General features: G+C 63.1%; 49 protein-coding genes (2 of these 49 running past the window's edge). 25 read left to right on the top strand and 24 right to left on the bottom strand.

Annotation, left to right across the window (positions count from 1 at the left end; translation table 11 throughout):
• The 3 genes in view from lptB to lptC are tightly spaced (at most 34 nt apart) and all read right to left on the bottom strand, a layout consistent with a single transcriptional unit that may run on beyond the window.
• Positions 1-552 carry the 5' portion of an LPS export ABC transporter ATP-binding protein gene (lptB, locus tag JYP46_RS16405; protein WP_222474193.1) on the bottom strand. Its footprint begins 231 nt before the window's first position, so only the first 552 of its 783 coding nucleotides appear in the window; the start codon lies at positions 550-552; its stop codon lies beyond the left edge, outside the window.
• Between the two features lie 27 nt (positions 553-579).
• Positions 580-1,137: an LptA/OstA family protein gene (locus JYP46_RS16400; RefSeq protein WP_113153936.1), complete on the bottom strand. Its 558-nt coding sequence runs from the start codon at positions 1,135-1,137 to the stop codon at positions 580-582.
• 34 nt (positions 1,138-1,171) lie between these two features.
• Positions 1,172-1,873 (bottom strand): LPS export ABC transporter periplasmic protein LptC, encoded by a 702-nt coding sequence (lptC, locus tag JYP46_RS16395; RefSeq protein ID WP_206544451.1) that lies wholly within the window; start codon positions 1,871-1,873, stop codon positions 1,172-1,174.
• 417 nt (positions 1,874-2,290) lie between these two features.
• Between lptC and sppA the strand changes: the two genes are divergently transcribed.
• The 11 genes from sppA (at position 2,291) to JYP46_RS16340 (ending at position 13,030) form a co-directional block, all read left to right on the top strand.
• Complete coding sequence (gene sppA / locus JYP46_RS16390) at positions 2,291-3,253, top strand: signal peptide peptidase SppA (protein ID WP_206548720.1); 963 nt, start codon at positions 2,291-2,293, stop codon at positions 3,251-3,253.
• 77 nt (positions 3,254-3,330) lie between these two features.
• On the top strand, positions 3,331-3,621 hold the full coding sequence (locus tag JYP46_RS16385; protein WP_113153939.1) for an integration host factor subunit beta: 291 nt from the start codon (positions 3,331-3,333) through the stop codon (positions 3,619-3,621).
• Between the two features lie 61 nt (positions 3,622-3,682).
• A complete protein-coding gene (locus JYP46_RS16380) occupies positions 3,683-4,006 on the top strand; it encodes a LapA family protein (protein WP_113153940.1) in 324 nt (107 codons plus the stop codon).
• 24 nt (positions 4,007-4,030) lie between these two features.
• A complete protein-coding gene (gene lhpI, locus JYP46_RS16375; RefSeq protein WP_206548719.1) occupies positions 4,031-4,993 on the top strand; it encodes a bifunctional Delta(1)-pyrroline-2-carboxylate/Delta(1)-piperideine-2-carboxylate reductase in 963 nt (320 codons plus the stop codon).
• A 70-nt stretch (positions 4,994-5,063) separates the two neighbouring features.
• On the top strand, positions 5,064-6,092 hold the full coding sequence (locus JYP46_RS16370) for an RsmD family RNA methyltransferase (protein WP_113153942.1): 1,029 nt from the start codon (positions 5,064-5,066) through the stop codon (positions 6,090-6,092).
• Positions 6,089-6,949, top strand: a complete 861-nt coding sequence (locus tag JYP46_RS16365; protein WP_206548718.1) for a TrmH family RNA methyltransferase — start codon at positions 6,089-6,091, stop codon at positions 6,947-6,949. The genes JYP46_RS16370 and JYP46_RS16365 overlap by 4 nt, the downstream gene beginning before the upstream one ends.
• Positions 6,946-7,452, top strand: a complete 507-nt coding sequence (lspA, locus tag JYP46_RS16360; RefSeq protein WP_113153944.1) for a signal peptidase II — start codon at positions 6,946-6,948, stop codon at positions 7,450-7,452. The genes JYP46_RS16365 and lspA overlap by 4 nt, the downstream gene beginning before the upstream one ends.
• Before the next feature lie 63 nt (positions 7,453-7,515).
• On the top strand, positions 7,516-8,508 hold the full coding sequence (gene acuI, locus JYP46_RS16355; RefSeq protein WP_206548717.1) for an acrylyl-CoA reductase (NADPH): 993 nt from the start codon (positions 7,516-7,518) through the stop codon (positions 8,506-8,508).
• Between the two features lie 72 nt (positions 8,509-8,580).
• Positions 8,581-10,878 (top strand): PAS domain-containing hybrid sensor histidine kinase/response regulator, encoded by a 2,298-nt coding sequence (locus tag JYP46_RS16350; RefSeq protein ID WP_206548716.1) that lies wholly within the window; start codon positions 8,581-8,583, stop codon positions 10,876-10,878.
• Between the two features lie 405 nt (positions 10,879-11,283).
• Complete coding sequence (olsB, locus tag JYP46_RS16345) at positions 11,284-12,156, top strand: l-ornithine N(alpha)-acyltransferase (RefSeq protein ID WP_206548715.1); 873 nt, start codon at positions 11,284-11,286, stop codon at positions 12,154-12,156.
• Positions 12,157-12,364: 208 nt separating this feature from the next.
• Entirely contained in the window at positions 12,365-13,030 is a 666-nt protein-coding gene (locus JYP46_RS16340) for a hypothetical protein (RefSeq protein ID WP_206548714.1), read from the top strand.
• A gap of 68 nt (positions 13,031-13,098) precedes the next feature.
• Here JYP46_RS16340 and JYP46_RS16335 read toward each other — a convergent pair whose 3' ends face one another.
• Positions 13,099-15,384 (bottom strand): NADP-dependent malic enzyme, encoded by a 2,286-nt coding sequence (locus JYP46_RS16335; RefSeq protein WP_113153949.1) that lies wholly within the window; start codon positions 15,382-15,384, stop codon positions 13,099-13,101.
• A 184-nt stretch (positions 15,385-15,568) separates the two neighbouring features.
• Here JYP46_RS16335 and mutS point away from each other — a divergent pair, with 184 nt between their 5' ends.
• Entirely contained in the window at positions 15,569-18,262 is a 2,694-nt protein-coding gene (gene mutS / locus JYP46_RS16330; RefSeq protein WP_206548806.1) for a DNA mismatch repair protein MutS, read from the top strand.
• A 177-nt stretch (positions 18,263-18,439) separates the two neighbouring features.
• On the opposite strand, the gene JYP46_RS16325 is transcribed toward mutS, so the two are convergent.
• A complete protein-coding gene (locus tag JYP46_RS16325) occupies positions 18,440-18,730 on the bottom strand; it encodes a GIY-YIG nuclease family protein (protein ID WP_113153950.1) in 291 nt (96 codons plus the stop codon).
• A 255-nt stretch (positions 18,731-18,985) separates the two neighbouring features.
• A complete protein-coding gene (locus JYP46_RS16320) occupies positions 18,986-19,945 on the bottom strand; it encodes a small ribosomal subunit Rsm22 family protein (protein ID WP_206548713.1) in 960 nt (319 codons plus the stop codon).
• A gap of 134 nt (positions 19,946-20,079) precedes the next feature.
• On the opposite strand from JYP46_RS16320, the gene JYP46_RS16315 reads away from it, so the two are divergent.
• From JYP46_RS16315 to JYP46_RS16290, 6 genes are all read left to right on the top strand, one after another.
• Complete coding sequence (locus JYP46_RS16315; RefSeq protein WP_206548712.1) at positions 20,080-22,878, top strand: [protein-PII] uridylyltransferase; 2,799 nt, start codon at positions 20,080-20,082, stop codon at positions 22,876-22,878.
• Positions 22,879-23,332: 454 nt separating this feature from the next.
• Complete coding sequence (gene murJ / locus JYP46_RS16310) at positions 23,333-24,901, top strand: murein biosynthesis integral membrane protein MurJ (protein WP_206548711.1); 1,569 nt, start codon at positions 23,333-23,335, stop codon at positions 24,899-24,901.
• 76 nt (positions 24,902-24,977) lie between these two features.
• Positions 24,978-26,171, top strand: a complete 1,194-nt coding sequence (locus JYP46_RS16305; protein ID WP_206548710.1) for an acyltransferase family protein — start codon at positions 24,978-24,980, stop codon at positions 26,169-26,171.
• A gap of 72 nt (positions 26,172-26,243) precedes the next feature.
• Complete coding sequence (gene trpS, locus JYP46_RS16300) at positions 26,244-27,311, top strand: tryptophan--tRNA ligase (RefSeq protein WP_206548709.1); 1,068 nt, start codon at positions 26,244-26,246, stop codon at positions 27,309-27,311.
• 93 nt (positions 27,312-27,404) lie between these two features.
• Entirely contained in the window at positions 27,405-27,896 is a 492-nt protein-coding gene (locus tag JYP46_RS16295) for a universal stress protein (RefSeq protein ID WP_113153955.1), read from the top strand.
• Between the two features lie 206 nt (positions 27,897-28,102).
• Complete coding sequence (locus JYP46_RS16290) at positions 28,103-28,675, top strand: NifU family protein (protein ID WP_113153956.1); 573 nt, start codon at positions 28,103-28,105, stop codon at positions 28,673-28,675.
• Positions 28,676-29,050: 375 nt separating this feature from the next.
• Here the strand turns inward: JYP46_RS16290 and JYP46_RS16285 are convergent, their stop codons facing one another.
• Positions 29,051-29,674 (bottom strand): L,D-transpeptidase, encoded by a 624-nt coding sequence (locus JYP46_RS16285; RefSeq protein WP_113153957.1) that lies wholly within the window; start codon positions 29,672-29,674, stop codon positions 29,051-29,053.
• Positions 29,675-29,886: 212 nt separating this feature from the next.
• Here JYP46_RS16285 and cueR point away from each other — a divergent pair, with 212 nt between their 5' ends.
• Positions 29,887-30,276 carry a Cu(I)-responsive transcriptional regulator gene (gene cueR / locus JYP46_RS16280; protein WP_113153958.1) on the top strand — a complete coding sequence of 130 codons (390 nt, stop codon included), beginning with the start codon at positions 29,887-29,889 and terminating at the stop codon, positions 30,274-30,276.
• A gap of 38 nt (positions 30,277-30,314) precedes the next feature.
• On the top strand, positions 30,315-30,815 hold the full coding sequence (locus JYP46_RS16275) for an MmcB family DNA repair protein (RefSeq protein WP_113153959.1): 501 nt from the start codon (positions 30,315-30,317) through the stop codon (positions 30,813-30,815).
• Positions 30,816-30,818: 3 nt separating this feature from the next.
• Here the strand turns inward: JYP46_RS16275 and JYP46_RS16270 are convergent, their stop codons facing one another.
• The 6 genes from JYP46_RS16270 to JYP46_RS16245 form a co-directional block, all read right to left on the bottom strand.
• Positions 30,819-31,436, bottom strand: coding sequence for a 2-hydroxychromene-2-carboxylate isomerase (locus JYP46_RS16270; RefSeq protein WP_206548708.1), 618 nt, complete (start codon positions 31,434-31,436; stop codon positions 30,819-30,821).
• Between the two features lie 53 nt (positions 31,437-31,489).
• A complete protein-coding gene (locus tag JYP46_RS16265) occupies positions 31,490-32,044 on the bottom strand; it encodes a thioesterase family protein (protein ID WP_113153961.1) in 555 nt (184 codons plus the stop codon).
• A gap of 482 nt (positions 32,045-32,526) precedes the next feature.
• Positions 32,527-34,746, bottom strand: a complete 2,220-nt coding sequence (locus tag JYP46_RS16260) for a 3-hydroxyacyl-CoA dehydrogenase NAD-binding domain-containing protein (RefSeq protein WP_206548707.1) — start codon at positions 34,744-34,746, stop codon at positions 32,527-32,529.
• A 22-nt stretch (positions 34,747-34,768) separates the two neighbouring features.
• Entirely contained in the window at positions 34,769-35,977 is a 1,209-nt protein-coding gene (locus JYP46_RS16255; protein ID WP_113153963.1) for an acetyl-CoA C-acetyltransferase, read from the bottom strand.
• Positions 35,978-36,200: 223 nt separating this feature from the next.
• Entirely contained in the window at positions 36,201-37,997 is a 1,797-nt protein-coding gene (locus tag JYP46_RS16250; protein WP_113153964.1) for an acyl-CoA dehydrogenase C-terminal domain-containing protein, read from the bottom strand.
• Positions 37,998-38,187: 190 nt separating this feature from the next.
• Complete coding sequence (locus tag JYP46_RS16245; RefSeq protein ID WP_206548706.1) at positions 38,188-38,679, bottom strand: MerR family transcriptional regulator; 492 nt, start codon at positions 38,677-38,679, stop codon at positions 38,188-38,190.
• 429 nt (positions 38,680-39,108) lie between these two features.
• Here JYP46_RS16245 and JYP46_RS16240 point away from each other — a divergent pair, with 429 nt between their 5' ends.
• From JYP46_RS16240 to JYP46_RS16230, 3 genes are all read left to right on the top strand, one after another.
• Positions 39,109-42,864 carry a peptidoglycan-binding protein gene (locus JYP46_RS16240; RefSeq protein WP_206548705.1) on the top strand — a complete coding sequence of 1,252 codons (3,756 nt, stop codon included), beginning with the start codon at positions 39,109-39,111 and terminating at the stop codon, positions 42,862-42,864.
• 208 nt (positions 42,865-43,072) lie between these two features.
• Positions 43,073-43,993, top strand: coding sequence for a sulfite exporter TauE/SafE family protein (locus tag JYP46_RS16235; RefSeq protein ID WP_113156140.1), 921 nt, complete (start codon positions 43,073-43,075; stop codon positions 43,991-43,993).
• A gap of 3 nt (positions 43,994-43,996) precedes the next feature.
• Complete coding sequence (locus JYP46_RS16230) at positions 43,997-44,785, top strand: TIGR02186 family protein (RefSeq protein WP_113153967.1); 789 nt, start codon at positions 43,997-43,999, stop codon at positions 44,783-44,785.
• Between the two features lie 24 nt (positions 44,786-44,809).
• Here JYP46_RS16230 and pdeM read toward each other — a convergent pair whose 3' ends face one another.
• From pdeM to phnC, 9 genes are all read right to left on the bottom strand, one after another.
• Positions 44,810-45,517 (bottom strand): ligase-associated DNA damage response endonuclease PdeM, encoded by a 708-nt coding sequence (gene pdeM, locus JYP46_RS16225; protein ID WP_206548704.1) that lies wholly within the window; start codon positions 45,515-45,517, stop codon positions 44,810-44,812.
• Complete coding sequence (locus tag JYP46_RS16220; protein WP_206548703.1) at positions 45,514-48,045, bottom strand: ligase-associated DNA damage response DEXH box helicase; 2,532 nt, start codon at positions 48,043-48,045, stop codon at positions 45,514-45,516. The genes pdeM and JYP46_RS16220 overlap by 4 nt, the downstream gene beginning before the upstream one ends.
• Positions 48,046-48,130: 85 nt before the next feature.
• A complete protein-coding gene (gene phnN / locus JYP46_RS16215) occupies positions 48,131-48,763 on the bottom strand; it encodes a phosphonate metabolism protein/1,5-bisphosphokinase (PRPP-forming) PhnN (RefSeq protein WP_206544474.1) in 633 nt (210 codons plus the stop codon).
• Positions 48,760-49,899, bottom strand: coding sequence for an alpha-D-ribose 1-methylphosphonate 5-triphosphate diphosphatase (locus JYP46_RS16210; RefSeq protein WP_206548702.1), 1,140 nt, complete (start codon positions 49,897-49,899; stop codon positions 48,760-48,762). The genes phnN and JYP46_RS16210 overlap by 4 nt, the downstream gene beginning before the upstream one ends.
• A 2-nt stretch (positions 49,900-49,901) precedes the next feature.
• Positions 49,902-50,609: a DUF1045 domain-containing protein gene (locus JYP46_RS16205; protein ID WP_206548701.1), complete on the bottom strand. Its 708-nt coding sequence runs from the start codon at positions 50,607-50,609 to the stop codon at positions 49,902-49,904.
• 109 nt (positions 50,610-50,718) lie between these two features.
• Positions 50,719-52,275: a phosphonate ABC transporter, permease protein PhnE gene (gene phnE, locus JYP46_RS16200; protein ID WP_206548700.1), complete on the bottom strand. Its 1,557-nt coding sequence runs from the start codon at positions 52,273-52,275 to the stop codon at positions 50,719-50,721.
• Between the two features lie 2 nt (positions 52,276-52,277).
• Positions 52,278-53,246 carry a phosphonate ABC transporter, permease protein PhnE gene (gene phnE, locus JYP46_RS16195; RefSeq protein ID WP_206544478.1) on the bottom strand — a complete coding sequence of 323 codons (969 nt, stop codon included), beginning with the start codon at positions 53,244-53,246 and terminating at the stop codon, positions 52,278-52,280.
• A 67-nt stretch (positions 53,247-53,313) separates the two neighbouring features.
• The gene (phnD, locus tag JYP46_RS16190) at positions 53,314-54,222 is read right to left on the bottom strand and encodes a phosphonate ABC transporter substrate-binding protein (RefSeq protein ID WP_206544479.1); all 909 of its coding nucleotides are present in this window, start codon (positions 54,220-54,222) and stop codon (positions 53,314-53,316) included.
• A gap of 84 nt (positions 54,223-54,306) precedes the next feature.
• Positions 54,307-55,149, bottom strand: a complete 843-nt coding sequence (gene phnC / locus JYP46_RS16185) for a phosphonate ABC transporter ATP-binding protein (protein WP_206548699.1) — start codon at positions 55,147-55,149, stop codon at positions 54,307-54,309.
• Between the two features lie 252 nt (positions 55,150-55,401).
• On the opposite strand from phnC, the gene JYP46_RS16180 reads away from it, so the two are divergent.
• Positions 55,402-55,809, top strand: coding sequence for a GFA family protein (locus tag JYP46_RS16180; protein WP_206548698.1), 408 nt, complete (start codon positions 55,402-55,404; stop codon positions 55,807-55,809).
• 51 nt (positions 55,810-55,860) lie between these two features.
• Here JYP46_RS16180 and JYP46_RS16175 read toward each other — a convergent pair whose 3' ends face one another.
• A complete protein-coding gene (locus JYP46_RS16175; protein WP_206548697.1) occupies positions 55,861-56,397 on the bottom strand; it encodes a cytochrome b in 537 nt (178 codons plus the stop codon).
• Between the two features lie 108 nt (positions 56,398-56,505).
• Between JYP46_RS16175 and JYP46_RS16170 the strand changes: the two genes are divergently transcribed.
• Complete coding sequence (locus JYP46_RS16170) at positions 56,506-56,919, top strand: MarR family winged helix-turn-helix transcriptional regulator (protein ID WP_222474190.1); 414 nt, start codon at positions 56,506-56,508, stop codon at positions 56,917-56,919.
• A gap of 24 nt (positions 56,920-56,943) precedes the next feature.
• Here the strand turns inward: JYP46_RS16170 and JYP46_RS16165 are convergent, their stop codons facing one another.
• Positions 56,944-57,456, bottom strand: partial view of an NAD(P)H-dependent flavin oxidoreductase gene (locus tag JYP46_RS16165; protein ID WP_113153978.1) — the 3' portion only. Its footprint extends 444 nt past the window's final position; 513 of the gene's 957 nt are visible here — the last part of the coding sequence; its start codon lies off the right edge, out of view; the stop codon is at positions 56,944-56,946.

The raw sequence follows: 57,456 nt of genomic DNA, 5'->3' as shown, positions 1-57,456 counted from the left end.
AAAGGGCTCATCGAGCAGCATGAAGTTGGGCCGGCTGGCAAGCGCGCGCGCAATTTCCAGACGCCGCCGCTCACCGCCCGAAAGGGCGACGGAGGGCGATTTGCGCAGATGGCTGATGTTGAACTCTTCGAGAAGTGCGTCGAGGTTCTTGTCGCGTTCCTTGCGGCTCGGCTCCACCACTTCGAGAATGGCGCGGATGTTCTGCTCGACCGTCAGGCCGCGAAAGATCGAGGCTTCCTGCGGCAGGTAGCCGATGCCAAGCCGGGCGCGGCGATACATGGGCATGCCGGTCACGTCGTGGCCGTCGATGTGGATCGTGCCCTGATCCACCGGCACGAGGCCGGTGGCCATGTAGAAACAGGTGGTCTTGCCGGCGCCGTTCGGCCCGAGCAGGCCCACGGCCTCGCCGGCGCGCACGCCGATGGACACACCGCTGACGACCTGGCGGCCCTTATAGGCCTTGGTGAGGCCGCGTGCGATGAGCGTGCCCTTGTACTCGGGAAGCTTGCCGCTCGCAGGATTCTCTGCCGCGGGCTCCTTGGCGGCCCGCATTTTACGCAACTTGGAAATCAACGCGGTTTACTGCCTGTTCTGGGAGCCGGGAGTGAGGAGCATCTTCACGCGGCCGCCGGCCTTCGTGTCCTTGCAGCCATCGAGTTCGGCCTGGCCGTTCTTCATCTGAACCGTGAGACGGCAGCCGACGATAACGTTCTCGCCTTCGGACAGGACCACTTCCTTGCCCGAGAGAACAAGCACTTCGGTCTTCATGTCGAATGTGGCGCTGTCGCCGGTGGCGACCTGGTTTTCCGACTTCACATAGACGTTTCCGTCCACTTCGAGCCGGTCGATATTGGCGCTGCCGGTTGCGGCCGAACCGCCGTCCTGCAAGTAGTAGACCTTCATGCGTCCGGCCTTGAGCAGGGTCGGACCCTGAACGACGGAGACATTGCCGGAGAACACGGCGACATTGTCTTCCTCGCGAACCTCAAGCCGCTCACTCTCGATCTGAATGGGTTTGTCGCCGGAAAGCTGCAGCCCGGTCAGGCGGCTTTGCGAATCCTGCGCAAGTGCGGCGGACGAAAGTCCGGCCAAAAGAAGCGCGCCCGTGGCGAGCCCTGAGAAGCTTCTGATGCGCATGATGTTCCTTTCCGTTCCCTCTTGTGCCGCAGCCTCAGTTGCGTGCGTCGGCGGTTTCACGGATCCGTGACGGGTCGATTGTAACGCGAACGCGTTTATCGAATACAAACACCTTGCCGCCTTCCTCCGCAGCGAAGGAATCGGCTGCAATCTTCGTCCCGTCAAGTTCGATTTCAACCGGATTCGAGGAGGAGAGGCTGCTTTTTGCGATGTCGATTTCGGCGGAGTCGAGTTTTGCGACAATGCCCGACGTGGTGCGCAGTGCAATTTCGCTGGTGATGTCGAGGCGGTTGTTGCCGCGGTCATAGACGCCGTCGCTTGCCTGAATGGTGGCGAAATTGTCGCCATCGACCGGCACATGGGCGCGAATGCCTTCCAGCTCGATTACATCCTCGCCGCCAAGCTTCTGGCGGGCGCGTTCGGCGGTCATCTTGTAGGGGCGGTCGTCGCTGGTGAAGCCGTTCAGCTCCGGGCTGGACATGACCAGCGAACCGCCCTCGATGGAGGCGCTGGCCAGATCGATCGCCCCGCGTGTGCCGGAGAACAGGTAGGAATAGCCAACGAAGACCACCGTGATGGCGATTGCAACAGCCGGCAGCACGCGCTTCAAAAGGCGCACGCGCCGGGAGTGACGCGAGGCCAGCGCAAAGTCTTCGGCGCCGCGCTCGGTGTTGCGGATCGCGTCGCCGTGACCTCTCCTTGCCGCGCCTGCGGCATTGTCTTTTGGGTTACTCATGTGCTTTGCGCTTTTCCGTGAGCTTGGCGGCCAGTCAACTGGACGCCCGGGTGGACGCCCGGGCATGGCCCTTCCCGGATACAGTCAGCGCCATCCCCCTGAGGGATGCACCTCGAGGGATGCACATCGAGGAATGCACCTCGCGCCTGACGGCGAAACGATGTCGCCGACCCCTTGGTCAGAACTGCGTAGCCGGAAAGCCTCAGATCCTAAACTTGCCCCTTGCTTCCAAATCTCACCCCAATATGGCTATTTTTGGATTAACGACAATGATTTACGTGCAAGTTTCTTCGTGTTTGCAGCTGTTGCGCGAATTCCCGGCGAAATCTTGTACAAGGCGGTGGTTCCGGGGGCGGCTTTGGACTAAAAGGCGCTGGTTTAGGACGAAATCCCTGTGAAGGTGAAAGCGAGGCTGTCATGTCCAATCGTGCGGATGAACTGATCGATCGTCGGCGTTTGCGGCGCAAGCTCACCTTCTGGCGCATTGCCGCCTTCGTGGTGATCGTGCTGGCAATCGGCTTCGCCACGCAGCGCCTGATGAGCGATGCGGCCGGCGTGTCTTCCAGCCACATTGCGCAGGTGAAAATCTCCGGAACGATCTTCGAGGATGACGAACTGCTTGAGCGGCTCGACCGGATTCGCGAGACGCCGGCGGTCAAGGGCGTCATCCTGACCATCGATTCCCCCGGCGGTACGACGGCTGGCGGTGAAGCCATTTTCGAGGAAATCCGCCTTCTGGCCGCAGAAAAGCCCGTTGTCGCACAGGTGGGGACGCTTGCCGCTTCCGCCGGATACATGATCGCCAGCGCCACGGATCACATCGTTGCACGGCAGTCTTCCATCGTCGGCTCCATCGGCGTCCTGTTCCAGTATCCCGATGTGAGCGGCCTCATGGACAAGCTCGGCGTGAAGCTGGAGGAAATCAAATCCTCGCCGCTCAAGGCCGAGCCTTCTCCTTTCAAGCCAACCAGCGAAGAAGCCCGCGCGATGATCCGCTCAATGATCTTCGACAGCTATGACTGGTTCGTCGATCTGGTGGCAGAGCGCCGCCCGCTGACGCGCGACGAGGTGCTCGAGGTTGCGGACGGCTCGGTCTTTACCGGGCGGCAGGGCGTTGAACTCAGGCTGGTCGATGAGCTGGGCGGTGAGCGCGAAGCCAAGGCCTGGCTGGTCACACAGGGGCTGGACGAAGATCTGGACGTGGTGGAGTGGAAGAAGCGCGAAACAACGGGGAACCTGTTCCTGCCGGACCTTGCCTCGCGTTTCCTCGGTGTGCCGGAAGGCGGCGCGGACATCCTGCGCGAGCTGGGCGCGGATCGCATCTTCCTTGACGGTCTGCTGTCGGTCTGGCAACCTGAAAACAGAAGGTTGCCTGACTAAAAAAAGCAAACAAAATCACCATTGTGTCGTAAACGACCGGGCGTTAAACAGGCCATTTCAGCGGCGGAAAAGAATCCATGATCAAATCAGAGCTCGTGCAGACGATCGCCAATCGCAACCCGCATCTCTACCTTCGCGACGTCGAGAACATCGTCAACGCGATCTTCGAAGAGATTTCGGACGCGCTCGCAGAAGGCAATCGCGTGGAGTTAAGGGGCTTCGGCGCGTTCTCGGTGAAAAACCGTCCCGCCCGCACGGGCCGCAACCCGCGCACCGGTGAATCCGTTGAGGTGGAGGAGAAGTGGGTTCCCTTCTTCAAGACCGGCAAAGAACTGCGCGAGCGCCTCAATGAGGACAAGGACAGCTAGTCCTTCCCCCGGACACCTATTCTTCAGGGGGCACTTACTTTTTAGATAGCAGTGGATTGAAATGGCCAACCGCATCATTCTCGTTCTTGTCCTCGTGCCTCTGGCGGTGATCATCATCGCGCTTGCAGTGGCGAACCGCGCGGCAGTGCCTTTCACCATCGACCCGTTCAATCCGGGCAATCCGGCGCTCACCATCGAGTGGCCGCTGTTCGTTTATCTTTTTGCCGCCCTTGGTTTCGGCATGATTGTCGGCAGTCTCGCAACCTGGCTGCGTCAGGGGCGCTACCGGCGTGATGCGCGCGAGCGCAAGAAGGAAGTCGACAAGCTGCGCCAGGCCCCGCCGGCCAGCCCGAACGCACCGCAGATCCCGCAATCCCCCTCCTGACCCTCCAGCCAGAAGGCCCAGCCAATGCTCTCCATTTCCGCCGACCAGGTCGACGCGTGCCTGGACTATGCCGAACTCGTGCAGACATTGGGCGAAGCCTTCAGGAAGGGCGCCGTTCAGCCGGTGCGTCATCACCATAATATCGAACGGCCTGAAGGCGCGGACAGCACGCTTCTTCTCATGCCGGCATGGAGCGACTTTTCGCGGCTGGCGGGCGACGATTCCGGTTATATCGGCGTGAAGATCGCGGCAGTCTCGCCGGACAACAACGCCATCGGCAAACCGGCGGTGATGGCGGTCTATCTCTTGATGAACGGCACCACGGGCGAACCGCTGGCGCTGATCGACGGCCAGCGCCTGACGGCATGGCGCACCGCATGCGCCTCCGGTCTCGCCGCCTCCTATCTGGCGCGGAAGGATGCCTCGAAGCTGCTGATCGTCGGAGCGGGCGCGCTTTCGCCCATGCTGGCACGCACCCATTCGGCGATCCGGCCGATTGACGATATCAGGATCTGGAACCGCTCCAGCGAAAATGCCGAGAAGGTTGCGGAGACGCTGCGCGCTGAGGGCATGAACGCCTCCGTGGCCGACGATCTCGATGCTGCCATCGGCGAAGCGGACATCGTGTCGTGTGCAACGCTTTCCACCGTGCCGCTGGTCAAGGGCGCGCTTTTGCAGCCCGGCGTTCATGTGGATCTGGTGGGCGCGTTCACGCCGACCATGCGCGAGAGCGACGACGAGGCGATGCGCCGTGCGTCGGTTTTCGTGGACACGCATGCCGGCGCGACCAAGGAGGCCGGCGACGTCGTTCAGGCGATTGCCGCCGGCGCACTTACGGCGGATGACATCAAGGCGGATTTCTTCGAGCTGACGCGCGGCGAGAAGCCGGGGCGGACGAGCGACGACGAAATCACGCTGTTCAAATCCGTCGGCGCGGCCATCGAAGATCTGGCCGGCGGTATCGCGATCTACGAAAAGCATCGCTGACGGCTTTGTTGCCTGTCCCGCGCGCCTGTGGCAGAAGCGCGGGCATTATAGCTCATTGGCGGAGACCCGATTGAAGCCTGCGCGCGCCAAGCGCCGGAACGATGACCGGCGCAGCCCAAAAAAACAGACGGCCCCCCGCGAGAAGACGCAGGGCCAGTCCGAACCCAATTCACGCCCCGCGCCGCCGCGCCGTCAGGGCAAGCTTCCTGACGAGCGTTTGCCCGTCATTCTGGAAGTGCTGCCCAATGACGATTATGCGCTTTTGGATTCCGGCGGCGGGCAGAAGCTCGAGCAATACGGTCCTTACCGCATCGTGCGCCCCGAGGGGCAGGCGATCTGGCAGCCCGCACTCGGTCCGGCCGAGTGGCAGAAGGCCGACGCCATCTTCACCGGCGACACGGATGAAGAGGGCATGGGGCGCTGGCGCTTTCCGAAGGAGCCGCTGGGCGAGACCTGGCCCATGCGCCATGACGGGATCGACTATCTGGGCCGTTTCACCTCGTTTCGCCATGTGGGCGTTTTCCCCGAGCAGGCGACCCACTGGTCGCACATGGAAACGCTGGTGCGCGAGGCGCGCCGTCCCGTGAAGGTGCTGAACCTGTTCGGCTATACGGGGCTTGCCTCGCTGGTGGCCGCCCGCGCTGGCGCGGAAGTGACCCATGTGGATGCCTCCAAGAAGGCGATTGGCTGGGCACGGGAAAATCAGGAAATGGCCGGGCTCGGCGACAAGCCGATCCGCTGGATCTGCGAAGACGCGGTGAAGTTTGCCGAGCGTGAGGCGCGGCGCGGCAACAGCTATGACATCGTGCTGTTCGACCCGCCGGCCTATGGCCGTGGACCGAAGGGTGAGGTGTGGCAGCTGTTCGAGGATCTGCCCTATCTGGCGGATCTCTGCCGCTCGATCCTGACGCCGAAGCCGCTGGCCGTGGTGCTGACGGCCTATTCCATCCGCTCTTCCTTCTTTGCCATTCATGCGCTGATGCGTGACACATTTGCGGGCTATGGCGGTCGGGTGGAATCGGGTGAACTGATCATTCGCGAGCAATCGGCGGGCCGGGCCCTGTCGACCTCGCTGTTTTCGCGCTGGGTGGCGTCATGAGCGGACATGAGAACGAGCGGCGCAGGCCGGGCCAGGTGAAGGAAGTCACCAGCCTGACCAACCCGATCATCAAGGACATTCGCGCGCTGGCGCAGAAGAAGTTTCGCGACCGCGAACACGCCTTCATCGCCGAGGGGCAGAAGCTGGTGATCGACGCGTTCGACGCCGGCTGGACGATCCGCACGCTGCTCTACGCCAAGGCGGGGCGCGGCAATGAAGCGGTGGAGCGGCTGGCCGCCCGCACCGTGGCTGCCGGCGGCCTCGTGCTGATCGTCAGCGAGAAGGTGATGTCGGCTGTTACCAAGCGCGACAATCCGCAGATGGTGGTGGGCGTTTTCGAGCAGAAGACGACGCCGCTTGCCAGCGTGAAGCCGGCCGATGGCGAGGTGTGGGTGGCGCTCGACCGGGTGCGTGATCCGGGCAATCTGGGTACGGTTTTGCGGACGGTCGACGCCGTTGGCGCAAAGGGCATCATCCTGGTTGGCGACTGCACCGACCCGTTCTCCTTCGAGACGGTGCGCGCGACCATGGGCTCCATCTTCGCCGTGCCGATCGTGCGCGCGAGCCAGGATACGTTTCTTGCTTGGCGCAAGGGGTTTGGCGGCCGTGTGGTCGGCACGCATCTGAAGGGCTCGGTCGACTACCGCACCGTCGATTACCGGAAGGGGCCGGTGCTGCTCCTGATGGGCAATGAGCAGCAGGGCCTGCCGGACGTGCTGGCGGAAAGCTGCGACACGCTGGTGCGCATTCCGCAGGCGGGGCGGGCGGATTCGCTCAACCTCGCCGTGGCGACAGGCGTGATGCTCTACGAGATCCGGCGCGATGCGCTGCCGCTTGAGGAAAGGGCGGGCGCATGAGCATGCGCAGCATCGGTTTTTACGGCCTTCTGATCGCTCTGTTTGCGCTTGCCGATCAGGTGGTGAAGGAACTGGTCGAGACCATGATGCCGCTGCATGAGCGGATCGACCTTTTGCCGTTCCTTTCGCTTCTGCATTCGCGCAACACCGGCATCGCCTTCTCCATGTTCTCGGGCATGAGCGGCATCGGGCTCAGCATCGTGATGGCAGGGGTGATCCTGTTCATCGGCTATCTGGCGCTGCGCACCGGCGCTTCGCAGACCTGGGCGCGGCTAGGCTTCGCGCTCATTCTGGGCGGCGCGGTGGGCAATCTCATCGACCGGCTGACCCTCGGCTTCGTCACCGATTACATCTACTTCCACACGCCGGTCTGGTCGTTTGCGATCTTCAATCTGGCGGATGTCTTCATCACCGTGGGAGCGGGGCTTGTGATCCTCGAGGAGTTTCTCGACTGGCGGCGTGGTCGCCCGGGCCGCTCAGGCGGTGAGGCGCGCCCGGATTGACCTTGCGCCCCGCGCGCCGCACTCTCTCTCATCATTGAAGACCGTAACCAGCCGGAGTGAGTGATGACGGAGACGTTCAAAGCGGTTCTGATTTCGCGGGATGAAGACAAGAAGCAATCCGTTGCCTGGACGGAGCTTTCCGAAGACGACCTGATGGAGGGCGACGTTACGATTGCCGTCGAAGCGACCACGGTGAACTACAAGGACGGGCTCGCCATCACCGGCAAGGCCCCGGTGGTGCGCCGCTTTCCGCTTGTTCCCGGCATCGATTTTGCCGGCACGGTCACGACATCAAGCCATCCCGACTGGAAGGAAGGCGACCGCGTCATCCTCAATGGCTGGGGCGTGGGCGAAGCGCATTACGGCGCCTATGCCGAACGCGCGCGGGTCAATGGCGACTGGCTCGTGCCGCTGCCCGACGGCATGAGCGCGAAGGATGCGATGGCGGTGGGCACAGCCGGCTACACGGCCATGCTGTGCGTGATGGCGCTGGAGCGCCACGGCATCACGCCGGAGCGCGGGCCGGTGGTGGTGACGGGCGCTGCCGGCGGTGTCGGCTCTGTCGCCGTGGCGCTGCTTGCCGGACAGGGGCATCACGTGATCGCCTCGACGGGCCGCGCCTCCGAAGCCGATTATCTGAAGGAACTGGGTGCTGCCGAGATCATCGACCGGGAAGAGCTTTCCGGCCCCGCCCGGCCGCTTGGCAAGGAGCGCTGGGCCGGCGGCGTGGACGCCGTGGGCAGCCACACGCTCGCCAATGTGCTGTCGATGACCTCCTATGGCGGGGCGGTGGCGGCCTGCGGGCTGGCGCAGGGCATGGACCTGCCGACAAGCGTTGCGCCGTTCATCCTGCGCGGCGTGTCGCTGCTGGGCATCGATTCCGTGATGGCCCCGAAAGCGCTGCGGCTGGAAGCCTGGCGGCGCATCGCCACCGAACTCGACCATGCGAAACTCAGCTCCATCGCCAGCGTGATCCCATTTGGCGACGTGCTTTCGGCGGCGGAAGACATCATCGAGGGCCGGGTGCGCGGCCGGGTGGTGGTGGAGATGCCGTAACGGCGCGGAACCGTTAAAATGCGAGCGATCCGCCAAAAGCTTCCGTAATTCCCGTCGCGTAAAGTCGCGGCCATGAAAAGGGCGGGGAAGCACATAATCGATCCAAAGCCGGCGAAGAAGCTCGCGACAGAGACGAAGCCACGCAAACGGATCCGCATCAAGCCGCCGGCGCTCGCGCCGGTGTCGCTGCCGGTGCAGACGCATTACGGCGAGGTCGCGGTCGGGCTCGCCATCATCTTCATTGCCGGGCTCAGCCATCTGACGGGCGCTTCGCCGCTCATCAGCATGATGCTGGTGATCCTGGGCGGCATAGCGCTGGCGGTGGCCTTCCGCGCCTCGACCATGGACCGCCGGCTTGTCTCGGAACTGGCGGAGAAGGAAGCGGTCAATCGCGGCGAGCTGGAAGATCTGGCGGACCGCATGTGGGAGCTGCGCGAAAGCGAAGAGCGCTTTCACGGGCTGGTCGACGCGCTGGGCGATCTGATCGTGCATCGCGACCGGGGTGGCCGCATCGTCTATGTGAACCGGGTGTTCGCAGACCTTCTGGGCCGCGATCCGTCTTCGCTGATGGGGCACACGCTTAGCCAGCTTGGCATCGATATCGGCCTCGTGCCGGATGCGGCGTTTTCCGATGGCGAATGCCTGAGCTCCACCGATGTGGCGATCCACACGCGCAACGGCATTCGCTGGTATTCGTGGATCGAGCATTCGGTGCGTGACGACAAGGCGGACTCGGTCTCGCACCGCGCCATCGCGCGCGACATCACGGCGCGCAAACGGGCAGAGACGGCGCTGATCAACGCCCGCGAACGGGCCGAGCAGGCGAGCCGCGCGAAATCCAGCTTTCTGGCGACGGTGAGCCACGAGATCCGCACGCCGATGAACGGCATTATGGGCATGGCCACGCTTCTGGCCGACACGGAGCTGACGCCCGAGCAGCGCACCTATGTGGGGGCGGTTTCGACCTCGGCAAGCGCGCTGGTGGCGCTGATCGAGGATCTGCTCGACTATTCCAAGATCGAGGCAGGCCGGCTGGAGCTGGAGCCGCGCCGCCTCTCGGTTCATGAGATGGTGGAGAACGTGGTGGAGCTTCTGGCGGCCCGCGCCTTCGCCAAGGATATCGGGCTTGGCTGCTACATCGCGCCGGACCTGCCTAAGACGATCACGGCCGATCCGGGGCGTCTGCGCCAGGTGCTGCTCAACCTGCTCGGCAATGCGGTCAAGTTCACCGATGAGGGCGGCGTGACCGTGGCGGTGACGCGGGCGGAGAAGAACGGCCAGCCGGCGCTGCGCATTGCGGTGGCCGATTCCGGGCCGGGCCTGGAAAAGGACGACATCAACCGCATCTTCAAGGATTTCGAGCAGGTGGATGGCAGCTCGACCCGCCGCCATGGCGGCGCGGGGCTTGGCCTTGCCATCACCAAGCGCATCATCGACGCCATGAACGGCTCCATCACGGTTGCCAGCACGCCGGGCGAGGGCTCGGAGTTCGCCGTGCTCCTGCCGCTTGGCGAGAGCGACGATGAGGGCATGCGCGTGGAGCCCATTCTGGAAGAGGTGAACGCGGTCATCCTCTCGCCCTTCACGCAGGAGGCGGAGACCATCGCCATGACGATCCGCGTCCATGGCGGGCGCGCGGCAATTGCCGCCAGCGCAGAGGATGCGGCGCGGCTGGCCGAAGATGGCGGCGCGCCGTTCAACACGGTTCTGGTGGACGCCTCGCTTGAAAGCGACGATGGCGCGCTGATCACCCGGCTGCATGGGCTTGGCGTGGGCGGCGGGCGCGCGCTCACCCTGATCACGCCATCGGAGCGCGGGCGTCTGGCGGCTTTCCGCGCCAGTGGCTACGGGGCCTTCCTCGCCCGCCCGGTGCGCTGCAACACGCTGGTGCGCCAGCTTCTGAGCGCGCATGGCGAAATCGCCTGGCCCGTGGCCGATGCAGGCGAAGAGGCCGGCAGCGCACCGCGCCAGGCGCACCGCAAGAACGGGCTCAACATCCTCGTGGCCGAGGACAACGAGATCAACGCCATGTTGGCGCGCGCCGCACTCGGCAAGGCCGGCCACCGGGTGCGCATCGTGTCGAACGGGCGCGAGGCGGTGGAAGCGGTGAACGACGAGGCGCATGCGCGCTACGACATCGTTCTGATGGATCTGCACATGCCGGTGATGGACGGGCTGGACGCCATCAATGCGATCCGCCGGCATGAGGAGGAGACGGGCCTCGCGCCGCTGCCAATCCTCGTTCTGACCGCCGACGGGCAGGAAGAAACCCGCCATGGCGTTCTGGCGCACGGGGCGAACGGGTTCGTCACCAAGCCGCTGGACCCGGATGAATTGCTCACCGCACTGGATATGCACGCGGTGGTCTGATACCTGCCTCTCGTGAATCACGACCTCGACGCCAGATCGTCGTGTGTTCATTCGGACGCACGAAGGACAATCACAAATAATGATGAAGCATCGGAATGGCCGAAAACCGGATTCCACTTTTCGGTCCTATGCTTTAGATCGCCGTGCGCTCTTTGGGGCGCACAAAGGACAATCACAAATAATGATGAAGCATCGGAATAACCGAAAACCGGATTCCACTTTTCGGTCCGATGCTTTAGATCGCCGTGCGTCCGTTCGGACGCACAAAGGACGATCTCAAATAATGATGAAGCATCGGAGTGGCCGAAAACCGGATTCCACTTTTCGGTCCGATGCTTTAGTGTCACAGTTCTGTCGCAGCAGAGCAGTATTTCAGCGTCAACGCCACGCGGAGGAGTAAGAGCAATGCAGGGCATCGCGCTGAACCAGACCTCTTTGAACGATCGGGCCGCAGCGTCGCTGCTTGACGGCGCCGACGGTGCACTGCTCGGCCGCATCGGGCCGCTTGAAGTGCGCCTTGCCGGCAGCGAGCAGGAAGTCGCCGCCGCCCAGACCATCCGTTTCCGCGTGTTCTACGAGGAGATGGGCGCGCGCGCGCCGCAGGGCGGCATGGCCGAAGAGCGCGACATGGACGGTTTCGACGCCGTCTGCGACCATCTTCTGGTGCTGGACACCACGCTTCCGGGCGAAGATGTGGACCGGATCGTGGGCACCTACCGGCTTTTGACGCCGGAGGGCGCGCGCCGGGCCGGAAAGTTCTATTCCGAAGACGAGTTCGCCATCGAAACGCTGATGGCCCGCCATGATGGCCGCCGCTTTCTGGAGCTTGGCCGCTCCTGCGTGCTGCCGGCCTATCGCACCAAGCGCACCATCGAGCTTCTATGGCAGGGCATCTGGGCCTATTGCCGCAAGAAGCGCATCGACGTGATGATGGGCTGCGCCTCATTCCCCGGTGTGGTGCCGGCCGCCCATGCGGAGGCGCTCTCCTTCCTCGGGCATTTCTGCCAGGTGGAGGCCGATTGGCATGTGCGCGCTGTGGCCAGCCGCTATGCGCCGATGGATTTGATGCCGAAGGAAGCCATCCAGATGCGCACCGCGCTCGCCGCCATGCCGCCGCTGGTAAAAGGCTATCTGCGCCTCGGCGCGCGCTTTGGCGAAGGCTGCGTGATCGACCATGATTTCGGCACCACGGATGTGTTCGTGGTCCTGCCGGTGGAGGCGATCTCGGACCGGTATATCAATTACTACGGGGCCGAAGCGCAGCGTTTTGCTGCTTGAGTGTTGGCTGCGCGGATGCGTGGCTGGGGCTTCAAGGCACGAAGGCCGGGTGATGCGTTGCCCGGTTTTTTCTATTTTTATTATGTTGTTTTGTCGCTATCTGTAGATTTAAGTTGGCTAATATTTTGCTATTTTATTGATTGTTTTATTTGTTATAAATTTATTTTCGCAGTATTATGTTTTGTTGATCGTTCGTTTTGGAGGAGGCATGGCGTTAGACAGAGTCCATCTTCGGAAGCTGCTTAAAATAATGTTCCTCGATGCTGGTAAGCAGCGCTCCGCGATACGTGCTGATATTCGAGAGGATATTGGGCGGGAAAATGGAGCTAGTTCTTCCGGCGGAGATTTTTATGCTCCTTTCTGGGCTGATGCCAAGCGCCACGCTTTTGCGTCCGGAGATCTTCATGAACTCGTCAGCCAACGGATCGCTGCAAATGCTAGAAGGTCGGATTTATACCCTCGCTTGCGAGATGGCTTCCTCTTGTGGTGGAACGAGCGTCGTCGTTGGACGAATGAGCCTTTTCGGCCCGGGGATCAGCTAAAAGCTCAATATTCATTTCCCGAATTGGATGCCACAGTAAAGGTAGATAGTATTCTTTCGGTAAGGGACGGGTTGGGTGTGCAGCACGCGGTATATCCATATTTCGCGCCTGACCCGGTGCTGTCCGAATCTTCTGCACGGCTGGGGCTCTGGCTGCTAAGTGTGGCTTTACCAAGCGTATCTCTAGACGAAATTAGAATTTTAGATGTGATACGTGGAAATACCTTTTCGATTGATAGGAATCCTCTTCATGGAGATGAAGAAGCGGAGTTTGAAGAGACTTATTCTGAAATTCTAAGGATAAGAGAAAGCTTGCGACGAGAGTATGAGTGATATTTATCTGTAAATTCAATCATAAATACATAATATTACGGGCCGTACTCTCATACGGCCCGTAATTTTCAAACCGCCGCGTTATACGCCGCAATCGCGGCCATGTTCACGATATCCGAATCCTTCGCGTTCAGCGGGACGATCTGCACCGACTTGTTCAGTCCCACCAGAAGCGGGCCGATGACGGTGGAGCCACCCAGTTCCTGAAGCATCTTCGTGGAGATGGAGGCGGAGTGGAAGGCGGGCATGACGAGCACGTTCGCCGGACCTGACAGGCGGCAGAACGGATATTGCTGCATCAGGCTCGAATTCAGCGCCACGTCTGCGGCCATCTCGCCATCATATTCGAAGTCGACCCGGCGCTTGTCGAGCATCTTCACCGCTTCCTGAACACGGTCGGAACGCTCGCCCGGCGGGTGGCCGAAGGTGGAGTAGGCGAGCATCGCCACGCGCGGCTCATAGCCCATGCGGCGGGCCTGTCCTGCGGCCTCCTCGGCAATGTCGGCCAGCTCTTCGGCATTGGGCATGTCGTGCACCGCCGTGTCGGCCACGAGCACGGTGCGGCCCCGGCACAGCGCCAGCGACACGCCGATGACCCGGTGGCCGGGGCGGGCGTCGATCACGCGGCGCACATCGTCCAGCACGGTCGAATAGTTGCGGGTCACGCCGCTCACCATCGCATCCGCATCGCCCAGCGCCACCATGGTGGCGGCGAAGTGGTTGCGGTCGTTGTTGATCAGGCGCTGCGCATCGCGGAAGAGATAGCCCTTCCGCTGCAGGCGCTCATAGAGATAGTCGGCATAGATGGCGTTGCGGCGCGAAAGCCGCGCATTGATGATCTCGATGCCGGATTTGGAAAGGTCCACGCCCGCATGCCGCGCGGTTTCGCGGATCTGCTCCTCGCGCCCGACGAGAATGGCGGTGCCGAGCTTCTGGTTCACATAGGACGCGGCGGCGCGCATCACCTGTTCTTCCTCGCCCTCGGCGAAGACCACGCGCTTGGGCTGGCGGCGCACCCGGTCGTAGATGCGCTGCAGGGTGGAGGCGAGCGGATCGCGACGGGCGGAAAGCTCGTTCGTGTATTTCTGCATGTCCAGGATGGGACGGCGGGCAACGCCGGAATCCATCGCGGCCTTGGCCACGGCCACCGGAACGGCGGAGATGAGGCGCGGATCGAACGGCACGGGGATGATGTAGTTGGGGCCGTATTTCGGGCGGTTGCCCTGATAGGCGGCGGCCACGTCGTCCGGCACGTCCTGGCGGGCGAGCTCGGCCAGCGCCTCGGCGGCGGCCACCTTCATCGCGTCGTTGATGGTGGTCGCGCGCACATCAAGCGCGCCACGGAAGATGTAGGGGAAGCCGAGAACGTTGTTCACCTGGTTGGGATAGTCCGAGCGGCCCGTCGCCATGATGGCGTCGGTGCGGATCTCGGCGACTTCCTCCGGCGTGATTTCCGGATCGGGATTGGCCATGGCGAAGATGATCGGGTTCTTGGCCATGGACTGCACCATGGCCGGCGTCAGCGCGCCCTTGGCCGAAAGGCCGAAGAACACATCCGCCCCTTCGAGCGCTTCGGCCAGCGTGCGCTTGTCGGTCTCCACCGCGTGGGCCGACTTCCACTGGTTCATGCCCTGCTCGCGGCCCTTGTAGACGACGCCCTTGGTGTCGCACAGGAAGACGTTTTCAGGCGCGAGGCCAAGCGATTTGGCAAGCTCGATGCAGGCAATGCCGGCAGCGCCGGCGCCATTGCAGACGAGCTTCGTCGTCTTGATGTCGCGGTCGGTGAGATGCAGCGCGTTGATGAGGCCGGCAACGGCGATGATGGCGGTGCCGTGCTGGTCGTCATGAAAGACAGGAATGTCCATCAGCTCGCGCAGCCGGCTTTCGATGATGAAGCACTCGGGCGCCTTGATGTCTTCCAGATTGATGCCGCCGAAGGAGGGGCCGAGCAGCTTGACGCAGTTCACGAAGGCGTCGGCGTCTTCGGTGTCGACCTCAAGGTCGATGGAATCGACATCGGCGAAGCGCTTGAAGAGCACGGACTTGCCCTCCATCACCGGCTTGGAGGCGAGCGCGCCCAGATTGCCGAGGCCGAGGATCGCCGTGCCGTTGGAAATGACGGCCACCATGTTGCCGCGCGTCGTGTAGTCGAAGGCGCGGCTGGGGTCTTCCGCAATGGCCTGAACGGGCACGGCCACGCCGGGCGAATAAGCCAGCGAAAGGTCGCGCTGGGTCGCCATCGGCTTGGTCGGCGTGATCTCGAGCTTGCCGGGTCTGCCGGTGGAGTGGAAGTCGAGGGCTTCCTGCGGGCTGACGGACGGTCCCTGACGTTCGGGCTTGTTGCTGGCGGGCATGTCGGTGTGTTTCCTCCGGGAGACGGGCTCTGGCATGTGCTTTCTGTGGAGTTTTGCCAGTGACGGGTGCATAAGGCTACACTTTTGCCCAGTAAATGGCCAAGCAGTTTGAAGCTGTTGATTTGAAGCCAGTACAAAGCCAATGCAAAGGCCGGGGAGCCCTTCCTTGAACGACGAAACGCCCATGCGCCAAAAGGCGATGCAGGCCGCTGCCGCCGGGGCCACGCCGATGATGGCCCAGTTCATCGAGATCAAGACGGCGAATCCCGATTCGCTGCTGTTCTATCGCATGGGCGATTTCTACGAGCTGTTCTTCGAGGATGCGGAGATCGCCAGCCGGGCGCTGGGCATCACGCTCACCAAGCGGGGCAAGCATCAGGGCGACGACATTCCCATGTGCGGCGTGCCGGTGCACGCGGCCGACGATTATCTGCAGAAGCTGATCGGGCTTGGCCATCGCGTGGCCGTCTGCGAGCAGATGGAAGATCCCGCCGAGGCCAAGAAGCGCGGCTCCAAATCGGTGGTGAAGCGCGATGTGATCCGGCTGGTCACGCCGGGCACCATCACCGAGGAAAAGCTGCTCGATCCTTCAGAAGCCAACTATCTGATGGCCCTTGGCCGGGTGAAGGGCGGGGATGAGAGCCTGGCGCTGGCCTGGATCGACATTTCCACCGGCGCGTTCCGCGTTGCGCCCACGCGGCCCGACCGGCTTCTGGCCGATGTGCTGCGGATCGACCCGCGCGAGCTGATCGTGCCGGAAGCGCTCTATTACGACCAGTCCTACCGCCCGGTGTTTGACGTGCTGGGGCGGACGGCAAATCCGCAGCCGGCAAATATGTTCGATTCCGCATCCGCCGAGATGCGCCTGACGCGCTTTTACGGCGTGGCGACGCTGGAAGGGTTCGGCCGGTTCTCGCGCGCCGAGCTTTCGGCCATTTCGGGCGCGGTCGCCTATGTGGAGAAGACGCAGAAGGCGGAGCGCCCGCCGCTTGGCCGGCCGGAGCGTGACGATGAGGGCGCGAGCCTGTTCATCGACCCGGCCACCCGCGCAAACCTGGAGCTTGGCCGCACGCTTTCCGGCAGCCGTGACGGCAGTCTTGCCAAGGCGATCGACCGCACGGTGACGGGGGCGGGCAGCCGGCTTCTCTACGAGCGGCTGATGTCGCCGCTCACCGACCCGGACGCGATTGGCGGGCGGCTTGATGCGGTGTCCTTCTTCCTGTCCGAGGCAGGGCTGCGCGACGATGCGCGCCGGCTTCTGAAAGGCGTGCCGGACATTGCCCGCGCGCTCTCGCGGCTGGCGCTCAACCGTGGCGGCCCGCGCGACCTTGGCGCGCTTGCCTCCGGCTTTGAGGCGGCGCATGGCGTGGCCGAGCTGCTTCAGGGCAGGGAGGTTCCCGCAGAGATCGCCGGGGCGCTTTCGGGCATTGCCGGCCTGCCGATGGATTTCGCGGCCCATCTCGACAGGGCGCTTTCCGATGAGCTGCCGCTTCTGAAGCGCGACGGCGGGTTCATCCGCGCGGGCTACAATGAAGAACTCGACGAGATGCGCGCGCTGCGCGACCAGTCGCGCCGGGTGATCGCCGAGATGGAGCGGCAGCTTTCGGAGGAAACCGGGGTCAAGTCGCTCAAGATCCGGCACAACAATGTGCTCGGCTATTATATCGAGGTGACGGCCAACAACGCGGCGGCAATGAACGGCACGGACGAGGCCAAGGCGCGCTTCATCCACCGCCAGACCATGGCCAACGCCATGCGGTTCACCACCACCGAGCTCGCCGAGCTGGAAACCCGCATCGCCAATGCCGCCGACCGGGCGCAGCAGATCGAGCTGGCGGCCTTCGAGAAGCTGCTTGGAGAAGCCGTGGCGGCTGCCGACGCCATTCGCGCCGCCGCCGATGCGCTGGCGGTGCTCGATGTTTCGGCCGCGCTCGCCACGATTGCCGAGGCCGAAGATTATTGCCGCCCGCAGGTGGATGACAGTCTCGAATTTCACATCGAGGGCGGACGCCATCCGGTGGTGGAACAGGCGCTGCGCCGGCAGCTGGCCGAGCCATTCGTCGCCAATGACTGTGACCTGTCGCCAACGGGTGAAGAGCAGGCCGGCGCGATCTGGCTTCTCACCGGTCCGAACATGGGCGGTAAATCGACCTTCCTGCGCCAGAACGCGCTGATCGCGGTGATGGCGCAGATGGGCTCCTTCGTGCCGGCTGCCGTTGCCCGCATCGGCGTGGTTGACCGGCTGTTCAGCCGTGTCGGCGCATCCGACGATCTGGCGCGCGGCCGCTCGACCTTCATGGTCGAAATGGTGGAGACGGCGGCGATCCTCAATCAGGCGGGCCCGCGCGCGCTGGTGATCCTCGACGAAATCGGCCGGGGAACGGCAACGTTCGACGGTCTGTCCATCGCCTGGGCGGCGGTTGAGTATCTGCATGAGCAGAACCGCTGCCGGGCGCTGTTCGCCACCCATTTCCACGAGATGACCGCGCTTTCCGAAAAGCTCGGGCGGCTCTCCAATGTCACCATGCGGGTGAAGGAATTCGAGGGCGACGTGGTGTTCCTGCACGAGGTGGGACGCGGCGCGGCCGACCGTTCCTACGGTGTGCAGGTGGCGCGGCTTGCCGGCCTGCCGCATGCGGTGGTGGAGCGGGCGCGCGAAGTGCTGCAGCAGCTCGAAGAGGGCGAGACCTCAGGCAAGGCGTCGAAGCTGATCGACGATCTCCCCCTGTTTTCGGTGGCGGCAAAGCAGGAAGCGAAAGCGTCGAAGACGCCGGATCGCGTTGGCGAGGAACTGCTGGCGATCAATCCCGACGACCTGACCCCGCGCGAGGCGCTGGACGCGCTCTATCGGCTGAAGCAGCTGGCTGCGCAGAAGTAGGTCACGCCGGGGCGGGCTTTCTGGCATGTGGCGTTCTGGCATGGATCCTCGGGTCAAGCCCGAGGATGACGAAGAGGGGTTTCGGGTTACCGGCAGATGCCATCCGCGCATAGGCGTTAAAAGAAGCTCGTCATCCTCGGGCTCGATCCGAGGATCCATGCCCTGCGCTTCGAAGCGTCAGGACCAGCCCCATCCACGCAAAAGCTCGTTCCACTCCGGGTTGGATTTCTCGATCAACTCAATCTTCCACTGACGAGACCAGCGCTTCAATGACTTCTCACGCTGGATAGCGTCGCGCATATCGAAGTGCTCCTCGTACCAGACAAGCCGGGCCACACCGTATCGACTGGTAAAGCCAGGCATCCGGCCCGTCTTGTGTTCGATGATGCGCCGCCCCAAATCATTGGTGACGCCGATATAGATCGTCCCACGTTTTTGGCTTGCGAGCATGTAGACGTAACCGGTCACGGAAAAACTCTCCGTTTCAACCGGGCAATATCACCTCAGCGGCAGAAGATCGGCAAGTGCATACACCCCGATCTTTCGCGCAACCGTGTCCCGCTTCCCCCCTCGTCATCCTCGGGTCAAGCCCGAGGATGACGAGTGTGTTTAGACGCTTGTTCGCAACCGTATCCGGGCCGGGGTGGAGAACATTCCTCCCTTCGTCATCCTCGGGCTTGACCCGAGGATCCATGCCTGAGCATCCCAACCCCTCCAGCGCCCCTAAAGCGCGTCGCCCCAGTCGGCTTTGCGGGCGGCTTTGAAGGTGCGGCCTTCGCGGCGGGTGACGAGGCGTTCGTCCAGTGCGCCGTCGCTGGTGCACAGTTTCAGGCGCACCATGCCGCTGGCCGTTTTCGGCGGGGCGAGCACGCGGTCGGGGCGGTCGTCGGGCGCATGGCGCGAAACTGCCAGATAGCTGAACTTCTCGTCTTCCCACGGCACTTCGCCGCCCTTGGCGGTGCGGTGCAGGCGCGAGCGTGCGACGCGGCGTGAGAAATGACACCAGTCGGGCGCTTTCACCGGGCAGGGCGCATGGTGCGGGCAGGGGGCCAGAATGTGTCCGCCAAGAGCAGTCAGCCGGTCGCGCGAGGCAAGAATGCGCTGCCAGCCGGCAGGCGTTCCGGGCTCGACGATTACCAGCGTGTCAGCGGTCAGCGCCCAGAGGCGGTCGATCAGCGCATTGCGCGCTGCCGGGGCAAGCTCGTCCAGCACATAGCAGAGCGTCACGAGATCCGCCGGCGCGATGTCCGCAAGCCCGTCTTCCACGCTGGCTGCCTGCCAGTCCGTGTCGATGGAGAGAGCTTCGGCCAGTTTTGCACCGGCGTCACGCATCGCACGGCTGGTTTCCACCAGCGTGGCCGCACCGAGCTCCGGCCATTCGGCGCGGGCCGCCCAGAGCGCGGTTCCGGGACCGGCGCCCACATCGAGCAGGCGCGATGGAGCGAAATCCTCACGCCGCGCGGCCGTTTCCGAAAGGCACTGGCGCACGGCGGCAAAGGTGGCGGGCAGGCGGGTTGCCAGATAGGCCTTGGCGGCGAGCGCATCGCCCACATGCAGGCTGCCATCGCGGGTTTCGGCGCGGTAGCGCTTCGAAAGGCGCTGGGCAGCGCCCTGAATTTCGGAAAGCGGCGTGCCTTCCAGAAACGCGTCGACTGCCTGGCGCAGCGGGGCGGGAAGCTCCATTTGAAACCCGTGTCCTTGGTGTGCGAAACCCGTGCGACATAGCGGCAGGGCGTCAGCGCTGCAACCGCATCTTTTGACAGTCGTTTCGCGGCGCGCGAAAACACGCTATACAGCGCCGCCAATCCGGGATGCTCATGGCCAAGGTTCCACTCAAGCTCGATCAGATCGTCGATGGCGCGGCATTGCGCGCCGAACTGGACGGTTTTGCAGAAAACACGGGCGGCTCAGAGCTGCGCTCGAAGGTGATGGCGACGCTGAAGGCGCACATCGCGGCAGGCCGCAAGGCGGCCGAAACCATGCTCATGAACGATGGCGGCGGCACGGCCTGCGCGGCGCGGCTGTCGCATTTGATGGACGTGGTGATCACCGAGCTGCACCACTTCGCCGCCACGCATGTCTATCCCATGCAGAACCCGTCTTCCGCCGAGCGTCTGGCGATTGTCGCCGTTGGCGGCTATGGGCGCGGCACGCTTGCGCCGGGTTCCGACATCGACCTGCTTTTCCTGCTTCCCTACAAGCAGACGCCCTGGGGCGAGCAGATCGTGGAATATGTGCTCTACATGCTGTGGGACATGGGGCTGAAGGTCGGCCACGCCACCCGCAACATCGATGAGTGCATCCGCCAGGCGCGCACCGACATGACGATCCGCACCGCGGTTCTGGAGGCGCGCTTCATCTGTGGCGAAAAACCTCTCTATGAAGAGATGGTCACCCGCTTTGACGAAGAAGTGGTGAAGGACACGGGCGCGGAATACAGTCAGGCCAAGCTCGCCGAGCGCGACCTGCGCCACGCCAAGGCGGGCGAAAGCCGCTATCTGGTCGAGCCGAATGTGAAGGACGGCAAGGGCGGCCTGCGCGATCTGCACACGCTGTTCTGGATCGGCAAATATTTCTACCGCGTGCGCCGCGCGGAGGATCTGGTGGGGCAGGGCGTTTTCACCCGCAAGGAATATCTCCAGTTCCGCAAGGCCGAGGATTTTCTCTGGGCTGTGCGCTGCCACATGCACTTCCTCACCGGCAAGGCGGAGGAGCGGCTGCATTTCGACATTCAGCGCGATATCGCCGAGCGGCTTGGCTATATGAGCCATCCCGGCCTCTCGGATGTCGAGCGCTTCATGAAGCACTACTTCCTGACGGCCAAGGGCGTGGGCGACCTGACGCGCATTTTCTGCGCAGCGCTGGAGGAGGAGCAGGGCAAGCATGTGCCCGGCTTCAACCGCTTCTTCATGAATTTCTCGCGGCGGCGCCGCAAACTTGCCGGCACCAGCGATTTCATCGTCGACAATCACCGCATCAACGTGGCGGATGAAGGCGTTTTCGAGCGCGATCCGGTGAACCTGTTGCGGCTGTTCTGGTTCGCGGACCGGCACGGGCTCGAATATCACCCCGAGGCGCTGAAGCTGCTCACGCGCTCGCTGAAGCTGATCGACCGCAATCTGCGGCGCGACAGGGAAGCCAATCGCCTGTTCATGGACGTGCTGACGTCAGACCGCGATCCCGCGCTCAACATGCGTCGCATGAACGAGGCCGGCGTGCTCGGCAAGCTCATCCCCGATTTCAACAAGATCGTGGCGATGATGCAGTTCAACATGTACCACCACTACACGGTCGACGAACATCTGATCCGCTGCATCGGCGTGCTTTCGGAAATCGAGCATGGCGACGGGGAGAAGCTGCATCCGCTCTCGCACTCGCTGATGCCGTCGCTGAAATCGTGGCGCGAGGTGCTCTACACCACGGTGCTTCTGCACGACATCGCCAAGGGGCGGCCCGAAGACCACGAGATCGCGGGCGCGCGCATCGCCCGCAGGCTGTGCCCGCATATGGGGTTCGATCCCAAGGAAACAGAGATGATCGCCTGGCTGGTGGAACATCATCTCGACATGTCCATGGTCGCCCAGACGCGCGATCTGAACGACCGCAAGACGATTCAGGATTTTGCCGACAAGGTGCAGTCGGTGGAGCGGCTGAAACTGCTTCTGGTGCTGACCGTGTGCGATATTCGCGGCGTCGGCCCCGGCGTTTGGAACGGCTGGAAGGGGCAGCTTCTGCGCACGCTCTATTATGAAACCGAAGTGCTTCTGACCGGCGGTTTCTCGGAAGCCTCGCGCGCCACCCGCGCCGAGGAAGCACGCCTGCGGCTTGCCGCAGCCCTTGCAGAAAACGGCTGGCAGGAAAAGGAGATCGAGGACTATCTCGGCCTCCATTACTCGGCCTATCTGCTCGCCGTCGATCTGGAAGACCAGTTGCGCCATGCGGATTTCATCCGCGAAGCGGAGAAGGAAGAGCGTCCGCTTGCCACCATGGTCAAGCCGCACACATTCGAGGCGGTGACCGAGATCACCATCTTTGCGCCCGACCATCCGCGTCTCCTGTCGATCATCGCAGGGGCGTGTTCGGCGGCGGGGGCGAACATTGTCGATGCGCAGATCTTCACCACAACGCATGGCCGCGCGCTGGACACGATCCTGATCAGCCGCGAGTTCGACTTCGATGCGGATGAGCGCCGGCGTGCGGAAAGCGTGCGCAAGCTCATCGAGGATGTCCTGTCCGGCAAGTCCTACCTGCCCGAGGTGATCGAGAAGCGCGCAAAGCCGCGCCGTGGCACAAAGGCTTTCCGGGTTCAGCCACGGGTGGAGATCGGCAACACGCTGTCGAACCGTTTTTCCGTGGTGGAAGTGAAGGGGCTCGACCGGCCGGGCCTGCTTTCGGAACTGACCGAAACGCTTTCCGACCTGTCGCTGGACATTGCCTCGGCGCACATCACCACCTTTGGCGAAAAGGTCATCGACACGTTCTACGTCACCGATCTGACGGGCCAGAAGATCGTCAGCGCCGACCGGCTGGAGGCTATCCGCACGGCTCTTCTCAAGACGCTGGAGAGCAGGGTGGAGCGTCCGGCAAAGGGCAAGTCGCAGGCGGCTGCCGAATGAGCGGGGTGGCGGGGGAGCAGTGTTCCGGCATGGATCCTCGGGTCAGGCCCGAGGATGACGAAGGGTGGGGCCGTGAGGGCGAGCGCCTGAGATGATGGCGGACGCCTGAGGGGTGCGAAAATGGCCGGGGCTGACGATGGTGGCCAGGGATGACGCAGGAGCTCAGAGGACGATGAAGGTGGTTCGGGGTGAGGAAGAGCGTCTGACCATTGCGAAAAAGGCCGGGCTGATGATGGTGTCCGGGATGGTGCAGGAGCCCTGAGGATGACGAAGAGGGAGCGAGGATGACGGAAAGGGGTGGTGTTTGCCGGCGTTTGGATGCTGTGCCGCACAGGCCGCCCATGACGTTCGTCACCCTCGGGCTTGACCCGAGGGGCCATGCCAGCGCATCTCAGCGTCACCATCGTTCCAATTGCAGCCCCTGTCCGGCCCCCATTTTCAGGTCTTTCCATCCATGAGCCTTATCGGAAAATTCGCCAGCGTTGGCAGCGCCACCATGGCCAGCCGCATTCTCGGCTTTGCGCGCGAGGCGCTGATTGCCGCCGCCATCGGCGTTGGTCCGGTGACGGACGCCTTTTACGCCGCTTTCCGCTTTCCGAACCTGTTCCGGCGGCTCTTTGCCGAGGGCGCGTTCAACACCGCCTTCATCCCGCTCTTCGCCAAGGAGATGGAGGGCGGCGGCGTGGAGGCCGCGCGCCGGTTCGGCGAAGATGTGCTGGCCGTTCTGATGACCGTGCTTCTGGCGCTTTCGGCGGCAGCGATGCTCGCAATGCCGTTTCTGGTTTCCACCATCATCGCACCGGGCTTTGCGGCGTCGCCGGAGAAGTTCGATCTGACGGTGGTCATGACGCGGATCATGTTCCCCTACCTGTTCTGCATGTCGCTGGTGGCCATGTTTTCCGGCATCCTCAATGCGATGCGGCATTATTTTCTGGCCGCGCTGGTGCCGACGCTGCTCAATGTGATCCTGATCGGCGTTCTTCTGGCCGCACTCTTCTGGGAATTCGATCCGCGTCAGACGGGTGTATGGCTTGCCTGGGGCGTGTTCGCGTCTGGTCTGGCGCAGCTCTTTTTCCTCATTCAGGGCGCGCGGCGGGCAGGCTATTCCATGCGGGTGCGTCGCCCGCGTCTCACGCCGGGTGTCAAGCGCCTCCTGGTGCTGATGGCGCCAGCGCTCCTGACCGGCGGCATCATGCAGATCAATCTTCTGGTCGGGCAGATCATCGCCTCCACGCAGGAAAACGCCATCGGCCTCCTGAACTTCGCCGACCGCATCAACCAGCTGCCGCTGGGCGTGATCGGCATCGCGGTGGGCGTGGTGCTTTTGCCAGAACTTTCGCGCGCGCTGAAGGCCGGCGATCAGGCCGACGCACAGCATTTGCAGAACCGGTCGATGGAGTTCGCGCTGGGGCTCACATTGCCGGCCGCCGTCGGGCTGATGGTGATGCCGGCGCCCATCGTCGCGGTTCTTTACGAGCGCGGCCAGTTCACCGCCATCGACACGGCGATGACAGCTGCGGCACTCGCCGCCTTTGCCAGCGGCCTGCCGGCCTATGTGCTGACCAAGGTTTTTCAGCCGGCCTTCTTCGCGCGTGAAGACATGCGCACGCCGATGTGGTTCTCGCTGGTCACGGTCGTGGTCAACATTGCGGCGAGCCTGCTTTTCTTCCCTGTCTATGGCCATGTGGCGATTGCCGGGGCGACGGCGCTTTCGGCATGGGTCAATGTCCTGCTTCTGGCGGCGACACTCTGGTGGCGGGGCGATTTCCGGCCTTCGCCCGTCACGCTCAGGCGGATCACATTCATGCTGGTTGCAAGCGTGGTGATGGGAGGCGTCGTGTGGGCGCTGCTCGCGGCCCTGCCGCAATTCGTCGGCCACGATCTTCTGATCGTGCGCATTTTCACGGTCGCGGCCATCGTCGGTGTTGCGGTGGTCGCCTATTTCGGCGTCGCCCTTCTCACGGGCGGCATCGACCGGAGCGAGCTTGCCCGCGTTGCGCGCCGCCGGCGCAAAAACGCCTGAGACCGCTCATCCCTCTCATTAACGGAATTCGAAGGCGGTGCGTGTAGCATCGCCTTTGCCATTTCGGGGGAGAGGCATGCAGCAACGGCTCTACTATATCGATTTCCTGCGCGTCTCGGCGTTCATGCTGCTGATCGTCTACCATGCGTCGGTGGCGTTCTTTCCGGACATGAAATGGCTGATCGAAGCGCCGGAAGGCAGCGCCGCGCTGTCGCTGATCATGAAGTTCCCGCGCGCCTGGCGGCTGGCGCTCCTGTTCTTCGTGTCGGGCATGGGCACGTGGTTCGTCTATCGCCGCTGCCACGATCTCGGTTTCCTGACGGGCCGGTTCATGCGGCTTTTCCCGCCGCTGATCTTCGCCATGTGCGTCATCATCGTGCCGCAGGTCTGGTATGAGCGCATGTATGAAGATGGCTATCAGGGCTCGTTCCTGACCTTCTGGCTCACGCGTTATTTCACCGAAGGCAAATATCCAGACGGCAATTTCACATGGGCGCATATGTGGTTCGTTGCCTATCTGCTGGCGATGACCTTCGTCTGCTATCCGGTGTTCCGGCTGATCGATCAGCCCTTCATGAAGCCGGTGAATGACTGGTTCCAGCGGGTCGCCGCATCGGGGTGGGTCTATCTGCTTTTTCTTCTGCCGCTCGTGCTCAACCTCGCGCTGTCACCTGTTTTCCCGCGCCAGACCAATGCGCTCTACAATGACGGGGCATGGTTTGCGGTCTGGGCCAGCTGGTTCGGGCTGGGCTTTCTCTTCGCGCGTTATCATCAGGCGCTGATTGGCAATGTAATCGCCCTGCGCTGGCGAAGTGCTGCGCTCGCCACGGCGCTGACTGTGGCGCTCTACCTGTTTTCCTGGACGGGAGAGGGCGGCTTCTTCATCGGTGATTACGAGGCCATGACGCCGCTTTTCAAGACGCTTGTGCTGGCGCTTGCCTGGGCGATGATCCTGGCGCTGTGCGGTTTCTCGGCCAGATATCTCAACGCGCCGAGCGCCGTTGTCGCATGGCTCAACCGCAAGGTCTTCCCGCTCTACATCGTGCATCAGACCGTGGTGGTGGCGGCGCTTTACTACGTGCTGCCGCTCGGGCTAGGCGTCTGGACAGAGTATGCGCTGGTGCTGATCGCGACGTTTGCAGGCTCCTTCCTGTTCGCCATCGCGGCCGAATGGCTGCCCGGCCGCACGGGCCTTCTGGTGGGGCTTGCGCCGCGCGGCAAGACGCTTCCGGCCGGTGGCGCGGAAACGCAATCGGCCCGTGGGGCTTGATTGCCGGTTTCGCGTCGTTCATAAGCCAAGGCGCGCGGTTTTCGCGCTCCAAAAGGCATTCAGGAAAGATCCATGAGCGAATTCAAGGAGCTCGTCTTCTCCGGCGTTCAGCCGACGGGCAATCTTCACCTCGGCAACTATCTGGGCGCGCTGCAGAAGTTTGTGGCGTTGCAGGACAGCCATGAGTGCATCTATTGCGTCGTCGATCTGCACTCGCTGACCGCGACCATGGCGCATGCCGATCTGGCTGACCAGACGCGCTCGATCACCGCCGCCTTCCTGGCGAGCGGCATCGACCCGAAGAAGAACATCGTCTTCAACCAGAGCCAGGTGCTGCAGCACGCCGAACTCGCATGGATCTTCAACTGCGTCGCGCGCATCGGCTGGATGAACCGCATGACGCAGTTCAAGGACAAGGCCGGCAAGGACCGCGAGAACGCCTCGCTTGGTCTGCTCGCCTATCCGAGCCTCATGGCCGCTGACATTCTCGTCTACCGCGCCACCCACGTGCCGGTGGGCGACGACCAGAAGCAGCACCTTGAGCTGACGCGCGACATTGCGCAGAAATTCAACAACGACTTCTCCCAGCGCATTGCCGAGCTTGGCTATGGCGTCGAGATGGAAGTCGGCGAAGAGAAGGTGAACGGCTTTTTCCCGCTCACCGAGCCGCTTATCGAAGGCGCGATCACGCGGGTGATGAGCCTGCGCGACGGTTCCAAGAAGATGTCGAAGTCGGACCCGTCCGACCTGTCGCGCATCAACCTGACCGATGATTCCGACGCCATCGCCAAGAAGATCCGCAAGGCGAAGACGGACCCCGAGGCTCTGCCGTCCGAGGTCGACGGTCTGGCCGACCGTCCCGAGGCGCAAAACCTTGTCGGCATCTATGCCGCGCTGTCCGGCGTCCCCAAGGCCGATGTGCTGTCCGAGTTCGGCGGTCGCCAGTTCTCCGAGTTCAAGCCGGCTCTGGCCGAACTCGCCGTGGACAAACTCGCCCCCATCGCCGGCGAGATGCGCCGCATCCTGGCCGATCCGGCCTATATCGACGGCGTTCTGCGCGAGGGCGCGGGCCGGGCGCGCGAAAAGGCCGAGACGACCATGAAGATGGTGCGTGAAATCATCGGGCTCATCGACGGGTGAGCCCCTTTTACGCATCGTCTTGCCGAAACCCTTTCGCGATGGCAGATTGCGCGGAATGGGGCGGGGCACTCGCCTGCAACACAGGACGTGTGAATGGTCTCTAAGCGACTGATCCGCGAGGCAGGGCACCGCCGCAAGTTCCTTGCCATCATCGATGACACTCCCGAATGCGAACGGGCCGTGGCCTATGCGGCGCGGCGCGCCCAGGCCACCAGCGGCGCGCTCGTCCTTCTCTTCGTGATCGAGCCGGGCGATTTTCAGCACTGGCTCGGCGTCGAGCAGATCATGCGGGAAGAATCGACCGCGACGGCAAACGCCGCGCTCGACACCCACGCCACCAAGGTGCGCGAAACGGTCGGCATCGAGCCGGAACTGGTGGTGCGTGAAGGCGCATCGGCCGACGAGATCCACAAGCTGATCGAAGAGGATCAGGACATTGCGATCCTGGTTCTGGCCGCCGGCAGCTCCAAGGAAGGGCCGGGTCCGCTCGTCTCCTCCATCGCCGGAAAAACGGCCGCGTTCCCGATTCCCGTCACGGTCGTGCCGCAGAATCTGAGCGACGAGGAAATCGAAAGCCTGGCATAGGGGCGGGGCGCTTCCCATATGTGCTCCGGAGCGCCGGACCGAAAGCGGCCCCCGTTTTCGGCTGTTCCGATGCTTCCCCAGTGGTTCGGGTCGTCTTTTCTGCGTCGGCATGGCGCAGGGCGGTCTGGCCACATGCATGCTTGAATGCGGCAGGCTTTCTGCTTATTTTAGAATTATTCCAAGAAACGCCAGATCGGAAAGTTACAATGTTCATTCAGACCGAAGCGACTCCCAATCCCGCGACGCTGAAATTCCTGCCTGGCCGTGTTGTTCTTGAAGAAGGCACCGCCGATTTCCGTCAGGCGGAAACGGCCGCAGAGGCATCGCCTCTGGCAGAGCGCCTCTTTGCCGTGCCCGGCGTGACGGGCGTGTTCTACGGCTACGACTTCATTACGGTCACGAAGGAAGACGGTCCCGACTGGCAGCATCTGAAGCCGGCCATTCTCGGCACGATCATGGAGCATTTCATGTCGGGCCAGCCGGTCATGGCCACGGGCGGTCCAGGCCTGCCTGCCTCCGAGGATGGCGAGTTCTACGACGAGGCCGACGAGGCCATCGTCTCCACCATCAAGGAGCTTCTGGAGACGCGTGTGCGTCCGGCTGTGGCGCAGGATGGCGGCGACATCACCTTCCGCGGTTATGAGAAGGGCACGGTCTTCCTGCACATGAAGGGTGCCTGCGCCGGTTGTCCGTCTTCCACGGCGACGCTGAAGCACGGCATCCAGAACCTTCTGCACCACTTCGTGCCGGAAGTCCGGGAGGTCGAACAGGTCGTCTGACCCCTCCTTGGCGCTCTCTTTTTCGCACGATGTTTGGATTCAATAGCGAAAACGCCTTATTCAATGTTCTTGCGCAATTGCGGGCACCGTCTTCGAGGCCCCCTTCTCCCCGCGTGCGGGGAGAAGGTGAGGATGAGGGGCGAGCGCCAGCTTGCGCGAACCCACAACATGGCGGGATTTTCATACGCGGCGTCAGCCCCTCATCCCCCTGCCGGGACCTTCTCCCCGCGTGCGGGGAGAAGGAAGTCGTCATTCGGCTGGAGCGCCCTTTGTGCATCCGAAGCGCTAAGGATGGAGAGATACGAAAAAACCGGGCTCTGAGGCCCGGTTTTTTTCAGGGTCGACCAAGGCCGACCCCTGTTGCTGAGACGGTTACTACCGCTTAACGATTACTTTAGCACCAATTTCGGTACGGTTGTAAAGGTCGATGATGTCCTGGTTCATCATTCTGATGCAGCCGGAAGACATTGCCTTGCCGATCGAGCGCCATTCCGGCGTGCCGTGCAGGCGATAGCCCGTGTCGCCGCTGCGGTTGAAGAGATAGAGCGCGCGCGCGCCAAGCGGGTTGGACAGGCCGGGCGGCATGCCGCCGCGCCATTTCGCCAGCTCGGGCTGACGGCCGATCATGGCTGCGGGCGGGGTCCAGGTGGGCCATTCGCGCTTCATCGCAACGCGCGCCGTGCCGGACCACTCAAAACCTTCGCGGCCAACGCCGATGCCGTAGCGCATGGCCTTGCCGTTTTCCTGCACCAGATAGAGGTACTTGTCCTTGGTATCGACGATGATCGTGCCGGGCTTTTCCTTCGTCTCGTAGGAGACGATCTGGCGATGATATTTTCGCGGAACCTGGCTGATCGGAATGCGCGGCAGCTGGTAGCCCGCATCCTTCACCGTACCGTAGTCGGAGGTGAACACCTTGAGAGGCCCACCCGTCGTGCACCCGGCAAGAGCGGTTGCAAGTCCCAGTGCCGCAGCCACGACGATTGATTTGAATCTCATATGTTCCCCCGGTCCCCCAATTTGTTAAGTGTGCCTGAATTGCGCCGCACTTTGACCATCATTCTTAAATTCCTGGTTAATGAAATGACAAGATTTGGATGCGTCTTACGTTGCGTAATCCCGTTATTGCCGCGTGATATTGCAAACGCGCAACACAATCCCCAGTTTCAGATGGCGGAATTCAGCAAGCGTGGAAGTTCAGGAGACGTGTCATGAACGTTGGCGAGGCGGCCCGTCGTTCGGGCCTACCGGCAAAGACGATTCGCTATTACGAAGAAATCGGCCTTGTTTCGCCGGCGCGGGCCGGAAACGGTTACCGCGATTACAGCGATGAAGACCTGCACTTCCTGACCTTTCTGAAGCGCGCGCGCGGTCTCGGCTTCGCCATCGAGGAATGCCGCCAGCTGATGACGCTTTACCGCGACAAGCACCGGGCGAGCCACGATGTGCGCGGCATCGCCATTTCGCATGTGGTGGCAATCGACGAGAAAATTGCGGAACTGCAGGCCATGCGCGCCACGCTGAGCAAACTCATCAATGCCTGCCATGGCGACAACCGGCCCGATTGTCCGATCCTGGACGATATTGCCGGGGCGCAGTGACGCTTCAAGCGGCTCACCGTTGATGGCATAATATTTCCATGCCGATCATTTCACCGATTCCCGTCAACCCGCTGGCCGATGGTCGCCAGTCGGAACGCGCCATGGTCATTCGCCGGGGCGTGCAACGCCTGCTCATCACCATGGGCGCCGTTGTTCTGCCGGAGCTGACGCTCGCCACCGGCCGGCGCGCCGATCTCGTGGCGCTGACGAAGAAGGGCGACATCTGGATCATCGAGATCAAGTCGTCGGTGGAGGATTTTCGGGTGGACCGGAAATGGCCGGATTATCGCCTGCACTCCGACCGCTTCTTCTTCGCCACCCACCCGGAAGTGCCGGCGGAGATTTTTCCCGAGGAATGCGGTTTCATCCTGTCGGACGGTTATGGCGCGGAGATCCTGCGCGAGCCGGACGAGCACCGCCTTGCCGCCGCCACCCGCAAGGCGATGATGCTGCGCTTTGCGCGGGCGGGGGCGGCGCGTCTCACCGCTGCGGAACTTGCGGGCATCGACGTGCCGCTGGCCGAGGGTGAGACAGGCTGAGGCTTACGGCGTGATCGGCTGACGGCCTGTCGCAAGTGCATGGTCGAGATACTCGACGCGGTCCTGCCCGAAGAAGGCCTCGCCGTTCAGCACAAAGGTGGGCACGCCCACCGCGTCGGCCTCTACGGCGTCCCTGGTGTTCTGCGCGCGGATTTCGGCAATCGCCTCGCTTTGCGCCTTCTCCAGAATGGACGCGGCGTCGAACTTCTCCAGTTCCAGATATCTGGTCAGCGTGTCCGGGTCGGCAATGTTTTCCTCATTGGCCCACACGGTGGCGAAGACGCGCTCCATATAGCTCAGCGGATCATGGCCCTCTGCCGCTAGTGCTGCGATCACACGGTCGGAAAGCTCCGGATCGACGGGCCAGTGTTTGGGCGTCTTGTTGATCGGCAGGCCGCGAAAATCGGCGATGCGCTGGATCTCCACCAGCCGCTGGCGCTGGCGCACCGGGGGGCGCCTGGGCGGGGGAACCGCGCCGGAGATCTCCCAGACACCCATCAGGTTGATCGGCTTCACGCGCACATCCGCGCCGTGCTTGGAAAGCACGGTGCGCAGAGCCTGGTGGCCGAGATAGGTGAAGGGCGAAGCGGAAGTGAAGTAATAGTCGACGGTCGCTGTCATCGATGTCTCCGGTGCATGTTGGTGGCCGGAGAGTAGCGATGCGGTCTGGCGACTTAAAGGTGTGAGGACAACACTTTTGCGCGAGCGCGCAGGCCCTGATGCGAGGCGATGAAGGCTTTCTCTTCCGCATTGGGCGCACGCGGCGCGCCATCGTGGCCGAGTGTGCGCATCAACTCGTCGACCGGCACGAAGCGTTTGCCGCGCTTGTCGTAGACCCCGCCCGTGGTCAGCACCATGGCGGCAACGCGCCCGTCATCCAGCACGAAACGGTGCTGGCCGATGATCTGCGTGTCTTCCCATGTTTCGATGGTGGAGACGACTTCGAAGCGCTGCCATAAGCGCACCTCGCGCACATAGGCCGTCTGCAGGCCGCCGAGCAAGGGAGCCCAGCCGCGCTTGCGGGCTGCGGCGACCAGTCCGCTGCGCAGGAAGATGTCGATCCGCCCCATATCCGCCAGCATCATGTAGCGGGCGTTGTTCAGGTGGATGTTCATGTCGATGTCGGTGGGCAGGCAGCGGAAGGAAAGCTTGCTCTCGTCGCCCAGCCGATAGACGCCCCGGCTCTTGCGTGTGGCGGCCACGCGAAGAAGACGCATCCAGACATACATGATTTTCTATCCCGGGGAGGTTGGTGTTGCGGTCGGTGCTTGTCCTAGGGTCAGGACCTATAAATATGGCCGCAATGGCGTTCGATAGACCAAGAGATGCCAGGAAAAGCCCGCAGAGCGGGGTCTTCCCCCGGTCAAGGGGTTTGACGCGGCAGGTCGCCGGTCTATCGAACGTCCTTCGGATCGGCCTGATTTGCACTGCTACTTTGTCGCAAGCCCTTGAAAGACGTGAAGTCTTCCTGCGGTCTTGCTTCGCGTATCCGCACAAATCAGGCCGACCATTGCGGCCATATTTATAGGTCCTGACCCTAGAGCAATTCCAGAAAAAGCGGGAGCCGGTTTTCAGTTCGGATCTGCCAAAAACAACAAATCGGAGCGCTTAAGCCGCTTTGGGGAAACCGCGATTTTGGGGCGTTGACCTGTTCACCGTCCCGGATGCGGAGCACGCCCGGGACGGTGTTGTTCATTTCAGCCGGCGGGCTTCAGGCGGCCTTCTTCTCCGCCGCCTTTTCGGGCGCGAAGCGCTGGTAGAAAGTCTCGCCGCTCCCGGCCATGTCCAGAAGGAGTTTCGGGGCCTTGAACTGCTTGCCGTATTTCTTCTGAAGGCGCTTGGTCATGGCGACGAAGGCTTCTGCTCCCATCCCGTCGATATAGGAGAGGGCGCCGCCCGTGTAGGGCGCGAAGCCGAAGGCGAGAATGGAGCCGACATCCGCCTCGCGCGGATCGACGACAATGCCTTCTTCCATGATCCGGGCCGCTTCCAGCGCGATCGTGGCGAGGAAGCGCTCCTGCAATTCCTCGACGTCGATCTTGTCCGGGTTCTTCTGCGGATAGAGATCCTTCAGGCCGGCCCACAGATGCTTCTTCGCGGGCTTTGCCGGATAGTCATAGAAGCCCTTGCCATTCTTGCGGCCAAGGCGGCCATGCTTGTCGACCAGCGTGTCGATCAGCTCCATGTGGCGCGGATCGACGGCCTTGGGGCCAAGATCACGCACGGTCTGCTTCATGATCTTCTGGGCGAGGTCGACAGCCGTTTCATCGGTGAGCGCAAGCGGGCCGACCGGCATGCCGGCCATCTTCGCCGCATTCTCCACCATCGGGGCGGGAACGCCTTCGATGACCATGGAGAAGGCCTCCTGCATGTAGCGCAGGACGCAGCGATTGACGTAGAAGCCGCGCGTGTCGTTGACCACGATGGGCGTCTTCTTGATGGCGCGCACATAGTCCATCGCCATGGCAAGCGCCTTGTCGCCGGTCTTCCTGCCCATGATGATCTCGACCAGCATCATCTTGTCGACGGGCGAGAAGAAGTGGATGCCGATGAAGTTCTTCGGGCGTTTGGAGTTTTTCGCCAGGCCGGAGATCGGAATGGTCGAGGTGTTGGAGGCGAACACGGCCGACGGCTTCAGAACGGCCTCGGCCTTCTCCGTCGCCGCCTTCTTGATCTCCGAATCCTCGAACACGGCCTCGATCACCAGATCGCAGCCTTCAAGCTCCGCATAATCCTCGCTCGGGGTGATGAGCGAGAGGAGCTTTTCCTTGTCCTCGGCGGTGGCGCGGCCGCGCTTGATGCTCTTGTCCATCAGCTCGGCGGAATGCGCCTTGCCCTTTTCGGCGGACGCCGTGTCGCGGTCGATCAGAACGACCGGAATGCCGGCTTTGGCCGTGACGAAGGCGATGCCCGCGCCCATGAAGCCTGCGCCCAGAACGCCGATCTTTTTGAACTTCCTGACCGGCACGTCGTCGGGGCGGCGCGCGCCCTTGTTGAGTTCCTGCAGCGAGACGAAGAGCGAGCGGATCATCATCTTCGCTTCGGTCGTCTGCATGATCTCGGTGAAATAGCGCTGCTCGATGGTCAGCGCCGTCTCGAAGGGCACCAGCATGCCCTCATAGACGCATTTCAGGATCGCGGCTGCTGCCGGGTAGTTGTTGTAGGTCTCGCGGCGCAGAATGGCGATTGCCGGCGGCCAGAGATTCGCGCCCGCCGCCGAGTAGACGGGGCCGCCGGGCAGTTTGAAGCCCTTCTCGTCCCATGGCTGAACCGGGCTGAGGCCGTCGAGGATCATCTTCTTCGCGGTCTCGACCAGTTTCTTCGGCGCGGCGATCTCGTGGATCAGCCCCATGGCCTTCGCCTTCTGCGGCGTCAGCGTCTGGCCGGTGGTGAGCATCTGCAGGGCTTCCTGCGGCTTGGCCAGACGCGGCACGCGCTGGGTGCCGCCCGCGCCGGGGAAAATGCCCACTTTCACTTCCGGAAGCGCCATCTTCACTGCCGGGCTGTCGGCTGCGACACGGCCATGGCAGGCGAGCGACAGCTCGAACGCACCGCCCATGCAGGTACCGTTGATGGCCGAGACACAGGGCTTGCCGGAGGTTTCAAGCTTGCGCCAGAGCCAGCCCATGCGGCCGGCATTGTCGAACAGCAGCTTGACCGCCTTCTTGCGGTCGTTTGCCTTTTCCTTCTCGAACAGGCCGAGCATCTTCTGCAGCATGGTCAGGTCCGCGCCGCCGGAGAAGGTCTCCTTGCCGGAGGTGATGACAGCGCCCTTGATCGCATCGCTGCCGGCAACGTGATCGATGATCGCATCCAGCTCGTTCATCACCTCTTCGGTGAAGACGTTCATGGAGCGGTCCGGCATGTCCCAGGTGACGAGCGCGACGCCGTCTGCGTCCACGTCAACGGTAAAGTTCTTGTAGTCGGTCATGGTCTGATCTCTCCCCGACAGCTCAAACGCGTTCGATGATGGTTGCGGTGCCCATGCCCGCGCCGATGCACAGCGTGACAAGCGCCGTGTTCAGGTTGCGGCGCTCCAGCTCGTCGAGAACCGTGCCGAAGATCATCGCGCCGGTTGCGCCGAGCGGGTGGCCCATGGCGATTGCGCCGCCATTCACATTGATCCGGTCGTGGTCGATCTCGAAAGCCTGCATGTAGCGCAGCACCACCGAGGCGAAGGCCTCGTTCAGCTCGAACAGGTCGATGTCCGAAAGCTTCATCCGGGCTTTCTTCAGAAGCTTCTCCGTCACGTCGACCGGGCCGGTCAGCATGATCGCTGGCTCGGAGCCGATATTGGTGAAGGCGCGAATTTTGGCGCGCGGCTCCAGCCCCATGGACTTGCCGGCCTTGCGCGAACCGAGCAGCACTGCGGCCGCGCCATCGACGATGCCCGACGAATTGCCGGCGTGGTGGACGTGGTTGATGCTCTCAAGCTCCGGATAACGCTGCACGGCGACGGCGTCGAAACCGCCCATTTCACCCGGCATCACGAAGGAGGGGTTGAGCTGGCCAAGCGCCTGCATGTCGGTGCCGGGGCGCATGTGCTCGTCGTGATCGAGAATGGTCAGGCCGTTCTGGTCTTCCACCGGGATCACGGATTTCTTGAAATAACCCTTGTCCCAGGAGTGCTTGGCGCGCTTCTGGCTTTCCACCGCATAGGCGTCCACGTCGTCGCGGGAAAAGCCGTATTTCGTGGCGATCAGGTCGGCAGACACGCCCTGCGGCATGAAATAGGAGGGAATGCCGACGGACGGGTCCATGAACCATGCGCCACCGGACATGCCCATGCCGACGCGCGACATGCTTTCCACGCCGCCGGCAATGACGATCTCGTCGGAGCCGCCGGCAATCTTGGCCGCGCCCAGATTGATTGCGTCGAGGCCCGACGCGCAGAAGCGCGAGATCTGGATGCCCGGAGCCGCGTTCGCGTAGCGCGCCTCGAAGGCAGCCGAGCGCGGGATCACGGAACCGGCTTCGCCGACCGGATCGACGCAGCCGAAAATGATGTCGTCCACTTTTGCGGTGTCGAGGCCGTTGCGGTCGCGCACGGCTTCAAGAACTTTTGCGCCAAGGCGCACGGCGGGCACCTCGTGCAGCGAACCGTCCTTCTTGCCGCGTCCGCGCGGCGTGCGCACGGCGTCATATACATAAGCGTCAGCCATATCGGTCTCCCTGCTTTATGGACCCAACGCGGGGTCGTGCAATTGGTTCAAAGAGGGCTGGCAATCGCCAGCCCCGGGATCTGTTCGGCGCTTCAGGTGCGCTGCGGGCCGGCGGGCCGGAGATGGTCAAAGTCGGGCTGCGGGTCTGACACGTCGCGCTTCCTCAGGGACCGGCTTGCACGCTGGCACGTGCAAGCTAGAACGGGTGTGGCCGTTACGCCAGTCAAAACGCCTCTTCCGGAAGCGCCATCATGGTGTCCGCACCGCTCGAAAGGCGCGCAAGATGCGCGGCGGTTTCGGGCATGACGCGCTCCATGAAGTAGCGTCCGGTGGTGATCTTGGCTTCGAGGAAGGCGGCGTCGCCATTTGCCCCGGCGGCAAGCTGCTCCTGCGCCGTCCTGACCATGCGGCCCCACATGTAGCCGAGCGCCACGAGGCCCATCAGGTGCATGTAATCATGGGAGGCAGCGCCCGCATTGTCGGGCTTCTGAACGGCGTTCTGCATCAGCCAGAGTGATGCGGCCTGCAGATCGTTGAGGCCCTTCTTGAGCGCCTTGGTGAAGGGGGCCATGGTCTCGTCTTCGCGGTGCGCTTCGCAGAAATCGCCCACTTCCTTGAAGAAGGCCTGCACGGCGCGACCGCCATTGGCGGGCAGCTTGCGTCCCACGAGGTCGAGCGCCTGGATGCCGTTCGCGCCCTCATAGATCATGGCGATGCGGGCATCGCGCACGAACTGGCTCATGCCATGCTCTTCGATGTAGCCGTGGCCGCCAAACATCTGCTGCGCCATCACCGCATGCTCGAAACCCTTGTCGGTGAGCACGCCTTTCACCACCGGCGTCATCAGCGCCATGTGGTCGGACGCCGTCTCGCGTTCCTTGTCGTCTTCGGAGAGATGGGCGACATCGGATTTCAGCGCGGTCCAGAGGATCAGCGCGCGGCCGGCCTCGTTGAAGGCGCGGATGGTCATCAGGTTGCGGCGCACATCCGGGTGAACGATGATCGGATCGGCCTTCTTCTCCGGTGCTTTCGGCCCGGTCAGCGCGCGGCCCTGCAGGCGCTCGCGGGCATATTCGACCGCGCCCTGATAGGCGGCTTCGCCGATGGCATGGCCTTGCAGGCCGACGCCAAGGCGCGCCTCGTTCATCATCGTGAACATGGCTTTCAGGCCGCCATTCTCCTCACCCAGAAGATAGCCGGTGGCTTCGTCATAATTCATGACGCAGGTGGCGTTGCCGTGGATGCCCATCTTCTCTTCGATTGCCCCGCAGGAAACGGCATTGCCATCGCCCAGCGCGCCTTCGTCATCGACCATCACCTTCGGCACGATGAAGAGCGAGATGCCCTTCACGCCCGCCGGCGCGCCCTCAATGCGTGCAAGCACCAGATGGATGATGTTCTCGGCCATGTCGTGCTCGCCGGCCGAGATGAAGATCTTCTGGCCGGAAATCCGGTAGCTGCCGTCGCCGTTCGGCACGGCCTTGGAGTTCAGAAGGCCGAGATCGGTGCCGCAATGGGGCTCCGTCAGGTTCATGGTGCCGGTCCAGGTGCCTTCCACCATTTTCGGCAGCCATTTCTGCTTCTGCTCATCGGTGCCATGCGCGAGGATCGCGGCGATGGCGCCCTGTGTGAGGCCGGGATACATCATCAGCGCCATATTGGCCGAGACGAGGTACTCGCTCACCGCCGTGTGCACCGTGTAGGGCAGGCCCTGACCGCCATATTCCGCTGGCACGGAAAGGCCAAGCCAGCCGCCCTCGCAATACTGACGATAGGCGCCGTCGAAGCCCTTGGGCGTCGTCACCGAACCGTCGGCATGACGGGTGCAGCCTTCCATGTCGCCGATGCGGTTGAGCGGCTGTATGACGTTCTCAGCCAGTTTCGCGCCTTCGCTGAGAATCGCCTCGACAATGTCGGGCGAGGCGTCGGCGAAGCCCGGCAGATTGTCGTGATTGCCATAGCCCAGAACATCGTTCAGCACGAACAGCGTGTCGCGCACGGGCGCCTGATAGGTTGGCATGAGAATCCTCCAGCTCTCGTAACAAAGGCGCGAAGAGGCCATTCGCGCAGCGTTACAGTCGCTCTAACAAATTTTGACGTTTGCGTAAACGTCAAAAACGACGCAGCGCACGACAAGACCCCGCGCGGTGCGTGTCCGCGCGGGGTCTTGTGATGAACCGGAAGGAAAGAGGGGTAGCTGGCGGAGGTGGTCAGCCTGCGTCGCGCAGGGGCGATGCACCGTCCAGGCGGGTCGAGACCTCGCCGATCAGGGTCTTCAGCTCATTGATCGCGTCATCAATGGAAGTGCGCTGCTTTTCAAGCCGCACCATCTGGCGTTCCGACTTCTTCAGAACAAGCTGAAGCTGCTTCACGTTTCCGCCATCCGGCTCGTGCAGGTCGAGCACTTCCTTGATGTCGTTCAGCGAGAAGCCGATTTTCCGGCCGAGCAGGATGTGCTGCAGGCGCAGCTTGTCCGTGCGGGAATAAAGGCGGGTCGTGCCGGCGCGCTCCGGCCTCAAAAGGCCCTTGTCTTCATAAAAGCGCAGGGCGCGCAGGGTTACGCCAAACTCCCGAGCCATCTCGCCGATGCGGGTGTATTCTCCGGCGTGTTCTCCGGCGTGTTCCGGGGCATGCTCTGGGGACTGTTCAGGAAAATCATTTCCCTCGGCCGTCTTTTCGACTGCCACTGCAATGTTCGTCATGATCACTGTTCCGTACTGATGTGCGCTCCGGCGGGGGGACCGGGATGGGCATGTCTGACGTTAGGTTTTCGCCAGTGGCAAAATTGTGCCGCCCAGACACGCTCTAAAGGGCGCGCTTATGCGGTGCAGAATGCGGCATTACAAGGGCCGCAGCGCAAAATGTGATCGGCTTGCCAACAATCTTTTTACGGGATTCCTCACCGAAGACTTAACCTTCGGTAAGGATTGTTAACTCCGTGTTTACCACGATCAGCGAAATGTGAACCGTCAGCACACGGTGCTTGTTTGCATTCGCTTCGAGGTCCGCTGCTGACCGTGGGTGTCTTAACAGTGTTTGTTTTCTGCCTTCCGGCATTTCAAGGCTGAAAGTCCCGCGTGGCAAGAAATCTCGACGGCCAACCGGTACACGGTGGAGAGGCGGGCGTTCCGATGAACAATAAGCGTTCCTATCTGGAAAATATCAATGCCGGTCGCCGGCGGCGGCCCGGGACAGATGCGTCGCTTGACGAGATCAGTCGGACGCTGGACCACCTGGAAAACCGCCTTGGAAAAGCGACCGGGCGTTTCGACCAGCAGGTGGATGAAAATGACGTCGCCCGGCGAATCCAGGAGCTGTCGGAAACGGTCTCGCATTCCTATGTACGACCGGCTGGCCGCATGCCCGCGCCCCGGCAGGAGCCGGCTTCGCGCGCCTCGCTCGAACACGCGGCGCATGAGCTTGAGCGCTCCCGCCGTCAGGAACGCGAGTTCAATTCGATCGGCAACATTGCCGAAGAACTCAAGACGCTGCGCAGGGATCTGCGCGACGTGATGCGTTCGGGCATCAGCGACGAGTTCGGCGCGCTACGCAAGGAGCTGGCAGGCATCATGGCCTCCGTTCCCAACAGCGCGCTCAGCAGCGAGCTGGTTGTCGAATTCGAACGCCTGTCCAACGCCATTGCCCATCTCGCCGAGCGCGGTGACGACAGAAACGTCAAGATGCTGCGGCTCGAGATGGAAGAGCTGAAGTCTTCCATTTCCAGTCTCGCGCGTGAAGAAACGCTGCGCGCCGTGGATCAGCGCTGGGATGCTTTCGACGACAGGTGGAGCGCATTCGAAGACCGCGTTTCCAGCGATCTGAGCCGCAGCGGCCCCGCCATCGACATGCTGCACCAGCGGATCGAGCAGATCGCGCATGCGGTGAACAGCCTGCCGGAATCGCTGTCGCTTCAGTCTCTGGAGGATCGTGTCCGCACGCTCGCAGGCGCGCTGGATCAGCTTCTTGAGCGCAAGCAGCAGGACAATCCCGAACTCTATGCCGCCATCGATGAGCGGCTTGACGAGATCAGCCGCGCGATTGCTGCGACCATGCCGAAAACGCAGGCTGCTTCGTTTGACCCGCAGCCCTTCGAGCGCATTGAGGCGCGCATCTCTTCGCTGGCAAATCAGGTGGGCGAGCTTCTGAACGAGCGCCCGGGTGGCGAGGCTGTCGGGCATCTCAGCGAGCAGATGTATTCGCTGTCGCAGCGCGTGGACGAGATCGCTGCGCGTATCGACATGCCGGAGCAGACGGTTGAGCGGTTGGCCAGCCAGATTGCCGGCATCGCGCACAAGCTGGACAACGCACCGGAGCCGCAGATCCCCGAGCACATGCTGCGCGGCATTGAAGACCGGTTCGCGCATTTGTCGCAGATGATCGAACAGCGCCATGGCGACGCCGCAGAGCAGGGCCGGTCCCTGGTTCACGATCTCGAGCATCGGCTGCAGGACATTGCCGCCCGCATCGACGAGCGCAGCAGCAGCGAGCCCGTGCGCAACGAGGCCGATCTCATGGCGACCATCGACGCCCGGTTCAACGAACTGGCGGCGCGGCTCGACACGAGCACACGTGAAGCGCCGGGCAACGAGGCTCTGCGCGCCCTCGAGATGCGGCTTGATGACATTTCCGGTCGCCTGCAGACGTCTTCGTCGCAGGTATCGTCCATCGATCCGGAGGTGATCCACAATCTCGAGGCGCAGGTGCGCAGCCTCTCCGAACATTTCTCCCGCCCGACGGCGGACCTGCCGGAGTTCGAGGATCTTGGGCCCCGCCTGGAGAACATCGAACGCTCCATCCAGGAAAACCGCGCTTCGGTGGTCGAAGCCGCACGGCAGGCAGCCGAGCAGGCAATCGGCGCGCTGGGCGACACGCAGAATTTCGACAGCAATTTCGACCGTGAACTGCGCGAAGAACTGAAGGCGCTCGAAGCGCTGACCCGCAAGTCCGACGAGCGCAACACCAAGACGTTCGGCGCGATCCATGACACGCTGCTCAAGATCGTGGACCGGCTTGGCGCTGTCGAAGGAACTGCTGGCGAGGGCGTGGCTGTGCAGGCAGAGCCGGCAAAAATTCCGGTCGCTGCCGCTCCTTCCATCGATCCCGGCAATGACGTGTCTCCGGTTTCTGCACGCGCTGCGGAAGAGGCGATGCCGAAGCGCTCGCCCGCCGAAGCGGCAGCTGCCGCCGCGCGCGCTGCGCTGGACGAGGATGCGCAGGAAACGGAAAAGGCCCCCGGCAAATCATCGCTTCTGGGCGGGCTGACGCGCGCTCTTGGAAGCCGTCGTGACCGTCAGCAGCGCGACGAGCCCCGGAATGAGGTCGAGAACGAGGCACCCGCCGAACTGGACGCCAGCCTTGAAGCCATCGATCTGGATGACGACCGCATCAATGAGCCGCTGGAACCGGGTTCCGGCGCGCCGGACCTGAATGCGATCCTGCGTCGTGTTCGTGACGAAAAGAAAGCGACCGTCCGTCCGGAAACGGATGATGCGGCCAAGTCGGATTTCATCGCGGCGGCGCGCCGTGCGGCGCAGGCGGCTGCGGCCGAGGCCGAGATCCTGAAAAAGCGTCAGGGCGATGCTGCGGAAGATACCGGCGGCTTCGGGATCAAACGTTTTCTGAAGCGGAGCAAGAAGCCTCTGGTGGTGATGCTCGGCGCGGGCATCGTCGCGGCGGGCGGCTATCAGGTCGGAAAGACCTATCTTGCGAATTCCACCGCCATTCCGACGCAGATGACCAATGAGACCACCAGCGCAGAGCCTGCGCCGGTGATGGCGCAGGCCGAGCCTGCCCCGGTCGAGCGCAAGGTGCGCGTGCTGGATGAAGAACCGGCCAGGGTTGCTGCTGCCGAAGAGCAGGCCACGGATGGCGTCGTCGACACGCTGGCCTCCATGCCCGAAATGGACGCGCCGCTGGACGAGCCGGTTGGCAAGTTTGAGGAAACCCTGACGGGCAACGAGACCGTCAGCATTCCGGAAGATGTTGCCCCTGAAGCACCCAAGCCCATTTCGCTGGACACGGTTCCGGTGGATGCCGGTCCGGTGCCGCTTCGCGAGGCCGCAGCCGAGGGCGACCCCAAGGCGCTGTTCGAGATCGGCAGCCGCTACGCGGAAGGTCGTGGCACGCAGGCCGATCTGACGAAGGCCGCTGAATGGTACACCAAGGCAGCCGAAGCAGGTTTTGCGCCGGCTCAGTATCGGCTGGGCGACCTCTACCAGAAGGGCAATGGCGTGGACCGTGACGCCGCCAAGGCGAAGATGTGGTTCCAGCTTGCAGCCCAGCAGGGCAATGCCAGCGCCATGCACAATCTCGGTGTGCTGTTCGCCATGGGTGCGGATGGCCCGGCCGACAACAAGTCCGCCGCCCGCTGGTTCATTGAAGCTGCCGAGCATGGCGTGAAGGACAGCCAGTTCAATCTGGGCATCCTTTCGGCCAAGGGCATGGGCATACAGCAGGACCTGACGGAAGCCTACAAATGGTTCGCCATCGTTGCCCAGGGCGGTGACAGGGATGCAGCCGCCAAGCGCGACGAAATCGCCGCTGCGCTGTCGCCCGGGCAGCTGAAACAGGCAGAAAACAAGACGGCGCTCTGGAAGGTCAAGAAGATCGATCCGGCGGTCAATCTGGTCGATATTCCGGAATCCTGGCGTGAAAGCCGCGAGCTCACGGCGAGCGTCGACATGACCAAGGCGATCACCAACATCCAGCTTATCCTGAACAAGGAAGGCTTTGATGCGGGCACGCCTGACGGCATCATGGGCGCCAAGACAAAGGCCGCGATCACGCAGTTCCAGAAGGCCAATGGCCTGAACCCGACGGGGCAGGTCGATGAGGCGCTGGTGCGTGCCCTTCTGGAGAAGAATGAAGCGGCTGTAAGCGCTCAGTAAGCTGTCACGGCATCGTTTGCCGGCAGGTTGATGTGTGTCCCGGAGGACGCACGTCATCTTTGTGTGGCAAGCCGTTCAAACTTTTCCGGTTTCTGCCACCTCCCGGTTTGACTTCGCGGGCGGTAGGGCGCAGAACGGAAGCACGCATTAATGCTTCCACACCTCGTCCGGCGCCGCTGCCGGGCAAACAATTATTCGGGTGCCGCGGGTGGGTATTTATCTCCCAATCGCCGAAATGTCCGTCAACGTTTTCGTGCTGCTTGCCATGGGCGGCGCGGTGGGCTTTCTGTCCGGCATGTTCGGGGTTGGCGGCGGGTTTCTTATCACGCCGCTCTTGATCTTCTACAACATCCCGCCTGCGATCGCTGTCGCCACCGGCGCCAATCAGGTGATTGCGTCGTCCTTCTCGGGCGCGCTGGCGCATTTCAAGCGCAAGTCTCTTGATGTCAAACTGGGCACTGTCCTGCTCGCCGGCGGCATTGTCGGCGCGTCCATCGGCGCGTTCGTGTTCGCCTATCTGCGCCGGCTGGGCCAGCTCGATCTCATCGTTTCGCTGCTCTATGTGGTGTTTCTGGGCGTCGTTGGCGGCCTGATGCTGATGGAGAGCGTGCGCGCCATCCGGCGTTCGCGCGGTGGCCAGACGGCCACGCTCAGAAAGCCCGGCCAGCACAACTGGATTCACCGTCTGCCGCTCAAGATGCGTTTTCGCGCGTCGAAGCTGTTTGTCAGCGTCATTCCCGTGGTGGTGCTTGGTGCGTTCATTGGCTTCCTGGCGTCGATCATGGGTGTCGGCGGCGGGTTCATCATGGTGCCGGCGCTGATCTATCTGCTCAAAGTGCCGACCAATGTCGTGATCGGCACATCCCTGTTCCAGATCATCTTCGTGGCGGCCTTCACCACCATCATTCACTCCACGGCGAACCAGAGCGTCGATGTCGTGCTTGCCTTCCTGCTGATGGTCGGCGGCGTGGCCGGTGCACAATATGGCGCGCGGGTGGGGCAGCGTCTGCGCGGCGAGCAGCTGCGTGCGCTTCTGGCGCTTCTGGTTCTGGCGGTGGCGCTGCGTCTCGGCTTCGACCTGTTCGTACAGCCGGAGAGTGTCTACAGCCTGTCCACGGGAGCGATGTGAGCCATGCGCGCGCGTTTCCTGGCAGCCGCCACCTCGCTTCTTCTGCTCCTGCCGGCCCTGCCGGTGCGGGCGCAGGACGAAATCCCCGAGAACATCCAGATCGGCCTTTCCACCGATCAGGTGTCGATCACGTCCGATTTCAGCGGCGCGGAGCTGACCATTTTCGGCGCGCTCGACAATGCCGACCCGCTGGTGGCGCGGCAGGGACGTTACGATGTCGTGGTGGTTCTGGAAGGGCCGCCGCGCGCCGTCACGGTGCGCAAGAAGACACGCGTGCTGGGCATGTGGATCAACACGGAATCGGTCATCTTCCGCGATGTGCCGGAATCCTATTCCATGGCGCTCACCCGCGCGCCGCAGGACATCAGCACGCCCGACGGATACAAGAGGCTCGCGCTGGGTGCGGACAATCTGCACTTCCAGCCGCTCAAGGCCGATGGCGATCCGAAAACCATCGAGGAGTTCACCGAGGCGCTGCTTCAGCGCAAGGAAGCGCTCGGGCTCTACTCGACGCAGACCGGCGGCGTGCGCTTCCTCTCGCAAAGCCTGTTCCGCGCGTCCCTCAAGCTGGCCCCCAATGTGGCAGTCGGCACGCACAGGGCGCGCGCCTATCTGTTCCGCAACAGCGTGTTCCTGCGCGAGACATCGGCCCAGCTAACCATCCGCAAAGCGGGTCTTGAGCAGCGGCTTTACGAATTCGCCCATCAGAACAGCCTGATCTACGGCATCGCCGCCGTGCTGATCGCCATCATCACCGGCTGGCTGGGACGGATCATCTTCCGCAAGGACTGAGCGCGCGCGCTCCGGCGCTGTGCTTCAGCGCAGCATGCTGCCTGCAATGGCGTAAATGCCCTGCCGGCCCAGCATGTAGGCGGCCAGCCGCTCGCGCGCGAACAGGCCGTCGAAAGGACGGTCGAGCACGTTCAGTGAACCGGTCAGGCTGCCGAATGCGGGCATAATAAGCCGGCTACCGTCCGAGGCGAAGCATGCGCGCCGCACCGAGCGGCCGCGGCGCACGATGCGCGCGCCGGGATGCAGATGCCCGGCAATCTCGCCACGGGCATTTCCCTTTGCCGGCTCATGACGGAAGATCAGCCCGTCGATGGCGATCTCCTGCGCGCAGTGGCCGGGAAGGTCCGGCGGCGGGGCAGGGTCGTGGTTGCCGGCGATCCAGTGCCAGTCGCGCGCGCCGATGAGTTCGACCAGCCGCGTGCGGAAAGGCCCGGGCATGTGCGCCGCGCCGTGATCGTCGTGAAAACTGTCGCCAAGGCTGATGACAATCTCCGGATCGTAGTCGGCTAACGTTGTTGCCAGCCTCTTCAGTGTGGCCGCGGTGTCGTAGGGCGGCAGCATGCGCCCGCGCCGGGCGTAGGCCGCGCCCTTCTCAAGATGCAGGTCGGAGACGACCATGAGGCTCATCTGCGGGAAGAACAGCACGCCGCGCCAGTCGCACACGGCCTCGTGTCCGGCGATGCGGACCGTCAGTGCGGTGCTTGTCCCGGTTGCGGGTGCAAGGCTGTTCATGCCTCAAGAGCCTCCTGCATCAATTCCTCGCCGGAAAGCCGTGAGGCTTCGCCGAGCAGCGCCTCATTGGCGTCGCCGGCCACGGCCTCTTTGCCGATCTCGAGCATGATGGGCACGGCCAGCGGTGAAATGCGACTGAGAGATTTATGCACGATTCGACCCCGAATGCGCGACAGCATCTCCCCCAGTCTCCTGACATCAAGCAGGCCCTGCGCGGCGTCTGCCCAGGTGGCCTGCATCAGAATGTGGTCAGGCTCATGAGCCCGCAAAACGTCGTAAATGAGGTCGGCGGAAACGGTCACCTGCCGGCCGGTCTTCTCCTGTCCGGGGTGGCGCTTTTCGACCAGTCCCGAGATCAGCGCGCAATTGCGGAAGGTGCGCTTCAAAAGCCAGCTGTCGGCGATCCATGCTTCCAGATCGTCGCCCAGCATGTCCTCGTCCATGAGCGCGGCGAGGCTCAGCCGTCCGTCCTTCAGCATGGCGGCCATGTCGTTCAGGCCCCACACGGCGATGGCGTAATCATTGGCGACGAAGCCGAGCGGGTGTGCGCCTGCCCGCTCCAGCCGGCGGGTCAGAAGCATGCCAAGCGTCTGGTGCGCGAGCCGCCCCTCGAACGGGTAGAGCACCATGTAGAAGCGCTCGCCGCGCGGAAAGGTCTCCACCAGAAGGTCTTCGCGGCGCGGGAGGATCGACTTGTCGCGCTGGATGGAAAGCCATTCGGCCACCTGTTCGGGCAGCGCCTTCCAGCGCTTCGGGTCGGCCAGCATGGCCCGCACTTCGGACGCCAGGTAGGTGGAGAGCGGAAACTTGCCGCCGGCGTAATAGGGCACTTTTGCATCCTCGCCGCCGCCCGCCGAGACGAGGCACTCATTCTCGCGAATGCCTTCGAAGCGCAGCACCCGGCCCGAGAAAAGGAAGGTGTCGCCATGCGTGAGCGTTTCGAGGAAATATTCCTCCACCTTGCCCAGCACCGGTCCGCCGCGCGAGGCGTTGCCCCGGCCGCGCCTGACCATGCGGATGTTGAGCATGGGGGATTCCACGATGGTGCCGACATTCAGCCGGTATTGCTGGGCGATGCGCGGATTGGCGATGCGCCACAGCCCGTCTTTCGTCTTGCGGATGCGGGCATAGCGCTCATAGGTCTTGAGCGCGTAGCCGCCGGTTGCCACGAAATCCACGATGCGGTCGAAGGTTGTCCGGTCCAGCGCGGCATAGGGGGCTGCACTCGCCACTTCGCCATAAAGCACGTCGGCGTCGAAGGGGGCGGCGCAGGCCGAGCCCAGAACGTGCTGCGCCAGCACGTCGAGCGCGCCTTCCACCAGTGGCGGCGTGTCCTGCGCACCCAGATAGTTCGCCTCAAGGGCGGCGCGGCACTCCATCACCTCGAAACGGTTTGCCGGCACGAGAATGGCGCGGCTCGGTTCGTCCATGCGGTGGTTGGAGCGGCCGATGCGCTGCGCCAGCCGGCTCGCCCCCTTTGGCGCGCCCACATGCACGACCAGATCCACGTCACCCCAGTCGATGCCGAGGTCGAGCGTCGACGTGGCGACGATGGCCCGCAGACTGTTGGTCTCCATCGCCTTTTCCACCTTGCGCCGCTGGCCGACATCGAGTGAGCCGTGGTGCAGAGCAATGGGCAGATTGTCATCGTTGGCGCGCCACAATTCGCGGAACAGAAGCTCCGCCTGACTGCGTGTGTTGACGAAGAGCAGCGTGGTGCGGTGGGCCCTGATCGCCTCATAGACCTTCGGAATGGCGTAGAGCGCGGAGTGCCCGGCCCAGGGCACGCGCTCCTCCGTCTCCAGAATGGTGATGTGCGGCTTTGCGCCACCCGACACGGTCACGATATCGGACAGGGCGCGGGCCGTATCCTGCGGCACGAGCCACCGGCGCAGCTCATCGGGCTCGGCCACCGTCGCGGAAAGACCGATGGTCTGAAGCTCCGGCCGCATCCGGCGCAGTCTGGCCAGCGCCAGCGAAAGCAGATGCCCGCGCTTGGAAATCACCAGCGAGTGCAATTCGTCGAACACCACGAAACGCAAATCCGAGAAGAACCTGTCCGCATCGGGCGAGGCGATCAGAAGGGCGAGCTGTTCGGGCGTGGTGAGCAGAATGTCGGGCGGGGCGTGTTTCTGCCGCTGGCGCTTGTGGGTGGGTGTGTCGCCAGTGCGCGTCTCCATCGTTACCGGCAGCTCCATCTCGGCCACAGGCATGTTCAGATTGCGCTGAATGTCGACGGCGAGCGCCTTGAGCGGCGAGATGTAGAGCGTGTGCACGCCACGCCGCGCTGCGCCGGGTTTGCGCTTCGGCCGCGCCGCGAGATCGGTGAGGGTGGGCAGAAAGCCGGCCAGCGTCTTGCCCGCACCGGTGGGGGCGATCAGCAGTGCGGAGCGACCGGCCTGCGTGCGCGCCAGAAGTTCGAGCTGATGCGCGCGCGGCTGCCACCCGCGCGTGGCGAACCACGCGCTGAAGGGCGCTGGCAGAAACGGGGCGGCAATGCCGTCGATGGGGTGCGTCCGGTGTTCCAAGATAAACTAGAACTAAACCAGAACAGAGAAAGCGCCAAGAGGCGCTTTCAGTATCTACTCACATATCCGAAACGGGGGCGGAGCCTCACACGGAATCGCTTACCGCGCTCCAGGCTGCAGCGCGGCGCAGAACGTCCTGAAACCGCTCGCCCGCTTCTTCCAGCGTGCCGGAATTGTCGATCACGGTTGCGCCTTCGACGGTCAGTTCCTTTGCGTGCGCCCGTTCGAGCCGCGCCAGAACCTCTTCGCGGGTTTCGCGGCCACGGCTCGAAAGCCGCTCGGCCAGCACGTCGCGGGCGGCGGTCACGATCACGGCGACCACATTGCCATAGCGCTCGCGCAGGAGCGGAATGACGGCGCGCGACACGTTGGCCACGGCCACATGCCCGTCGCGCACAATGTCATCCACGCTTGCCGGCAGGCCGTATTTCAGTCCGTTCGCTTCCCAGCTCACGGCGAATGCGCCCTTTGCCTCGGCTTCATCGAAATCGGCGCGCGTCAGGCAGTCATGGGCCTCGCCTGCGCCGTCCATCTCACGGGTGATGACACGACGCACAAAGGTCACGTCGCTGTCCTGCGGCCCGAGCCGCTGGCGCGCATAGTCCATCACAGAGTCCTTGCCGGCCCCCGAAGGACCGGCGACGGCGATGAATACGCCATGGCGGATCGGGACGTCCTGCTCGTCGATGACACGCTCCAGCGTGGCCGATGCCCTCATGCCACCCGCGCCCCCTCGCGCCAGACCGAACGCACGATCGGAACATGCTCGTCCACCCGCACGCGGATCACGTCGCCGCGGCGGCCCTGTTCGAGAATGCCGCGGTCATCGAGACCCACGGCCTCTGCCGGGTTCTTGGAAACCATGGCAACGGCCTGCGGCAGCGAGATGTGGTCCACGGTCTCGCCCAGCGCGAAAGCGGCCTGAACGAGGCTGAAGGGAATGTAGTCGGAAGACAGGATATCGAGCGTGTTGCCCTCGGCCAGGCTGCGGGCGGAGACATTGCCGGAGTGCGAGCCGCCGCGCACCACATTGGGCGCGCCCATCAGCACCTGCATGCCGGCGTCGCGCGAGGCGGTTGCCGCTTCCTGTGTGGTCGGGAACTCGGCCACGCGAACGCCCTGCGTCGCCGCCTCGTCCACATGCTCCATGGTGGCGTCGTCATGGCTCGCCAGAATGATGCCCTGCTCGCGGCAGATGTCGGAGATGGCGTTGCGGTGACGGCTGGAATAGGTCTGCGACTGCGCAACGCGCTTTTCGCAGAACTCGCGGAAATCCTCTTCCGTCATGCCCGTCTTGTTCATGTAGTAGACTTTGTAGGTGTCGATGCTGGTGAACTGACGCTGGCCCGGCGAATGGTCCATCAGCGAGGCGAGTTTCACGCGGTTGTCGTTCTTGAAGAGCTCGAACCCTTCCAGGCAATCGGGTGCGGAAACCTCGCAGCGCAGATGCAGGAAGTGATCGGCGCGCAGGCGGCCGGCCTCCACGCTGTTCTCGATGGCGTTGCCCAGTTCGCGCATTTCATCCGCGCCGAGATTGCTGTCCTCGTCGAGGCCGATGCGCAGCGCGTCAAACACGGTGGTGATGCCCGAAGCGGCGATCTGCGCGTCATGCGCCAGCACCGATGCGATGGGGTTCCAGCGCACTTTCGGGCGCGGGGCGTAGTGGCGTTCCAGATGGTCGGTGTGCAGCTCGACAAGGCCCGGCAGCAGGTAGTCGCCTTCCATGTCCTCGCCGATGGATGCATTGCCGGCGGCAATGTCGACGATGCGCCCGTCGCGGATCACCACGCTGCCTTCGATCACCTCATCGGGCAGCACGATGCGGGCGTTTCTTAAAACCAGTTCTTGCGTCATTATCAGGCGGTCTTTCTTGTCTTGTTCCAGCCGAGCGCGTGGGAGTATCTCACCTGAAAGGGTGCGCCCGGCTCAGGCTCGATGAACAGCGCCAGCGAGCCGATTTCCAATGGTTCCGACAAAAGCGGCCCGAAGAAGGCGTCTATGGCGCGCTCCATGCGGACAGCTTCTGCCTGCGGCACGCGGCCGGTCAGCGTCATGTGGAAGCGGAATGCTTCAAACACGTGGGGGTAGCCCCATTTGTAGAGGTTCTTGAGCTGGCTGGGCGACAGGCCCTCGGGGTTGCGGCGCTCCAGCTCTTCCTGGGTCAGCGGCGCGCGGAAGGGCTCGAACGCCTCCACGATGTTGCCGGCCAGCGCATCCAGCCGTGGGGAGCGGTCCTCGGGCACCAGCGCAAAGAAACCGTCGAGACGACGCACAACCGCACGCGGAATGATCACGGGCTCCGTGCGCTCGCAGAATTCCGCCAGCGCGGCGATCAGGCTCTGTTCGCTCTGACCCTCCGCCAGATGGAACGGGGCCTTCAACGTTGCATGGAAGCCGTAGCGGCGCGCGGCTGCGGTGTGAAAGGAAATCTCCGCAGCAGAGAAGGGGCCTGCCTCCACGGGCGCGATGGACTGGCCCGTAAAGGCGTCCCGGCCGAGCCAGCGTGCGGCGGCCCGCGTCAGCGGGTCGTCTTTTTCGGGTGTGAAGTAGATTGCGTAGCGCATGAGCATATCCTCGCCGAAAGCGATGCAATAGGCGATTTGTGTGACAGGTTAACGAATCCCTCAAAAGGACCGCGAAGGCTAGCAGCCAATTTCCCCTGCGTCATCCTCTTCACGGCTGCCTGCCGATCAGACGCTGACGCAGAAGGTTGGAGATGTTGTCGAAGACGAATACGACAAGCAGGATCAGGATGACCATGTAGGCCACGTTTTCCCAGTCCTGATTGGTGCGCATCGCTTCCCAGAGCTTGAGGCCGATGCCGCCGGCGCCAACGGCGCCGATGATGGTGGCGGAGCGGGTGTTGGACTCCCAGAAATAGAGCGCCTGGCTCAAAAAGACCGGCAGAACCTGCGGCACCACGCCATAGCGCTGGACCGAAGCAGGGGCCGCGCCGACGGAGCGCACACCCTCGCGCTGCTTGTCGTCGATGTTCTCCAGCGCTTCCGAGTAGAGCTTGCCGAACGTGCCGGTGTCGGTGAAGAAGATCGCCGAGATACCGGCCAGCGGTCCCGGCCCGAAGGCGCGGGTGAAGAACAGCGCCCAGATCAGCATGTCCACCGAGCGCAGGAAGTCGAAGAAGCGCTTGAGCACCTGATTGACGACCCGGTTGGGCATGATGTTGCGGGCTGCGGCAAAGGCCAGCGGGAAGGCCAGCATCGACGCCAGCACCGTGCCGGCGAAGGCCATGACGATGGTCTGCAGCAGCTTCAGCCACACATCGCCATGCTGCCAGTCGGCATTGTTGACGAAATTGTTCCAGGCGAGCGACAGGTTGGAGCGGTCCGCCTCGATGCGGTCGCCGAAGAAGATCGTTCCCAGAACCTCGCCGGCCGACATGTCCCAATAGGGCGAGCGGGTGTCGAAGAAGAAGTTCTCCCAGCCGATGAAACGGCGGCGCACTTTCACTTCGTCATCCTCGATCTCGGCGCGTCCGGCAAATCCGAAGCGTACGATCACCTTCGCGCCCGGCGCGCGCTGGCTTGCCCACTCGGGCAGCGGTCCGCGTGCATTGACGCTGACGCGCTCCTCGATGTCGAGTTCCAGCGTTTCGCCCCTGTGGGTCACGGTCACGAAGCCCGGCTGAACGCGGATATGCGTGTCGCCGCCGAAGGAGATGTCGGCGCTGACCACGGCTTCCTCACGCGTCGTCGCGGGAGCCTGCGGCGCAGCTTCCGCCTCGGTCCCGGGGCTTTCCGTGGTGGTGGAAGAGGGGGCCATCGCGCCCAGAAAACCACCGTCTTCCTTCTTGGCCGGTTCGGCGTCGAGCGAGCCGAGGAAACCGGCTCCGCTGGTCGCGCCGCCCGTGGCGTTGCCCGCCGCAGCGCTTGCCGCCACGCGGCGTTCGACCATGGCGGTCTCGGTCGTCAGCCATTCCGGCCTTGGGTCGCTGCCGAGCGGCGAGAAGCGCGGAAAGGAAACATCCAGCGCATCGCCGTCATATTCGATGTCCGGGCGGATTTCATAGGAAACCCAGTCGGCCAGATAGCTGCCCGCAATGTCCCAGTTGCCGTTGGAGATGACCTGCCCGATGGCGAAGAACCACCAGGCGAAGACCATGTAGAGGGCGATGGCGGTGATGATGATCACGCCGCGCAGGCGCTCCATCAGCGGACGGTGAAACACATCCGCGTGGCGCGCGGCGATGGCGTTGGCTTCGATCTCGGTCATGATCAGCCTCCCCGGCCGAATTCGAATGCCTGCTTGCCGACAATGCGGCCGCGCAGCCAGGCCGAAAGCTGGTCGACCGCGACGATGGTGCAGAACAGAAGAAGGATGATGGCGAGCGTCTTGGCTTCATGCGTGCGGCTGATCGAGAGGCGCAGCGCCTCGCCGATGCCGCCGCCGCCGACCGCGCCGATGATGGTGGAGGCGCGCACGTTGATTTCCAGACGCAGCAGTGCGTAGCTCAGGAAGTTGGGCATGACCTGCGGTACGATGGAGAACCAGACGCGCTCCACCCAGTTGGCACCGGCGGCGCGCAGGCCTTCCTCGGCCTTCATGTCGGCGTTCTCGACCACTTCGAAGAACATCTTGCCAAGCGCGCCGACCGTGTGGATCGACACCGCGATGATGGCGGGCACTGCCCCGATGGTCAGCACGGCCAGAAAGAAGCCGGCGATCACGATCTCGGGGAAGGCGCGCAGCACTTCCATGAAACGGCGCACGAAGAAGCGCAGCCAGCGCCGCGTCGTCAGGTTCGATGCGGCCAGGAAGCACAGAACGAAGCCAAGGCCGAAGCCGATCAGCGTGGAAACCAGCGCAATGTTGATGGTCTCCAGCATCTTGTAGAAATATTCGGGCAGATAGAGCGTCTCGGTGAGATAGATCCGCCCGTCGGGATAATTGTATTTCAGGCTGCCATCGTCATAGGGCGAGGGCAGGTCGAACAGGGCGCGCCAGATTTCCCAGCCATCGCGCGGCATCATCTGTCCCACGAAATCGAACAGATAGGGCAGTCGGTCGAAGAACTTGCCGGCGTTCGATTCATTGGCAAACCAGAGCGAACCGCTCATGGCGAGAACCATGAACACGATGCCGCCAATGGTGTAGAGACGACGGCGTCCGGCCAGTTCGCGCCAGTGGCGCTCCACGGCCTGGCCGGCTTCGGAAAGAAGCGGGGAATGGGTCGTTGCTGTCATGTTTGGCACGCCTGTGCGACAACGCCGCCGGCACAGGCCGGCGGCGCGTCAGATTGCGGGAAAGGGATCAGGAACCGATCTTGGAGCGACGGGCGTCGATGATCGGCTCGTAGAATGCCGGCGTCACTTCGGTGTAGCCCTTGTAGTCGCCGCCCTGGATGGCTGCGAAGCACTCCGGATCGGCTTCCGGCATTTCCATCATGAAGGTTTTGAACTTGTTCTTCATGTCGGCGTCCATGGAGGTGCGAACCACGACCGGACCGTTCGGGATCAGCGGGGACTTCCAGAGCTCAACCAGATCGTCCATGTCGAGAATGCCCTTCTCGACCATCTTGTGCAGGTTGCCGGAAGTGTAGCCGTCGGAGAACTCGCCAACGCCCGAAGCCCAGGTCGTGCCGGCGTCGAACGTGCCCTTCACGACTTCAAGAACCAGGTTCTCGTGGCCGCCGCCGAAGCCGGTCTCGCCAAAGAACTCTTCAACCGAAGCGTTGACTGCCTTGGGCAGCGTGACAGCAGGAACGAGGTAGCCGGAGGTGGAGTCCGGATCGGCGAAGCCGAGCTTCTTGCCCTTCATGTCTTCCAGCGTTGCGATGCCGGAATCCTTGCGGGCCACCATGATCGAGTGATAGCCGGTCGAGCCGTCGGTCTGCACCGTGGTGAGGATCGGCTCAACGGCCTCCGGATCTTCCAGATAGACCTTTGCATAGCCCGAAGCGCCGAGCTCGGCATAGTCGAGCGTGCCGCCCAGCAGGCCCTGGATCACGCCGTCATAGTCGGCAGCCGGGAACAGGGCGACCTTCTCGACGCCCAGAACCTCGGGGAGCTTGTCGACGATGCAGGAGAAATTGCGCAGGCGGTCGGCTTCGTTTTCGCCGCCGAGAATGCCGATGCGGAACTCTTTCAGATCTTCGGCCTGTGCGCCGCCAACCATGATCGCGGTGAGCGCAACGGCGCCCATAAGAGCTTTCTTGAACATGATGTCTCTCCATTTGGGTGCCGGCCTTGCCGGCGGGGTTTCAAGCAGGTGGAGCCCGTTACGCGGGCGAGACGATCCCGTGGATCAGACGGCGGCGAGTGCCGGTTGAGCCTGACCGGTCGATTTCCTTGCCGGCTGCGGAGCCGGAACATTGATGCTGGTGGAGGTGATGGCTTCGGAAAGTTCCGCGCCTTCCTCGCCGCCATAAATGGTGCGCACCGCTTCGCTGGTCAGCGCCTCGGGCGGGCCGTCGAAAACCACCGCGCCCTTGGCCATGCCGACGATGCGGTTGCAATAGGCGCGCGCCGTGTCGAGCGTGTGCAGATTGGTGATGACGGTGATGCCTTCGCGGGCGTTGATGTCGGCGAGCGAATCCATCACCACCTTGGCGTTGAGCGGATCGAGCGAAGCGATCGGCTCGTCGGCGAGGATCACCTTCGGCTCCTGCATGAGCGCACGGGCAATCGCCACACGTTGCTGCTGGCCGCCGGAAAGCGTGCCGGCGCGCTGCAGCGCCGTCTGGGCGATGTCGAGGCGCTCAAGCGCTGCAATCGCCTGAATGCGCTCTTCCCGCGTGAACATGTTGAGCAGGTTGAGCACCGTGGAGCGGTGGTTGAGCCTGCCAAGCAGAACATTGGTGAGCACGTCGAGGCGCGGCACCAGGTTGAACTGCTGGAAGATCATCGCGCAGTCGCGCTGCCAGCGACGCAGTTCCGCGCCTTTCAGCGCCGAGACTTCCCTGCCCTGAAAGAAGATCGATCCTTCGGACGGATCGATCAGGCGGTTGATCATGCGCAGAAGCGTCGATTTGCCAGCGCCTGAGCGACCGATGACACCGACCATCTGGCCCTGTTCGATTTTCAGTTCCACGTCGCGCACGGCCGTGTTTGGCCCGAAACGACGGGTGACCTGACGAATTTCAAGCATGTGCTCTTCCCGTTAAGCGCCTTGTTGCGGCTCTTCCGTGGGCTTGTCGCCCTTGTTGGTCATTCGCCTAACGGGTGCGGATGAAACCTGCATGTCGAAGAGATGACGGTTTTCTGACAGCGCACAGCAGCGATTGAAGCGCCGGAGCCGCCCTGGGGCGATGGCCGCTCATGCGGTCGGCGTGCATCTGGATGCGCGCACGGGCGCTTTGTGATAGAGACACGGCCGCTTCAAAAAGAGATGAGTGAGTATATGACCCAGAAGAACGAGGGTTCCTGCCAGTGCGGGGCAGTCAAATTTAAGATTTCCGGCCCGTTCGAGAGCTTCTTTCTTTGTCACTGCTCCCGTTGCCGCAAGGATACCGGGTCGGCGCATGCAGCCAATCTATTCTCCACCGTGGCGAAGATCACCTGGCTGTCAGGAGAAGACCGGATCAAGACTTACCGGGTGCCCGAAAGCCGGCATGAAAAAAGCTTCTGCAGCGAATGCGGCTCGGCAGTTCCAGGCATCCAGATGGATGGCGCACTTCTCGTCGTGCCTGCGGGCAGCCTCGACACACCGGTCGATATTCGCCCGAACGCGCATATCTGTCTTTCCAGCCGCGCCAACTGGGATGACGGGCTGGATGAGGTAACCCGGCTGGAGGGCCTGCCGGGTTAAACGCCTTTGCCATCGCCGGTGCGTTCTGGCCGGCGGCGTGTGAGCGGGGCGTTAGCGCCCCAGCCCCATGCGCCCAAGAAGCCCGCCGCGCATGACGAAATGGTGGTAGAGCGCGGCGGCGGTGTGGAATGCCAGAAGCGCGATCAGAAGCCGGCTTCCCAGACCATGCGGCGCGCGCGGCAGATAGGTGGTGAAGTCCGGCAGCGGCGTCGTGGCGCCTGCAAAAAGGGTCGCGCCCGCGCCGGAGAGCGCCAGCATGCCGATGCCGCTGGCTCCCATGCCAAGAATGATCACGTAAAGCAGGCCGTGCACGATATGCGCGGCTCGCGCCTGCCAGCGCGGCGTGCCGGCGGCATCGGCCGGTTTGGCATCGCCCAGCCACCACCAGCCGATCCGCATCAGCGTCAAAAGCACAACGAAGATGCCAAGCGTGGCATGGATGCGCAGAAGCGCGAGCCTGTCTGCCGCCTCCATCGCGTCTGCCGCCTGAAAACCGGAGGCCAGAATGCCGACAATGGCCGCGGCCGTTGTCCAGTGAATGGCAATCGCAACCGCTCCATAGCGGTCATCAGAGCTTTTCCAGCGCATGGTCCTTCTCCTTGCGGGGATACCGTCGATGCAATATACATAGCATGCAATATAAATGGATAGCAAGCTATATAAATGACTTTCAGGCGTGAACGATCTGCAGGCTATATGACGAACTGGGCAGCGCGGCTTTTCGCGCGCGCCATCGACCGCAATTTGAGGGACATCGGCGTGACCAGCGGCATGCTGCCGGTGTTCTTCGCGCTGGGTGAGGGAGCCTGGCTATCGCAGAAGGCGCTCACGAAAAGCGCCGGCATCGAGCAGCCGACCATGGCGGCAACGCTGTTGCGAATGGAGCGCGATGGTCTGATCGAGAGACGGGCCGACCCGGAAGACCGGCGCAGCCGGCTGATCGGGTTGACCCCGGATGCGATGGAAAAGGCGGTGCGTGTCAGGCAGGCGGTTGGTGCTGTGAACGGCCTCGCGCTCGAAACCCTCACCGATGCGGAGCGCGCGCACTATCTGGCGTTGCTCGAGAAGATCGTCTCGTCGCTACAGGACAGTCTGAGCGACGACGGCTGATCTCTCCAAGATCAGGATCTGGTCTCAGCGCGGTGTGCAGAGCCGGTCCTTTGCGGCGGCATATTCTGCCGCAAGCCGGTCCACCAGCGCGCCTGCGCCGGTGATCTCGCTCACCGCGCCGACACCCTGTCCGCTGCCCCAGATGTCGCGCCAGGCCTTTGCGTCGGCGCTGGCGAAATTCATCTTCGACGGGTCGGCTTCCGGCAGGTTGTCGGGATCCATGCCGGCGTTGACGATGGACCCCTTCAGATAGTTGCCGTGCACGCCGGTGAACAGGTTGGAATAGACGATGTCGGCTGCGCGCGAAGAGACGATCATCTCCTTGTAGTCGTCGCTGGCGCGCGCCTCATGGGTGGCGATGAAGGGTGAGCCGATATAGGCGAGGTCCGCGCCCATGGCCTGAGCGCCCAGAACCGCGCCGCCATTGGCGATGGCGCCCGAGAGAAGCAGCGGCCCGTCAAACCACTGACGGATTTCCTGCACCAGCGCGAAGGGCGAGAGCGTGCCTGCATGGCCGCCGGCCCCGGTTGCAACCGC

Source organism: Nitratireductor aquimarinus (assembly GCF_017255295.1).
Classification (GTDB): domain Bacteria; phylum Pseudomonadota; class Alphaproteobacteria; order Rhizobiales; family Rhizobiaceae; genus Nitratireductor; species Nitratireductor aquimarinus.
The sequence above is the reverse complement of the archived record's forward strand: the minus strand, read 5'-3'. Positions and strand labels throughout refer to the sequence as shown.

What these genes read in the sequence shown, in the direction of transcription:
- JYP46_RS16230 (WP_113153967.1), top strand. Translation starts at nt 43,997, where the DNA reads ATGCGCGCGCGTTTCCTGGCAGCCGCCACCTCGCTTCTTCTGCTCCTG.
- phnE (WP_206544478.1), bottom strand. Translation starts at nt 53,246, where the DNA reads ATGACAGCAACGACCCATTCCCCGCTTCTTTCCGAAGCCGGCCAGGCC.
- olsB (WP_206548715.1), top strand. Translation starts at nt 11,284, where the DNA reads ATGCAGGGCATCGCGCTGAACCAGACCTCTTTGAACGATCGGGCCGCA.
- acuI (WP_206548717.1), top strand. Translation starts at nt 7,516, where the DNA reads ATGACGGAGACGTTCAAAGCGGTTCTGATTTCGCGGGATGAAGACAAG.
- phnN (WP_206544474.1), bottom strand. Translation starts at nt 48,763, where the DNA reads ATGAGGGCATCGGCCACGCTGGAGCGTGTCATCGACGAGCAGGACGTC.
- JYP46_RS16305 (WP_206548710.1), top strand. Translation starts at nt 24,978, where the DNA reads ATGCAGCAACGGCTCTACTATATCGATTTCCTGCGCGTCTCGGCGTTC.
- JYP46_RS16295 (WP_113153955.1), top strand. Translation starts at nt 27,405, where the DNA reads ATGGTCTCTAAGCGACTGATCCGCGAGGCAGGGCACCGCCGCAAGTTC.
- JYP46_RS16400 (WP_113153936.1), bottom strand. Translation starts at nt 1,137, where the DNA reads ATGCGCATCAGAAGCTTCTCAGGGCTCGCCACGGGCGCGCTTCTTTTG.
- JYP46_RS16340 (WP_206548714.1), top strand. Translation starts at nt 12,365, where the DNA reads ATGGCGTTAGACAGAGTCCATCTTCGGAAGCTGCTTAAAATAATGTTC.
- JYP46_RS16210 (WP_206548702.1), bottom strand. Translation starts at nt 49,899, where the DNA reads ATGACGCAAGAACTGGTTTTAAGAAACGCCCGCATCGTGCTGCCCGAT.
- phnD (WP_206544479.1), bottom strand. Translation starts at nt 54,222, where the DNA reads ATGTTCAAGAAAGCTCTTATGGGCGCCGTTGCGCTCACCGCGATCATG.
- JYP46_RS16250 (WP_113153964.1), bottom strand. Translation starts at nt 37,997, where the DNA reads ATGCCAACCTATCAGGCGCCCGTGCGCGACACGCTGTTCGTGCTGAAC.
- JYP46_RS16240 (WP_206548705.1), top strand. Translation starts at nt 39,109, where the DNA reads ATGAACAATAAGCGTTCCTATCTGGAAAATATCAATGCCGGTCGCCGG.
- trpS (WP_206548709.1), top strand. Translation starts at nt 26,244, where the DNA reads ATGAGCGAATTCAAGGAGCTCGTCTTCTCCGGCGTTCAGCCGACGGGC.
- phnE (WP_206548700.1), bottom strand. Translation starts at nt 52,275, where the DNA reads ATGACCGAGATCGAAGCCAACGCCATCGCCGCGCGCCACGCGGATGTG.
- JYP46_RS16255 (WP_113153963.1), bottom strand. Translation starts at nt 35,977, where the DNA reads ATGGCTGACGCTTATGTATATGACGCCGTGCGCACGCCGCGCGGACGC.
- phnC (WP_206548699.1), bottom strand. Translation starts at nt 55,149, where the DNA reads ATGCTTGAAATTCGTCAGGTCACCCGTCGTTTCGGGCCAAACACGGCC.
- JYP46_RS16275 (WP_113153959.1), top strand. Translation starts at nt 30,315, where the DNA reads ATGCCGATCATTTCACCGATTCCCGTCAACCCGCTGGCCGATGGTCGC.
- JYP46_RS16270 (WP_206548708.1), bottom strand. Translation starts at nt 31,436, where the DNA reads ATGACAGCGACCGTCGACTATTACTTCACTTCCGCTTCGCCCTTCACC.
- JYP46_RS16315 (WP_206548712.1), top strand. Translation starts at nt 20,080, where the DNA reads ATGGCCAAGGTTCCACTCAAGCTCGATCAGATCGTCGATGGCGCGGCA.
- lhpI (WP_206548719.1), top strand. Translation starts at nt 4,031, where the DNA reads ATGCTCTCCATTTCCGCCGACCAGGTCGACGCGTGCCTGGACTATGCC.
- JYP46_RS16285 (WP_113153957.1), bottom strand. Translation starts at nt 29,674, where the DNA reads ATGAGATTCAAATCAATCGTCGTGGCTGCGGCACTGGGACTTGCAACC.
- JYP46_RS16350 (WP_206548716.1), top strand. Translation starts at nt 8,581, where the DNA reads ATGAAAAGGGCGGGGAAGCACATAATCGATCCAAAGCCGGCGAAGAAG.
- JYP46_RS16365 (WP_206548718.1), top strand. Translation starts at nt 6,089, where the DNA reads ATGAGCGGACATGAGAACGAGCGGCGCAGGCCGGGCCAGGTGAAGGAA.
- JYP46_RS16380 (WP_113153940.1), top strand. Translation starts at nt 3,683, where the DNA reads ATGGCCAACCGCATCATTCTCGTTCTTGTCCTCGTGCCTCTGGCGGTG.
- JYP46_RS16175 (WP_206548697.1), bottom strand. Translation starts at nt 56,397, where the DNA reads ATGCGCTGGAAAAGCTCTGATGACCGCTATGGAGCGGTTGCGATTGCC.
- JYP46_RS16245 (WP_206548706.1), bottom strand. Translation starts at nt 38,679, where the DNA reads ATGACGAACATTGCAGTGGCAGTCGAAAAGACGGCCGAGGGAAATGAT.
- JYP46_RS16320 (WP_206548713.1), bottom strand. Translation starts at nt 19,945, where the DNA reads ATGGAGCTTCCCGCCCCGCTGCGCCAGGCAGTCGACGCGTTTCTGGAA.
- JYP46_RS16180 (WP_206548698.1), top strand. Translation starts at nt 55,402, where the DNA reads ATGACCCAGAAGAACGAGGGTTCCTGCCAGTGCGGGGCAGTCAAATTT.
- JYP46_RS16385 (WP_113153939.1), top strand. Translation starts at nt 3,331, where the DNA reads ATGATCAAATCAGAGCTCGTGCAGACGATCGCCAATCGCAACCCGCAT.
- lspA (WP_113153944.1), top strand. Translation starts at nt 6,946, where the DNA reads ATGAGCATGCGCAGCATCGGTTTTTACGGCCTTCTGATCGCTCTGTTT.
- JYP46_RS16335 (WP_113153949.1), bottom strand. Translation starts at nt 15,384, where the DNA reads ATGCCCGCCAGCAACAAGCCCGAACGTCAGGGACCGTCCGTCAGCCCG.
- lptC (WP_206544451.1), bottom strand. Translation starts at nt 1,873, where the DNA reads ATGAGTAACCCAAAAGACAATGCCGCAGGCGCGGCAAGGAGAGGTCAC.
- JYP46_RS16260 (WP_206548707.1), bottom strand. Translation starts at nt 34,746, where the DNA reads ATGACCGACTACAAGAACTTTACCGTTGACGTGGACGCAGACGGCGTC.
- sppA (WP_206548720.1), top strand. Translation starts at nt 2,291, where the DNA reads ATGTCCAATCGTGCGGATGAACTGATCGATCGTCGGCGTTTGCGGCGC.
- JYP46_RS16205 (WP_206548701.1), bottom strand. Translation starts at nt 50,609, where the DNA reads ATGCGCTACGCAATCTACTTCACACCCGAAAAAGACGACCCGCTGACG.
- JYP46_RS16170 (WP_222474190.1), top strand. Translation starts at nt 56,506, where the DNA reads ATGACGAACTGGGCAGCGCGGCTTTTCGCGCGCGCCATCGACCGCAAT.
- mutS (WP_206548806.1), top strand. Translation starts at nt 15,569, where the DNA reads ATGCGCCAAAAGGCGATGCAGGCCGCTGCCGCCGGGGCCACGCCGATG.
- murJ (WP_206548711.1), top strand. Translation starts at nt 23,333, where the DNA reads ATGAGCCTTATCGGAAAATTCGCCAGCGTTGGCAGCGCCACCATGGCC.
- cueR (WP_113153958.1), top strand. Translation starts at nt 29,887, where the DNA reads ATGAACGTTGGCGAGGCGGCCCGTCGTTCGGGCCTACCGGCAAAGACG.
- pdeM (WP_206548704.1), bottom strand. Translation starts at nt 45,517, where the DNA reads ATGAACAGCCTTGCACCCGCAACCGGGACAAGCACCGCACTGACGGTC.
- JYP46_RS16265 (WP_113153961.1), bottom strand. Translation starts at nt 32,044, where the DNA reads ATGTATGTCTGGATGCGTCTTCTTCGCGTGGCCGCCACACGCAAGAGC.
- JYP46_RS16290 (WP_113153956.1), top strand. Translation starts at nt 28,103, where the DNA reads ATGTTCATTCAGACCGAAGCGACTCCCAATCCCGCGACGCTGAAATTC.